Below are 57,198 nucleotides of genomic sequence, written 5' to 3'. Positions count from 1 at the left end.
TTTTACATTATGCGTCATTATTTACAGCCTCTTTAAAGCTTTCTACCATTTGTCTCGTAGAAAATCTTCCCCTAAAGAAGTGGTGAAGTCACTCGCAATACGAATTGGCCTATCATTAACGCTATTCATTTCATTATTATTATTTTCTTATCTTGGCTTTATTAAGCCTCATGCTGCCATACCCACCCAGCAAAGTAATCAACAACCATTAAATCAATGACAATAAAAAAGGCGCTATCTTGTAGCGCCTTTTTTAAATAAACCTCAGTCTCTATAGCCAATAGACAAAGACAAATAATCCCAACCAAACCACGTCAACAAAGTGCCAATACCAAGCCGCTGCTTCAAAAGCAAAGTGATTTTCTGGCGTGAAGTGTCCCTTCATGCTACGAAAAAGGATAACTGCGAGGATAATAGCACCCATTGATACATGAAACCCATGGAAACCAGTCAACATATAAAAAGTAGACCCATAAACGCCCGAAGCCATGGTTAAGTTCAAGTCATTATAACCGTGACTGTATTCAAGGGCCTGTAAAGCAACGAATACGAAGCCCAAAATAACCGTTAACGCCAATCCGATAATAAGTTGTTTACGTTTATTAGCAATTAAACCCCAATGTGCCCAAGTCACCGTCACACCACTTGTTAACAGAATAAGTGTGTTGATCGCTGGCAAACCCCATGGGCCCATTTTCTCATATTCACCACCTACATTTGCTGGTCCATTTGTTGGCCACATCGCCTCAAAGCCATCCCAAATATATTCATTGGTACTCGCTCCTGAGCCTTCGCCGCCTATCCAAGGCACTGAAAATGTTCGAATATAATACAAAGCACCAAAGAATGCGGCAAAAAACATTACTTCAGAAAAGATAAACCAAACCATGCCGCCACGAAAAGAAGCATCTTCATTGCTTTTATAAGCACCCGATTCACTTTCATTAATAACTTCGCCGAACCACCCAAACATCATATAAACCAAGACTAAAAAACCTACCGTCATGATAATAGATGCAGAAGGAGCATTATTTAGCTCGGCAGCAAAACCACCAAAAAATAACATCAAACCAATGGAGCCAATAATCGGCCATTTCGCATCGTGAGGTACGTAATACGCGTTTTCAGAAGACATAAATTTACCTATTCTAATTATTTATTCTGTAAGGAACATAAAAGAACCTAAATAAAAGCTTAATGCCATAGCGACCAAAATAGCCACTGTGATTAATTTTTTTTTGCGTTGTTCTTTCATATTAATAATGCGTCTAGCCCTTAAGCTAGACGCTCATACCTTTATTTAATTTCAGGTGCCGTTGAAAAACTATGATACGGCGCTGGAGAAGGCAATGTCCATTCAAGACCTTCAGCTCCTTCCCAAACTTGATCCGTTGCTTTTTCCCCGCCTTTGATTGTTTTATAAACAATGAAGCAGAAAAATACTTGCGACAGGCCAAAGGCAAAACCACCAATACTCGACCACATATTAAATTCTGCAAACTGAACTGAGTAATCAGGAATACGACGAGGCATTCCAGCAAGCCCTAAAAAGTGTTGAGGGAAGAACAATACATTCACAGATATCGTAGATAGCCAAAAGTGCCATTGGCCCATTTTTTCGCTATACATATTGCCTGTCCACTTTGGAATCCAATAATAAACAGATGCCATGATTGAATACACCGCACCGGTCACCAATACGTAATGGAAATGAGCGACAACAAAATAGGTGTCATGGTATTGAAAATCTGCAGGGGCAATCGCCAACATTAAGCCTGAGAACCCACCAATCGTAAACATAATGACAAAACCAATCGCAAATAACATGGGTGTTTCAAATGTCATCGAGCCTTTCCACATAGTGGAAATCCAGTTAAACACTTTCACCCCTGTTGGTACCGCAATCAACATCGTTGCGTACATGAAAAACAATTCACCTTGCAGCGGCAAGCCCACTGTGAACATGTGATGCGCCCAAACAATAAATGAAAGGAATGCGATCGACGAGGTCGCGTATACCATTGAGCTGTAACCAAATAGAGGCTTACGAGCAAACGTTGGAATAATCGCAGAAATGATACCAAAAGCTGGCAAAATCAAAATATACACTTCTGGATGACCAAAGAACCAGAAAATATGCTGGAACAACACAGGATCACCACCACCCGTTGCACTAAAGAACGTTGTATCGTAAAAGCGATCTGTCAAAAGCATTGTGATTGCCCCTGCTAACACAGGCATTACGGCAATTAATAAATAGGCTGTAATGAACCAAGTCCATACAAATAAAGGCATTTTCATCAATGTCATGCCAGGAGCACGCATATTAAGGATGGTAACAATAACGTTTATAGCGCCCATCACAGATGAAATACCCATCATATGAATCGCAAAAATCATAAATGGAAAGCCGTTACCACCTTGTAGTACTAACGGTGGGTACATAGTCCAGCCACCTGCTGGCGCACCACCATCCATAAAGAATGTTGCCAATAGCATTGTAAATGCAAAAGGTAGTATCCAAAAACTCCAGTTATTCATCCTAGGTAATGCCATATCAGGGCCGCCAATCATAATGGGCAACATCCAATTGGCTAAACCCACAAAAGCCGGCATAACAGCACCAAAAATCATGACTAAAGCATGAACAGTTGTCATTTGATTAAAGAAGCCTGGATCAATAAATTGTAAACCTGGTTGAAATAATTCCAAGCGTATAACCATTGCCATTGCACCACCAACCATAAACATCACTAGTGCAAATACTAAATACAGTGTGCCAATGTCTTTATGGTTTGTTGTTGTTACCCAACGCATAAAGCCTTTTGCTGGACCATGATCGTGGTGATCATCATGTGAATCTATAACAGTCGCCATTATCTGAATCTCCTAATTATCTTTTAAGTCTCTTGGATTAAGCGCGTCAAGTGCTGCTATTTTCGCTCCCTTAACCCCTGATTTCTGTTCGGCTAACCACGCTGCATAATCTTCTTCAGATTTGACTTCAACAACGATAGGCATAAAACCATGGTCACGACCACATAACTCAGCACATTGACCTCGGTAAATACCTGGTTTATCCACTACAACCCAAGCTTCATTAATATAACCAGGGATCGCATCTTTCTTCCAGCCAAAATCTGGTACCCACCAAGAGTGGATAACATCACTTGCTGTTAATAAGAAACTTACTTTTTTGCCCACAGGCAGCACCAATGGGTTGTCGACATTTAACAAGTAATTCTCAACAGTGGCTGGATCAATTTCTGAACCAACTTGACGTGCTTCGTTACTGGCAACATCTAATGTGCTAAAGAAGTCTACGCCTTCACCGACATACTCATAACGCCATTTCCACTGGTAGCCGGTTACTTTGATTTTCATATCAGCTTCAGACGTGTCATGCATTTCAATCAACACTTTCGTCGCTGGAATAGCCATAACAATCAGAATGATGAATGGAATAATTGTCCACACCAATTCTGCCGCCATGCTTTCATGAAACTGTGATGCCACTGCACCGCGTGATTTACGGTGATAAATCATCGAATAAATCATCGCACCAAAAACAACCACGCCAATCGCTACACAGACCCATAGGATCAACATATGCAAATCATGAACTTGCTTGCTCGTCTCAGTTACACCCACCGGTAAATTCAACCCATAGTCCGCCTGGGCGATGCCTGACATCAACGTCAATACAGTGCCACCAGCAAAAAGTTGCTTTAGTTTAATCACAGAAACTGCCTCCCTTATTTTTTATCTTTCAAAACTAATTTGATATTGACACGATTAGCATTTTCAAATGTCGCATCACCAACTTTTCGTTTACTTTTAGTTACAAAAGCATCCGACCTCAATTTAATGTTACTACCTTGTAAGACAAGGTCTCTGGGCGTCAGTTATATAGTGACGTCTCCAGTAATATTTATTTAACAACTAACGATTTTACTTTTATCCGAGTGAGTTCGTTCTCCTTCACTCACTTAAGATATACAAAGTAAAATCAATTAAAAATATATAGTATTTTCAGAATACCCATGAAAATCTGAGTGTTAGTGTCAGGCATTCTATCAATGACTTCTACCGACTTTACCCATTAATTTTCATCTATCCAAGCATAAGACAGTATGGCCTCGCAATTTAACGAAATTCAATCAAATAATCAAGTAGACCCTTTATCTTTCTTTGATCCACAGCACTCTTTTTTTCTTTATCTGGTTGATATTCAATATTGCCTATAAATTTAGATTTCATTCGCTGCTTTAATGTCCGTATATTTTCATTTATCTCCATAAACTGACCGTTTAGGTCATTACCGATCCAACCTGCAATCCGACACCCCTTGTTCAAAATTGCAGCCTCGGTCAATAACGCATGATTAATACACCCAAGCTTTAAACCAACGACTAGAATAACCGGAGCATTAAGCGCTAACGCCAAATCATCAAAACCAAGCTGATCATTTAGCGGAACCATCCAACCTCCGGCTCCCTCCACTATCACCATATCAGCTGCCAACTTATGTTTTGCGTAAACCGCCTCAATGTCTGGCAAGTTAATGACCATGTCTTCTTGTTCCGCCGCAATGTGCGGTGCTATGGCTGGTTCAAAACAATAAGGGTTTACATCCGAATAGCCGAGCCCTGCCGTAGATTCCCGCAATAAATCAATTGCGTCTTCATTTTTAAATTGACCATCCTGCCATGTAGCACCAGCAGCAACCGGCTTAAAACCAGACACCGTCAACTGACGCTCTGCTAAACCTCTTATTAAGGCAGCCGCGACATAAGTTTTTCCAACATCCGTATCGGTACCCGTAATAAAAAAACTCTTTAACATTAAACTTTACTCACCTTTTTTAGCATAAACATAAACTGCCTGAAAAGTGGCAGGGACCCCTTGCTCTGTTCGTAAACTTTCATACGCTTTGAGCATAGCCTTAAATGATTTAACACCTGTTAAACCAAGCCGTCGTCCTTGATTCATATTGTGTGCTCCCATCCCTTTCAGGCTTACCATCAATTGTTTTGGTGATGAGTAATAATTCACAATATTATCCGTCAGTATCGTTATGTCGTAAAAACCAGCACGTTGAAGCGCTTGCCGAATCACTTCTTCACCCACAAACGAATTAACGTGTACCGCCTTATCACTTTGCTGCCATGAGCTTTTTAACTCAGTCAATGTTGCAGGCCCAAATGTGCTGAACACAAACAAACCTTTCGGCTGTAACACCCTATGTGCTTGAGCAAACACTTTCTCCAAGTTTTCACACCATTGAAATGCCAGATTAGAATAAATCACATCCATAACGCCATCATTCAGTGGTAACTTTTCAGCATCGGCACATATAACGCCTTTCGCCTGCGAAGTCCCTAAATAATGACGTGCATGCTTCAACATACCAATTGCAATATCTAAAGCATACACATCCTTCACTTCATTTAACTCAAATAATTTCTTGGTTAAATAGCCCGTTCCAGCGCCAATATCAAGAACACTTTGATTCGCATGATTTTGAGCTTTTTTGTGTAAAAGTAAGCGATCACCAATCAGCCGTTGAAGAGAGGTATGTTCGTTATAGTTTTGTGACGCTGAGTCGAATGATTGACGCACCATTTCTTTACTATAAGTAACTTTTTGAAACCCGCCAACGCTCATAACTCCCTATCTCCAGCAGACATAAATCGTACTAACTCTTGTGATACCTCATTCGGGTGTGACAAAAAAGGAACATGTGTGGCGCCCTCTATGACACACACAGCAACACGAGGATTAATTTGTACGAACTCATCTGCTACCTCAACTGGCACCAATTGATCCTTCTCCCCAAGCAACAGCATAGTCGGACAGTTTAGTTTTTTTAACGCAAGCCGATAGTCAGCCTGAGATAAAATATCCAAACCGCTAATCAATCCTTTTGTTGATGTTTCACTGCGCACCTGTAACACCGACTTTAGAAACCTCTCGATTGTTTGAGATGGTTCACCACCATCTGTTTGCAATTTAACAAAGCGTTTCATAGTTGGCAGCGGCTTTCTTTTCAAGTGACTAGAAAAAACATCAAATACTGCTTTAGATTGGGCAGGCTGCCAGTCGGCAGATTGTACGAATTTTGGTGTGCTCGCCAACATGACAAGCCGATTAACACGCTTCGGGAAGTGATCTGCATAAGCCAAGGCAACCAACCCGCCTAACGACCACCCCAAAAAACTACACTGCTGAGGTAATTGTGCCGCCATCATCTCCAGCAAGTCACTCATCTGCCATGGCTCGTTATACTCGCTGTTTCCGTGCCCCGGCAACTCAACACAAATAACACGAAAGGACTGTTCCAAAAGAGCTAACCAATTATTCCAAACCAAGTTATTCATGGCCCAGCCATGTACTAACACAAGATTTGGCCCTTCACCCGATTCTTGTATATTTAATGCTGTTAACAGAACAATTCCTCCAAACCCAGCAGTAAATTATCAACTTGTGAGTCCGTATGGGTTGCCGATAACGTAATTCTTAGCCGCTCACTCGCTTTTTTAACCGCTGGATAACGAATAGCGCCCACTAAAATACCTTTCTCTTTTAAATACTCACCCGCAGCCATGACCGCCTCATTACTACCAAGAATAATCGGTTGGATAGGTGTCTGCGAAGGCATTAAGTTAAGCCCTAATTGCTCGGCACCTTTCCTAAACCTAGCGACCAAATGCCGTAACTTTTCTCTGCGCCATGTTTCTTGTTGGCAAATTTTTAAACTTTGTCTGGTGGCTGCCATTACCGCTGACGGCATTGCAGTGGTAAAAACGTAGGTACGCGCTTGTTGTATCAACGTTTCGATAAGTTCTTCACTACCTGCAACAAAAGCCCCTGATGTTCCCAAGCCCTTGCCTAACGTCGCCATCAAAATGGGGACTTGTTGCTGATTTAAGTCGCATGCTTCCAACAATCCACCACCTTTTTCACCCAACACCCCTAGCCCATGCGCATCATCAATCATCAACATTGCATTTGAGGTTTCCGTTAGACCAACCAAGCCCTGCATGTTGGCTTCATCACCGTCCATACTAAACACGCCATCACTAACGACCAACTTTCTGCGAGTTGATGAGCCTTCGAGCAATTGCTTTAACTGCCCCATATCACCATGAACAAACCGTTTAACCTGAGCACCAGAAAGTCTTCCGCCATCAATCAGCGATGCATGATTAAGTTTATCTTGGAAAATTTCATCGCCTTTATGAGCCATTGCCGATATTGCGCCTAGATTTGCCATATAGCCAGTTGAAAAAATCAACGCACGATCACGCCCGGTAAATTCTGCCAGTTCTTCCTCAAGCGCATGATGTTCGGCACTATGGCCACAAATCAAATGCGCAGAACCACTTCCAACACCGTAACGTTCAGCAGCTTGTTGAAATGCTTTAATAACCGACGGATGATTTGCTAACCCCAGGTAGTCATTGCTCGAAAAGTTATCGAACATTTGCCCAGCCATTTGAACACTTGCACCTTGAGGACTTTCAATTGTTTTGCGCAAGCGATAGCGCTGCTGACGCTTTAACTCATCGAGCTTTGTTGCTAACTCCCAAGGATCCATACAAAAAACTACACCGTTGCAGGATAAATACCTAATCGCTTAAACAATTGATGGTCTGCACTTTCTTCTGGATTTTCTGTGGTTAACAGTTGATCACCGTAAAAAATGGAGTTTGCGCCTGCAAAGAAACACATCGCCTGCATTTCATCGGTCATATCAGAACGACCAGCAGACAACCTGACTTGAGAAGTTGGCATTAAAATTCGAGCCACTGCGATCGTTTTTATAAATTCAAGCGAGTCTATCGCCTCGGCACCGTCTAATGGCGTTCCTTTTACTTGCACTAATTTATTAATCGGTACGCTTTCTGGCGGATGCTCCATGTTCGCTAATGTTTGCAACATCTTTGCTCGGTCATCACTGGCCTCACCCATGCCGACAATTCCGCCGCTACACACGTTAATGCCGGCATTTCGAACCGTATCAATCGTATCTAAGCGATCTTGATAGGTTCGCGTCGTAATCACCTCTTTATAGTAGTCTTCTGACGTATCAATATTATGATTGTAATAATCCAGCCCAGCGTCTTTTAACTGTTGCGCTTGGCCATCTTCCAACATTCCCAAGGTAACACAGGTTTCCATTCCCAAGGCTTTTACCTCTTCAACCATTTTGGTGACTTTATTTAAATCACGATCTTTAGGGCTACGCCATGCCGCCCCCATGCAAAATCGGCTTGCACCATTCGCTTTAGCTTCTTTAGCCGCATCAACAACTGCTCTAATTTCCATTAATGCTTCTTTTTCCAGCCCCGTATCGTAACGAACACTTTGTGGGCAATAGGAGCAGTCTTCAGGGCATGCGCCCGTTTTAATACTCAATAAGGTGCTAATTTGAACCGCATTTGGGTCAAAATTCTCACGGTGGATAGTGTGTGCTTTAAAAAGCAAATCGTTGAATGGCAAATCAAACAGTGCTTGAATTTTCTTTAACGGCCACGTGTTCCTAACTATATTAACGGCAGCTTTTTTTTGCTCGCCAATCGCTTCTGATGCTATGCTCATTCAAAAATACCTTTTCAACTGGATATAAATTGACAATGGTACATTAGGTTAAAAAGTTGTCAAAATTAATTTATACAAAAATGGACAACTGGTCAAATATTATCCAATTTAACCTTTACCCGCCCACTTGTTTTATTTGTGATCAGCCAGGGCATAATGCATTAGACCTATGCACTGAATGCCTACAAGAACTAAAGCCATCAACACACGCATGCCCAGTCTGCAATATAGAGCTCAGCGCTGTATCATCCATTTGTGGCCGCTGCCTACAAAGGCCACCCTGTTTTGACCATGTATTTTCGTTATACCGATACGAAGGTATTGCACAATTTTTAATTAAGTCGTTAAAATTTCAAGCAAAATACAGTTGCGCAAGAACCATCGGGCACTTAATGGGGCAGCATTTCAAAACTCTCGAAAAGCTACCTGACGCCCTAATAGCTGTTCCACTACACCCAAAACGCCTAAAAGAACGAGGGTTTAACCAAGCAGAACTTATCGCTCAACATATACATAAAGAGCTTAACATTCCTCTGGTTTCGCCCGACCTGACTCGAATCATTAATAGCACGAGCCAAACCAGCCTTAAAGCCAGCGAACGTCGAAAAAACTTAAAAAATGCTTTTTGCTATGAGCCATCAATAGAACTTAGATCCATCGCTGTTATTGATGACGTGGTCACGACTGGATCGACAGCAAACGAAATTGCCAAAACGCTGAAGAAAAAAGGAGTGCAACAGGTTGAAATTTGGGCTTTTGCTCGGGCTTAAGCAACAATACCTTTTACTGCATAGTCCGCAGCTATACCTACAAAAACGATTAAACCGAGCCAGTTATTATTTAAAAACGCCGCCATACACTTTGAGCGATCTCGATCTTTGATCAAATACTGATGGTAAATAGACAGTAAAAACGCAATGAAGACGGCTGTAAAATAAAGGCTGCCCAAATCTGCTTTTTGCCCAATCATAATCAACGCTATAAAAAATAATAACTGGAAAAAACCAATCAATACTTTATCCAAATCACCGAACAAAATGGCCGTAGATTTAACCCCAATTTTTAAATCATCATCACGGTCAACCATTGCGTACATCGTATCGTAGATCACTGCCCATATCACTGTAGCGGTAAAGATCAGCCAAGCCATCGCAGGCACAGTATTTGTTTGAGCAGCAAAAATCATAGGAACGGCCCAGCCAAATGCCATGCCTAAGAATATTTGCGGCAAATGAGTATGGCGTTTCATAAAGGGATACAACGAGGCTAAAAAAACAGCACCCAATGATAAATAAATTGTCAGCGTGTTCATCAGTAACACCAACAGCGACGACGCAAAAACCAAAACAAAAAATAATTGCAATGCTTCAGTGGGCTCTACTTGCCCTAAGGCTAGCGGTCGATCTTTTGTTCGCAACACATGCGGGTCAAGTTTTCTATCTGCATAATCGTTAATCACACAGCCAGCCGAACGCATCAACACCACGCCCAACGTAAACACGATCAAAACCAGAATATCCGGCTTGCCATTACTGGCGATCCAAAGCGCCCAATACATCGGCCAAAGTAATAATAGGCTACCAATTGGCTTATGCATGCGTGTTAAACGCCAATACGCCTCAATGTTTTCTTTTTTTAATTCTAATTTCATCATTAATTAAACAAAGCTGGTAAAAAAAACTCGCTAACCAAAAACACGTGTTTATTAAGCTGATAAGCATTACGACGTGCCCAGATATGCGGCTGACCTTCAAGCATTTTTTGAGTTTCTAGGTTTAACTGATGGCAGCCAATTTTAGCCAGATCAAGCCCTACTCTTTTTAACCTTGGGTCACTAAAAATGACTTCGCCCAGCGGTTTGTCCCCTAGGTGTGTTAATTCTTGCAAGTGATGGGCAGCTTTTCTTGGCAAAGTGGTCCGTGCAAATACAAACGGTTGATTATTAATATTCAGCTGCACCTCACGAATAAGCGCATACCGATACGGGCGCTGATTTAAATAGCGGGCATCCGCCAATAAAGGTTTTGCCAGTCCTTGCCCTAACACATTGACACTAAAAGGCTCATCAAATGTATTTTTCATTCGCACAGTAAGTGAATTAGGCTCTAATAACCAGTCTACCACCTGTTGCGGCATCGAGTGTATTGGCCATCGGCTTAACGCACGCCATACGGGTTCTTGTAGGAAAAAGTTATTAATGTTCTTCAACACAGCCTGACTCAATTAAACTTGTGCATATTCTACTGAATTCGCTATCCAACGGTGAACTAATGGCTCAACTAACTCCGGCTGTATTCGCAAAACCTCCTCCGCAGACAGTGCCACTTGATCTAACAACTCAGCATCTCGCACTAAGTCAGCCACTTTAAACCGCATAAAACCAGCCTGTCGCTGACCTAATATTTCCCCTGGACCACGCAATTGCATGTCTTTTTCGGCAATTTTAAAACCATCCGTTGTTTCACGCATAATTGATAACCGCTCACTGGCATTTTTTGACAACGGCGCCTTATACATCAGCACACAATGACTTTCTCGTTGCCCCCTGCCGACCCTACCTCGCAGTTGATGTAGTTGCGCCAAGCCCAAACGTTCGGCATTTTCAATGACCATTAGACTTGCGTTAGGTACATCAACACCTACTTCAATAACCGTTGTCGCCACCAGAACCTGTAATGCTTGCTGCTTAAATTGCATCATCACAGTCTGCTTTTCTTGTGCTGTCATCCGACCATGTACCAAGCCAATTTTCAACCTTGGTAAACACTCTCGCAGCAAATCAGCCGCTACTTCAGCTGCCTGACACTGTAAAGCCTCCGACTCTTCAACCAGCGTACAAACCCAATACACTTGCCGGCCATCCTCAACCCCTTTTTCAATTCGCTCAATAATTTGTTCTCTTTTAGAGACCGGAAGCACCGCCGTGGTCACTGGTGTTCGCCCGGGTGGTAGCTCGTTAATAATCGACAAATCTAAATCTGCATACCCTAACATTGCTAGGGTTCTTGGAATGGGGGTTGCTGTCATCACCAACTGATGCGGATAAACCCCTGTCTTCGCTCCTTTATCGCGTAACGCTAATCGTTGATGCACACCAAACCGATGCTGTTCATCAATAATGACTAGACCTAGGTTTGCAAAGATTACTTTTTTTTGAAACAAGGCTTGTGTGCCAATTACGATGTTAGACCGACCTTCGGCAATATCGGCAGTAATTGACTCGTATGTTTTACCCTTATGTTGCCCAACAAGCCAATCCACTTGAACACCTAGATCTTTTAGCCACAATTGGAAGTTTTTGAAATGTTGCTCTGCTAATAGTTCTGTTGGTGCCATCATTGCTACCTGATACCCCGCCTCTGTAGCTGCTAAGGCAGCACACGCTGCAACCACTGTTTTCCCTGAACCAACATCCCCTTGTAATAAACGTTGCATCGGGTGTGAACGTGCCAGATCTGACAATATTTCTTGAATCACTCGGTTTTGTGCATTAGTCAGCTCAAAACCCAATGATGTTAAAAAACGCTGTCGACTTTCCCCAGTCGATTTAAAACTCGGCGCAACATCACAACGAACGCCTTTTTTTAACCGACTTAAACTAAGGTGATGAGCCAGTAATTCTTCAAATATTAAGCGTTTAAATGCCGGTCGCTGACTGGCATCCAAGCTTGGCATTGTGTCTGGGTAGTGTAATTGCTGCAAACTGTCTACTAACGTAGGCAGACCGCGTTGACTCAACATGGACTGCGGCAAACAATCACGAATGCCCATCCCTTGTTGAAGGAGCAAAAAAGCCTGCCTTATCAGTTTCCTAAATGATGCTTGATGTAAGCCATCTGTTACTGGGTAAACCGCAAGCAAACCTTCTTGAATTACACCGCGTTGCGCTTCATTAATCAGCTGATATTCAGGGTGGACCACATCAGCAATCCCTTGTTTACTATAAGATTTAATATCACCAAAACAACGTAGCCACTGACCACGCTGCATAGCTTGTTTTTGACTGTTTGAAAAGTGAAAAAAACGTAATGTGACAAAGCCCGTCCCATCACTCAAGCGAACGAGCAAAGAGCGTCGCCCCCTAAAAACCACCTCTGCTAACTCAACTTGACCTTCAAATAAAGACGACTCCCCTGTTTTCAACGAGCCTATCGCAACCACCTTGCTTCTGTCTTCATAACGAAATGGCAAATGAAACAAGATATCTGCAACACTCACGATCCCTAGCCGACTTAATTTTTCGGCTACTTTTTCGCCAACACCTTTAAGGTAAGTTATGGGCAAATCATCCAAATAACTATCCACCACTATGACAGCCTTCTATGCAATAGTATTAATCGTCAACCAATACCATGACAGCGTCCATTTCAACACGACTATTTTTTGGTAATTCAGCCACGCCTATTGCCGCTCGTGCTGGGTAGGGCTGCGAAAAGTGGGCCGCCATTTTTTCATTGACCACCGGAAAGTCCGCCATATCAGTTAGATAAATATTTAGTTTTACAATATCTGCCAAACCACCGCCTGCCGCTTGTGCCACAGCGGTTAAGTTTTTTAATACTTGTTCAATTTGCTCTTCAATGCCGCCGCTAACCAGCACCATAGTTTCTGGCAATAGTGGAATTTGACCGGATAAATAAACCGTTTGGTCCACCTTAATCGCCTGCGAATAAGTGCCGATAGCATCTGGTGCTAAATCTGTATGAATGACTGTTTTTTGCAAAGCGCCCTCCTTAGTTCCTAATTCGTGCTATTTTTATAACCGATGCAAGTGCATGTAAACGACGCATCACCCTTGCTAAATGCTTCCTGTCCCGTACCGTTATGGTAAAAACATCACTAGAAGCATCTGCAGAACGTGAGGCTATTTTGATGTTTTCAATATTACAATCATACGATGATAATATTGACGCAATCTCTGCTAAAACACCCCGCTCGTTCTTTAACTCTAAGCCTATATCGGAACTAAACTCGCCTTCCACAATATTGGCCCACTGAACACTTAACCAATTTTTGTGTTTGCGTTTATATTCCCGTGTGTTTTTACAATGCACCCGATGTACCACCACACCACGCCCAGGGTTAAAGAAACCAATAATTTTATCGCCTGGAATTGGCCTACAGCAGGTACCCAAATTAATCAGCATCCCATCTGCACCGTGGATATTAAGCGTGGCTGTTGCTTGCTTACCCTTGGCAATGTCGATGAAGGAGTCTTCATCCCCAGCTGCTGCAATTAAATGTTGCGCAACCAACAAAGGCATTCGATTACCAAAGCCCAAATCCATCAATAAGGCATCAAGCGAACCAATTTGCTGTTCGCTTAAAAACTTTTGTAATTGTTCAGGGTCAACATCATCAAAATTTAAGCCGACACTTTTAAACTCTGCATTCAACAGTTGACCACCAAGACGAATAGCATCACGCTCTTTAAATTCTTTAAGGTGATTTCGAATAGCGTGCCTTGCTTTGTTGGTTACAACAAAATTTAACCAATTGGGGTTACAGACTGCGAAATCACTGGTCATAATTTCAATAGTTTGGCCATTTCTAAGCACTGTGTGCAACGGCTCCATTATTCTATTTATCTTCACGCCAGCACACGCCATACCAATATCGGTATGAACCGCAAAGGCAAAATCAACCGCCGTAGAGCCTTTAGGCAATTTAACAATTTTGCCTTTCGGCGAGAACACAAAAATTTCTGTCGGAAACAGATCCACCTTTAACGTATCAATAAACTCAAACGAGTCATCAGAACCCTTTTGCGTTTCTAACAGGTTCCTTAACCATTCATGCGCTCTCACTTTTGCATCATGCGCAACATCTGTTGTTTTATAAAGCCAATGTGCGGCAATCCCTGACTCAGCCAAACGATCCATTTCTAAGGTTCTAATTTGAAGCTCTATTGGCACTCCAAAGGGACCAACTAATACGGTATGTAATGACTGATAACCATTCGTTTTTGGCAAAGCGATGTAATCTTTAAACCGACCCGGTACCGGTTTGAATAAATTATGCAGCAAGCCTAAGGCTTGATAGCATTGCTCAATTGTCTCGACAATCACCCTAAAGGCATACACATCAAACACTTCGTTAAAGGGTATGTTTTGCCGTTTCATTTTTCGATAAACGCTGTATAAGTTCTTTTCACGCCCGTAAATAACGCCCGGAAAGTCGGTGTCTAAAAACTTTTCTACCAGTAATTTCTCTACTTTATCGACGACCTCTTTTCGGTTGCCTCGAGCTTTTTTAATACTTTTATTGATAATCGCTCTGCGACGAGGGAACATTGCTTCAAAACTAAGGTCTTCTAATTCAAGCCGAAACTCATGCATCCCTAGCCGATGTGCAATAGGCGCATAAATATCTAATGTTTCTTTGGCAATCCTCCGTCTGCTAGCGGGTTTCATCACCTTAATTGTTCGCATATTATGCAAACGGTCAGCTAATTTAATAATAATCACTCGCAAATCTTTTGCCATTGCCAAAAACATTTTGCGCATATTTTCAGCCTGCGCTTCTTCACGAGTTTTAAAGTTAATTTTTGTGAGTTTACTCACTGCATCAACAAGGCCAGCAACATCATCATTAAATAACGACGCCAATTCCTCATAGGTCGTGTCTGTATCTTCAAGAAGATCATGCATTATGGCAGCCATAATGCAGTCAACATCCATTTTCATATGACTTAAAATGAGTGCGACAGACACTGGGTGACAAATATAATCTTCACCACTCAATCGGTATTGTCCAGCATGTGCTTCACTGGCCACTTGGTACGCCTGATGAACCTGATCCAATTGCTCCTGCGATAAGTACTCAGACAACACTGACATTAGCTCTGCTAACAAGGCCGTTTGCGGCAATTCAACGTTTTCTTTTTCTACATCCATCTACAATTATTTTCTTTTTCACATAAAAAATGCCCATGAGAGCATCATGAGCATTTGAGTCTATCACCAAAACTCTATTGGCGAATAGGCAGCGTTTCTAATTTTTTAGTTGGCCAACCTTAGTTTTCTTCAACAGTCACTTGCTCAGTTGAATCAGCGTCTTCAATAAACAGCTCTTCAATCGGTGGATTATCAACCAAGTCCAACGCTTCTTCGGTGATATGACCGGCTGCGATTTCTCTCAGAGCAAGAACAGTTGGTTTATCATTTTCAAGCTCAAGGCTTGAATCAGCACCATCCATTATCTGGCGCGCACGTCTTGAAGCTAATAAAACCAACTCAAAACGGTTGTCTAATTTTTCAAGACAGTCAGAAACTGTTACACGTGCCATTTGAACCCCTTTTAAATATGAAATAATTTGAATAGTCGAACATTATACTATATTTTTAAATAATTAATTAAGCAACTGATTAATCAAAGCCGAGTGGGTGAGTTTTCCCCTTTTCATGGCTAATCGTTGAGTCTTTACAATCATGGCTAGCTCGTCCAAAGCCACTTCAAAATCATCATTGACCACCAAGAAATCATATTCTTCATGATGCACCATTTCATCCACTGCTGTACGCATTCGCTTATTGATAACCTCGTCGCTATCTAACCCACGTCCTCGCAACCTTTCCTCGAGAACCTGCTTGGACGGTGGCAAAATAAATATTGAACAGCTATCCTTCATCACACGGCGAACTTGTTGCGCCCCTTGCCAGTCAATCTCTAGAATAATATCCACCCCTTGTGCTAACTTTTCATCAACCAAGCGCTTGGACGTTCCATACGAATTGCCAAAAACGGTCGCGTATTCTAAAAAGCCATCTTGCGCAACAACCTGTTGAAAGCCTTCCTCGCTGATAAAGTGATAATCAATACCACTCACCTCACCTGACCGTGGTGCTCTCGTTGTACTTGAAACAGACACCTCAATATCTGAGAGTGTCTCTAATAACGCCTTCACTAAACTTGTTTTACCAGCCCCCGAGGGTGCAGATACGATAAATAATTGCCCTGTTCTCGTCACTTTTGTCCTTTATTCTATGTTTTGAATTTGTTCTCGCATTTGTTCTATCAGAACTTTTAACTCAACAGAAACATTCGTTGTTTGGATATCTGCCGACTTTGATCCCAAGGTATTCGCTTCTCGATTAAGTTCTTGCATCAAAAAATCTAACCGTCGTCCAACCGGTTCTTCTTGGTGCAAAATCCTACGTACTTCCTTAACATGTGACTCAAGCCTATCTAGCTCTTCTTCAACATCCATTTTTTGTAAAAAATAAACGAGTTCTTGCTCAAGCCTTGCTTGCTCAGGCTCATCCATCAAGTCTTTAATTTTCTTTTCTAGCTTTTCACGCAGTAAGCCCTGCACTTCTGGTAGCCGTGTTTTAGCTATGTCCATTTGTTCTTGAATCAGCTCACAACGCGAATCAACCATTTCCAATATATTGGCGCCTTCTCGTTCACGCGAGTCAATCAATTGCTCTAACGCCTGATTTAATAATAACATCGCACCATCATGCACTGGCTCTAAGTCCTCCCTTACCTCTGCTTGCACACCCGGCCAACGTAAAATATCTAACGCAGACAGCTTCTGAAACTGTTCCATATTCGTTTCGATCTTCGAGGTTGCTGTTAGCAACTGCTTCAAGCGTGCTTGATTTATTTCAATGCTTTCTTCGCCTTGCTTTTGTTTTCTGTAAACCAAGTTACAATCAACTTTGCCACGCTTTAGCCGCTTGCCAACTGCCTCACGAACTAATGGTTCAATCGTACGAAATATTTCAGGCAACCGAGGTGAAACATCTAAATAACGATGATTAACTGACCGAATCTCCCAAATCAACGTGTATCCTTCAACTTCACACTCACTACTTGCAAAAGCAGTCATACTTCTTATCATTTTGTCGCCTATACTTAACGTTAAACAATAAATATTAGGCTGTTTTTAAAAAGATTAATACCCTGATGACAAAAAACACCTTCTCACTTCCTGCACACGCAACAACAAATCATACCGAGACCTTACCCTCTGGCACTGTTGTTGATGAATATATTATCGAACGCGTCATTGCACAAGGCGGTTTCAGCACCGTCTATTTAGCTCGCCAACTAAAAGATCAGCAACAAGTTGCTATCAAAGAATACAAGCCTAAACACCTAACTAGACGCGATGGCAACGCTGTCATGCCTATTGACTCGGCGGCACTAAACTTATTCCAACGTGGCCGCCAGTTATTTATGAAAGAAGCCACCTTATTAACAACCCTCAAACACCCAAACATTGTTAGCGTGCTTAATTTTTTCCTCTGCAATAATACCGCTTACTTAGTGATGAATTATGACTACGGTATAACCCTTGGAAATTGGTTAAAAGATTCAACAAATATCGCGACCACTGAGTTTTTACTGGACGTTTTTCTACCCGTAATGCGATGTATTAAAAACATGCATAACAGAGGGTTACTTCATCTCGATATTAAACCCGATAACATTCTATTAAGACCCTCATGCAACCCTCTCATCCTCGATTTTGGTTCAGCACTGTCTTACAAAAACCAACAACAGCTAAATTCACATAGCATGACAAAGGGTTACGCTGCACCAGAACAACACGAGCAAAGCAAAACACTAGGCCCTTGGAGTGATTGCTATGCAATAGGCGCTAGCATGCGCACTTGTTTAGATAGAACCGCCCCTATAAGCTCATCAGACGTTGTCGCTATTGAAAAAAGGCAATCGGCCCACCGTCTTTATAAGAAGCAAATTAATGAAAATATTCTTTACGCTATCGACTGGGCCATGCAAATGTCACCCTCTAAAAGGCCCCAGTCCATCGACGACTTATTGAATATCATAAACTACCGCCAGAATTCTTAATTCAGTCAGATAAAGTGATTTTTCTGGCCTATAATGCGCATATTATCAAACGTGGCATTTTCAACGTTGCCCGTCATTCAATATTATTATCATAGGAAAAAACATGAGACCCAGTGGACGTAACCCTGACCAACTTCGCGAAGTAAAAATAACAACCAACTTTACGATTCACGCCGAAGGGTCTGTATTAATTGCCTGTGGTGACACCCAAGTCCTATGCACCGCTTCGGTTGAAAGCCGTGTACCAAGGTTTTTAAAAGACAAAGGTCAAGGCTGGGTCACTGCTGAGTACGGCATGCTTCCGCGTTCAACACACAGCCGTATGGGTCGCGAAGCTGCGCGCGGCAAACAAAGCGGTCGCACACAAGAAATTCAACGTCTCATAGGTCGTTCTTTGCGTGCCGCCGTTGATCTAAACGCACTAGATGGCTACACGATCACTATCGACTGCGATGTTCTTCAAGCAGATGGCGGGACACGCACCGCCTCTATTACGGGGAGTTTTATTGCTTTGTCATTGGCTATTGAAAAATTACTCGATGAGAAAAAAATCAAGAAAAACCCAATCCATGGTCAAATTGCTGCTGTCTCTGTAGGCATTTTCAACGGCGTGCCAGTACTAGACTTAGACTACCCCGAAGATTCCGAAGCGGAAACTGACATGAATGTCATTATGAATGAAGCAGGTGCCTTCATCGAAGTTCAAGGCACTGCGGAAGGGCATGCTTTCCGTCGTGAAGAACTGGATGAAATGTTAAACCTTGCCGCATCTGGCATTAGCGAATTAATGCAGCAACAGCGTGACGCCTTAGCAAAATGATCCAACAACTTGTGCTGGCCAGCAGCAATAAAGGGAAAATAGCAGAAATTCAGGCGATGCTTAAACATCAAAACATTGAGATTGTTTCACAATCACATTTTGATGTGCCTGATGCCGAAGAAACCGGCACTACGTTTATTGAAAACGCTATCATTAAGGCTAGACAAGCAACAAAAATTTCAGGTTTACCTGCCATTGCGGATGACTCTGGACTAGAAGTTGATGCCCTTAATGGCGCGCCTGGCGTCTATTCTGCCCGTTATGCAGGCTTACCCAGCAACGATAAAAAAAATACCGCAAAGTTACTCAATGCGTTAGCCGACGTAGCTCAGGAAAAACGTACAGCACGCTTTCATTGCGTGATGGTTTTCATGGCACATGCTAATGACCCTTCCCCTTTGATCTCTCATGGTGTTTGGGAAGGGCGTATCGCATTTCAAGAAAATGGCGATAATGGTTTTGGCTATGACCCCGTTTTTTTTACCCCTGAACACCAGTGCCTCTCTGCTGAGCTAGCGCCCTCTATCAAAAACACAATCAGTCATCGCGCCAAAGCATTGAACCAACTCATGCCTCAAATTTCTGATTACTTCACGACGCAAGCATGACAAAAGGCTCAACAGATTATAGCCTCTATATTCATATCCCTTGGTGCATTAAAAAATGCCCCTATTGTGACTTTAATTCACATGAAAAAAAAGGCGACTATAACGAAGAACTGTACGTTAACGCGCTGATAAAAGATCTCTCAACCGAAATAGAAACTGTTAACAATAAGTCATTAAAAAGTATCTTTATCGGTGGCGGCACACCCAGCCTCTTTTCCGCTGCTAGTATTCACCGCATTCTAGAGGCAACCGATAATGCGCTGGGTATTAATAAACAGACTGAAATTACCTTAGAAGCTAATCCTGGTACAGCCGAAGCCAAGAAATTTTCTGACTTTCACGCAATTGGTATTAACCGCCTATCCATTGGCGTGCAAAGCTTTAATAACGAACATTTGAAAAAACTGGGCCGTGTTCATGATGCTGAGCAAGCGCATAATGCCATCCAACTAGCACAAAAAGCTGGTTTTAATAGAATCAATCTTGACCTCATGTTTGGCTTACCCGGCCAGAACATCCAACAAGCCATTGACGACGTTGAAATGGCACTAAGTTACCACACAGGCCACCTGTCTCATTATCAACTCACCCTTGAAAAAAACACCTTATTTTATAAACACCCACCAGCGTTACCGCATGATGAGTTAATTTGGGATATGCAAGTTGCCTGTCAAACAAAAATTGATAACGAACTTAACCAATACGAGGTATCTGCCTATGCTGCCGAGGGGCAGCAGTCTCGTCATAACCTAAATTATTGGCAATTTGGCGACTACATTGGAATCGGCGCGGGCGCACATGGCAAGTTAACCGATGAACAAGGTACTATCTCACGCTATTGGAAAAAGAAACTGCCTCGAGACTACATCAAGCTGGCGGGCACTCAAGATGTTATAGGTGGAAAAAATATCGTTAAAGACGCTGAGTTACCTTTTGAATACATGATGAATGCTTTGCGCTTAAAATCAGGCTTTACAGTTGACCACTATCAACAACAAACACATCAAAACGCTTACCAAATACAAGCCATCTTAGACTCACTGGTTAACAAGAAATTATTACAGCGGAACGCTTCAAGCTACCGCTGCACCGAGCAAGGATGGAACTTTCTAAATGATACCGTAGAACACTTTTTACCCAGCGAATGAACGAATTACTGATCAACAAAACTTACAGTTGCCCATACTGCGGAGAACGAATCGATACCTTCATCGACACCTCTCAAGGCAACCATCAAACAGTCGAGGACTGCAGTGTCTGCTGCCGCCCGATTGAGTTAAACATAGAAATTGATATCAGCAGCCAAGAAGTTAACCTAACTGCACAAACTGATTCAGAATAATATCGCGCCAAAAGATTGCTTCGTTCCTACGAAATAGAGCACCTTTCAGTATAAAATAGCCCAACATTAACCCAGATAATCAGACCATGAAAAATTACAAACGCGAGTTTATTGAATTCGCCCTGCAATGCAACGCACTCAAATTCGGACAATTCACCCTAAAGTCTGGCCGAATTAGCCCTTACTTTTTTAACACCGGGCTATTTAACACGGGCTATCGTTTACGAAAATTAGGGCATTTCTATGCACATGCCTTGATAGACTCTGGCATGGATTACAATATTTTATATGGCCCCGCTTATAAAGGCATTCCACTTGTTTGCGCTGTGTCTATTGGCTTATCTGAGGTGTCAAATCAAGATATACCCTATGTTTTTAATCGTAAAGAAGTCAAAGACCACGGCGAAGGTGGCTTGTTAGTCGGCTCAGAACTGAAGGGTAACGCTATCATTGTTGATGATGTTATTAGTGCCGGAACCTCGGTTAGAGAGTCTGTCGATATTATTCGATCAGCTAATGCGACTGCATCCGGTGTTCTAATCGCGCTTAATCGGCAAGAAAAAGGTCGTGGCGACACCTCAGCAATCGACGATGTAGAAGAAAGCTATGGCTTTAAAGTCGCTTCTATTATTGGCTTAGCAGACATTATCGATTACCTCAAAGAATCAGCTGAACCTGAGCATTTAAACAGTATTCTTAAGTATCAAGAAACTTACGGGACTGGCTAGCCCCCACCACGAAGAAACTTAAGCAAAAACACGTCCATAAACTGCGCTTGCTTTTCATCATCCATCGTTGAAAAGTCAAAGCTCACGGGCAACATTGGTAGGCGCGTAGAGGATACTTTATGCGTACCCTCATGACCTAAGCTAAGACGCGCCTGTTGATCAGCTACTGTAAAGATAATGAGATTTTCATCGCGTTTATAAACCAATTTATTTTGGTTCTCGAGCAACGAAAGAAACTCTTTGCGCGAGAACCCCATGTCTAATGTAAATTGTTTTTTTTTTAAATAGTTTCATTATTCAGCCTCACTTGTTGTCAACTCAAAGAACACTGGCTTTGCTGTTCAGGTTGCAACTTTTCGATTCATCACACGTTCCTTTAAAGCTAAAATAAAGCATAAAAAAAGCGAGACTTTTGTCTCGCCCTTTCTATTAGCACTTTGATCAGCTAATGGATATCAAACGCCGATGAATGCCATTTATCTTATAACGTCAGTCGTTATTTTGCTGGCATCGCTTTCGCCGCATAACCTTTCATTTTGTCATACCCAGTCCAGTTCGCATCTTGATAAGTAATAGCATCCGTTGGGCATGCTTTTGCACACTCTGGGTCACCGCCACATAAATCACATTTAATCACTTTGCCACTGTCTGCATTATAGTTAACCGTTCCGAATGGGCAGGCAATCGTGCAAACTTTACAGCCAACACATAAATCATTAACAATTTCTTTTGCGCCTGTTTCTTTATTCAACTGAATCGCTTCAACAGGACAAGCATGCATACACCACGCTTCATCACATTGGGTACACGTGTAAGGTACAAAAATACCTTCTTCATGAAATGGGAAGATTTTAATTCTGGATTTTGCTGGGTTAAAAACACCCTCGCCTTCATAAGAACAAGCCATTTCACACTGCAAACAACCCGTACATTTATTTGCGTCAATAACTAATGACATCTGCATAACACCCTCCTGTGGGTTCTATTTACTTTTAATAACATTAACAAAAAATTTATACCGTAAAGACATAAGGCCTAATTTGATTGGTAAAACTTACCTCTTTGCCACACTCACACTTAACCGCCCGTAACACTCATATGTCGAAAAATAACAGGTTGTTCTGTCATATCAAAATCATGCCCTTTAGGCTTTATGTCCATTGACTCTATAAGCGCTTCTTTGACCTTATTTAAATCTGTTGGGTTCGCTCTTAGTACCTGCTTTAAATCCATTGAGTGCTCTTGCCCCAGACACAATAACAACAAGCCCGATGCTGTAACACGCACTCTATTGCAAGTATCACAAAAGTTATGGCTATGTGGAGAAATAAAACCTACCAAATTATCATAACCTTTTACGCCGTAATAACGTGCTGGACCACCCGTATTTTTTGTACTTGGTAGCAATTCAAATTGTTGTTCTATATCGCGCTTAATTTCATCACTAGAGTAATACGCCTCTTGTCTCGAGTGACTTTCTATGGCCCCTAAAGGCATTTCTTCAATAAAGCTGATATCGAGCCCCTCTTTCATTGCAAACTGAACTAAGCTGTTTACCTCATCGTGATTCCTATTTTTAAGAATCACCGCATTTAGTTTAATTTTTTCAAAGCCCGCTTTTTTAGCAGCTTGAATACCTTCTAAGACAGTATTAAGGTCACCCACTCGCGTTACTTTTTTGAATTTATCCGCATCAAGACTATCTAAGCTGATATTGATTCGTTTGACGCCAGCCTCTTTCAATGGGTGTGCTAATTTAGTTAATTGCGAACCATTTGTCGTAATAACTAATTCTTCCAAGCCCTCTAACTTAGCAACATCTGCCAGCATATTGACGATATCTTTTCGTACCAAAGGCTCACCCCCTGTTATACGAATTTTCGTCACGCCCATTTCTACAAAAGCCTTCGATAAACGAGTTATTTCCTCTAAGCTCAATACCTCTTCGCGCGGTAAAAACTCCATATCCTCGCTCATACAATACACACAGCGAAAATCACAACGGTCTGTCACAGAAATTCGCACATAGGTGACTTGTCGACCAAATTTGTCGATTAACTTATTTGTGTTTATTATTGGCGATACGGCATTCATACAATCTAAACTGCTTCTCCTAATTTTTCTTAAGAAACTCCCGCACTTCAAAAGGTTACGAGCTTCTTGAGAATTACTTTCAATTGAAAATTATTCTCATTTATAATTAATGACTTACAGCCACATTCGTACTTTGTACACCTTACCGCAGTTTAAATTTATAGGTCAATAAATTAGTTCATAAAGCTAACTCCAAACTAGGGCTTTTATATACCTCCCAAGGCCTATTTCATCATTCACTTCACCTTCACCGTAATTAAGATAAACTAGCTTCTATAACAATTATTACAACAGCCCCCTTTACTATAGATGCGACTATCATTAAAAACATACCTCACCAGCTACGTACTGATTACTGCATTTATTTTATCTTATAGCGCTGTCGCCGATACAGGCACGCCGATAAAAATATCTGTCCTTAAGTTTGGTACTGTTAACTGGACATTAGAAACCATAAAGAAAAACCGACTTGATAAAAAAAATGGTTTTGAACTCATCATCCAGCCTTTAGCCAACACTCAAGCGGGCAAAATTGCACTGCAAGCAGGTGCCGCCGATATTATTGTCTCAGATTGGACATGGGTTGCGCGCCAACGCCAATTCTCATCTGATTATTTATTTGCCCCCTATTCATCCGCGGCAGGTTCTATTATGGTGCCTAATGACTCAGCTATTCATTCCATCAAGGATTTGAGCGGTAAGAGATTAGGGATCGCAGGAGGCGAGCTAGATAAAAACTGGCTGTTACTCCGAGCATTAGCATTAAAAAAAGGCATCGACCTTCAAACAAGCCTCGATACATTTTTTGGCGCCCCACCGCTGCTCAATAGCCTCATCAAACAAGGCCAGTTGGACGCCCTAATCAATTATTGGCACTATAGTACGCGTTTAAAAGCAGATGCTTATCGTGAAATTATTAATACGCATGAGATTATTCAGCAACTCGGTATCAACAAAACCGTTCCCATCCTTGGCTACGTTTTTAGTGAAAAATGGGCACGAGAGCAGTCAATCAGCCTCAATAATTTTCTCACCGCTAGCCATGATGCCACTCAGCTCTTATGTACTTCCGATAAACACTGGAAAGCCATCTTGCCGCTAACCAAGACACACAACACACTGACTCAACAACTGTTACGCAAGAGTTATTGCGAAGGACAAATTAAAAAATTTTCAGCTGAAGAGAAACAAGCCATTGCTGATATTTACTCTATATTAGCCGATATTGGAGGTGAAAAACTTGTCGGGACAGTCAAGCAATTTGACCCTAATTTATTTTGGAATAGCGGCCATTAATTAATCAACCTCATGATGCTACGCTCCTCATTCTTAAACTCGGTGTTATCATTAGGGCTGCTGATATTAATTTGGCAACTTGCCGCGGTCACATTTAACAGCCCCGTCTTACCCTCACCTTTACTGGTTTATAAGACACTGGCACATGCTATTCAAACCCATGAATTACCACATCACCTTGGCGTAACTTTATATCGGTTAATAATTAGTTTTTTTCTGGCCATGCTTATAGGAACCGCCATTGGGATTCTTTTAGGGCGGCACAATTCACTCAATCAATTTTTTGATAGTTGGCTAATCATTCTGCTAAATATCCCTGCTTTGGTGACTATTATCTTGTGTTACATTTGGTTTGGTTTGGTTGAAACAGCTGCTATTTTCGCTGTCGTTATCAACAAGATTCCCAACGTTATCGTCACCATTAGAGAAGGCACTAAAAACCTAGATGAGCACCTTATGGAAATGACTAGGGCTTATCGATTTGGGCGCTACAAGACATTGCGTCATGTAATTCTCCCCCAGCTCTTTCCTTACATTATGGCTGCCGCCAGAACCGGCCTTGCTCTAATATGGAAAATAATTTTAGTCGTTGAAATGTTAGGCAGAAGCGATGGCATGGGTTATCAAATACACCTGTTTTTTCAACTTTTTGATATCCCCAGCATTATGGCTTATACCGTTTCTTTTATTATTGTTATTCAATTGATAGAAAGCATGATATTAAAACCCTTGGACAAAAAATCTCAACGCTGGAAATAACGTACGATGAGCTCTCTTACTGTCGATATAAAAAAGAAGAACTTTCCAAAAAGTGGGCTTAAGGAAACGTTCACCGTCATAGAAAACCTTTCTTTCGATATAACAAATAATGAGTTTGTCTGCCTTGTCGGCCCATCAGGCTGTGGCAAAACAACGCTGCTTAATATTATCGCGGGCCTTGATAGTGATTATGACGGTACTATTAATAATCAAAGCAGCAAGCTTCGACCCAGTTACGTTTTCCAAACTCCCCGTTTATTACCATGGCGAACTGTCTTGGAAAACATTCAATTAGCAACCCAGCCCGATGCTTCTTTAGCCAGCATAATAAAAACTCTTCAATCCTTAAACTTAGGCGACCATCTACATAGCTACCCCCATCATTTATCACTGGGAATGCAACGACGGGTTTCACTTGCAAGAGCTTTTTGCTTACCAAGTAACTTGTTGTTAATGGATGAGCCTTTCGTTTCGCTCGACCAGGCCAACGCGAACAAAGCCAGAGGGGCTTTATTAAACTTATGGCATGAAAAACCAAGGTCTATATTATTTGTTACCCATGATTTAAGCGAAGCGATAACACTAGCCGATCGCATTTTATTTTTATCCGCCCCCCCTAGTCATATTATCGCCGAGGTCAACATTAGCCTGACGAGAACTGAACGCACACCCAATCAAGTTAACGCATTTAAAGAGCATCTGAAAACCAGCCAACCAAACATTCGCCCATTTCTATAAGTTAAACGCCTAAACTGGCTATAAATATATGACGTCTGTTTTCTTAAGAAACTCATAAACAAAAAAAATCCGCTACCAAATTTGGCAGCGGATTTTTATGGCTATTAAACCATCCTCAAAAAGAGGACTTCTCACAAATAGTCAAGCAATTAGTTTCACTTTAAGCTGCTTTTTTAGCTGCTTTTTTTACAGTGTCTTTAACTTCTTGAGTTACTACTGAGTTGCTTTCTTGAACAAGCTTAATCACTTCTTCGTTATAAGCCTTAACCTCTTCAATCAATTCTTTACTCTCAGCTTGTACTTTTTCAAAGCTACTTTGGGCCAGTTCAACCTGATCTTTAACAAAAGCACTTAGGCCTTCAAGATCTGTAATGGCAGTAGCCGCTTTAATGCGTGCTTCAGTGAGAGCAACATATTCTTTAGCTGCAGCTTGTTGTGCGGCAATAGCTTTTTCGAACTGTGCTTTATTTAATTCAACTAATTTTTTTGCGGGAGCGAATAAAGTTTCTAGATTATTTAACATGTCATATCCTTTTATTTTTTTTAAGGTATAAGCAATAACTTCTTCTTTGCTGCGTTGGATTATACAGTGTTTTTATTGCAGTGCAACACTTATTTAATTATCGCATTTTGCACGCACTGTCAACACCCCTTGAACCACTAGTGGTATTAGTCCCCTTACTAAATATTTATATTGCAGTCTTAAAAGAACATACGCTAACCTCTTTGGTTAACGTATCATTAACGACGACGATATCCATTTAATAGTCTCGATTATTCAGCGTAATGAATGGTAAAAAAGTCTTATTTAACCAAAAAAGAGCAGTGTTATGTTTATCGCAATGAACCGCTTTAAAGTAAGCCTTGGCAAAGAAAACGAGTTTGAAGAAGTTTGGCGTTCACGCGAATCTCGCTTAAATGAAGTCCCTGGTTTTAAAACATTTCACCTTTTACGTGGCCCAGCACTTGAGGATCACACCCTATTTGCCTCACATACAACATGGCAAGATAAAGCGGCTTTTGATGACTGGACTCACTCGGACGCGTTTAAACAAGTGCACGCTCAAGCCGGGCAAACAAAAGGTTTATATATTGGGCACCCTAACTTTGAAGGGTTTGAAGTCGTTTTATAGCTTAGGTGGTTTAGTTGTTTTTTTTGTTACATCAGTCTCGTCTTCCCGCTTGAACTCACCTTCGATGATATCCCCATCCAACGCGTCTTCACGGCTGTCTTGTTGAAACGGGCCATCTTGTTGGAAAGAGGCTTGGCCCATTAACGAGCTCTGCAGAATAGAGCGCGCAAAGCGATATCGTAACGACGGCACTAAACAAAGAAAACCAATAATGTCCGTCAAAAAGCCTGGTGTTAACAGCAAGGCCCCACTGACCAGCAACATAGCACCCTCAACCATCTCCACTGCTGGTACCTCAGCTCTAGACAGGCTTGCCTGTATGCGCTGTAGTGTTGCTAGGCCCTGCAATCTAAACAGGTAAGCACCTAATACCGCTGTCAGCAAAATCAACACAACGGTAGGAAACGCACCGATTATGCCTCCCACTTGAATGAGGAAATAAATTTCCACCACAGGGACAACAATTAAGAGTAACAAAAATACAGAAAAGGGATTCATAGCCAACAGCTTACACAGGAACGATGCCTTTGTAAAAACTGGCATACAGATAAACAGCACAATAACAACATTAAAAAGAAAGATATCAGGAGCTCTTCAGGTCCTAATCTCTATGCAAAACAAAATCAGCTCCTTTGTATTACCGGTGGCGTTATAATGCCTACAAATAACAATGAACAACAAGCACCTGAGCAATGCTTGATATTTCAAGTTAGCATACTGACCCAATCAATTACTCAATGAAAACAAGAAATGTAATTATTTTATGTCTTCTCCTTTGCGCTGTATTTTCTACATCAATGGGGCTTGCAGCTGAGGCAGACCTTAATAAAAAAAATATTACCGATACAATAGGTGATTTATTTGATCGATTCAGCACTTCCCCCTCTGATGCATTACTGGAACCAGACGATGCCTTTAAATTTTTTGCAGAGGTAAACGACCAACAACACATTATCTTAAATTGGCAAATTGCTGACGGTTATTACTTATATCAACAACAGGTTGAGGTAACAGTAATCAACCCTCAAGGCGTTCAGTTAGAAGCAATAAAATTCCCAAAAGGCAAGCGCAAAGTAGATGAGATATTTGGTGATACGGTGGTTTATTACCATGATTTACAACTCACCCAACGCTTAACCAATCCACTTGTTAAACCCACAAACGTAACGCTCAACATTCGATTTCAAGGCTGTGCTGATATTGGGGTTTGCTACCCGCCCATGAATAAAACGGTGAGCTTATCCCTGCAACCGACAAACCACCTAAATATTACCCAGCCGACAAAACCTACCCCTAGCAATATTTCGGAACAGGGCAGAATCGCCAAAGCCCTTGTGGACAATACCGTTTGGTTGACCGCTTTAACCTTCCTTGGGTTTGGTCTATTACTCTCATTGACGCCTTGTGTATTTCCCATGATCCCTATTCTGTCTGGCATTATTATTGGGCATGGCAAAAGCCTTACTACACGTAAAGCCTTTTATTTATCCTTTAGTTACGTGTTTGCCTCGGCAATAACGTATGCGCTTTTCGGCATATTAGCGGGCCTGTTTGGTAGTAACTTACAAGCCACCTTTCAAAACCCTTGGATTCTCAGCATTTTTAGTGGGCTTTTTGTGTTACTCGCTTTATCGATGTTTGGCTTGTATCAAATACAGCTGCCTAATGCACTCCAAAGTAAACTATCTCAACTGTCACAACACCAAAAACACGGCTCCTTATGGGGCAGTGCAATCATGGGTATTTTATCGACACTTATTGTTGGCCCCTGTGTTGCTGCGCCACTCGCCGGGGTGTTGATTTATATAGGACAAACGGGCGATGCTGTATTAGGCGGCCTTGCACTATTCTCGTTAGGCATCGGTATGGGCATTCCCTTACTAATTATCGGTGTTTCTGCGGGTAAATTATTACCTAAGGCCGGGCACTGGATGGAGCCCATTAAGTACTTCTTTGGGGTGTTATTATTGGCTGTCGCTATCTGGCTTGTAGAGCGCATTTTACCGGCCAGCATCACACTCCTTTTGTGGGCAAGCTTATTTATTATTTGCGCCATTTACCTTAAAGCACTGGATCGGTTACCAGAAAATTCTTCGGGTTGGCAAAAACTATCCAAAGGAGTCGGTGCTATTTTGATGATCTATGGTGTTATTTTAATGCTCGGTGCAGCCTCCGGCGGAAGCAACCCCTTAAAACCTTTAGCCAACTTTAGTCTTTCGCAAAAAAATAACACTCTACAGCATAGCCTGCCATTTAAGAGAATCCAAAATATTGACGACTTACAGGCTGCTTTACAGCTTGCCTCTCAAAACAAACAATTCGTCATGTTAGATTTTTATGCTGACTGGTGTGTTTCCTGTAAAGAAATGGAAGCCTTTACCTTTAGTGAACCATCTATCCAACAGGCTTTAAAAAACACCCTGCTATTACAAGCAGATGTCACCAAAAATAATGATGAAGATCGAGCATTATTAAATGCTTTCTCACTTATTGGGCCACCAGCCATTTTATTTTTTTCGCCTAACGGCACTGAAATAAAACAACATCGAGTCATCGGCTATATGGCAGCTGACGATTTTCTAAAACAACTACAAATACTGAAATAAATGAAGAAGAAGGCTCTATTTTCAATTGGTTTTATACTTATCTTCGCTACTGTTGCTATCACTTTGTTTAGCAAGAACCCTTTAACTATTAGCTCTAACGACACGACAGCTACTCAGCAGCCCCCAACCATGCGGCCAGAGTTTTCTTTCCCCGACCTTCAAGGCCAGTTACGAAACATAAAGGAATGGGACGGCAATTATATCGTGCTTAATTTCTGGGCAACTTGGTGCCCACCTTGTCGTGAAGAAATCCCTGAATTCATTGCCATACAAAAAGAATATGGTACAACCAACCTACAGTTCATTGGAGTTGCCATTGATAACACGGTCTCAGTTAACAAATTTGCTTTAGAAGTAGGCATCAACTACCCAAATTTAATTGCCGAAATACAGGGTCTGGATCTAGCAAGGCAATACGGCAACACCATGGGCGCCCTTCCTTTTTCTGTTATTATCAACCCTGAAGGCCGCATTATTACTCGTCAAGTAGGGCTTCTTGAACGATCCAAAATTCTTAAATCCATTCAGCTTTCAAAAGGCTAACTCCTGCTAACTTGCTTATATTTGTCTTTATCTTTCGCGAAATAACATTTTATATAGACTTTATCCAAAAGCTTTGGCAAAATCCCCCCTTATTGCAAGATGAAATTGCATAACCAATTATTTTTAAGTTAGTACATTATGGCAATTATTTCAGTCATCAACGGCCCAAACCTAAATATGCTAGGCACACGAGAACCTGGGATTTATGGCGCTCAAACTCTCGCTGATATAGAGCATTCCTTAACTCAGCTGGCCGAACAACACGGACACGAATTGCTTTTCTATCAAAGTAATGCAGAGCATGACCTTGTTAATAAAGTACAACAAAGTAAGCATGATAAGGTTGCTGTTATCTTATTAAACCCAGCGGCTTTTACGCACACTAGCGTTGCCTTGCGTGATGCCCTATTAGCAAGCGACACACCTTTTATTGAGCTTCACTTATCAAATGTTCATGCTCGCGAGTCATTTCGCCAACACTCTTATTTTTCAGATATTGCCAAAGGTGTTATCTGTGGCTTCGGCCCCGACAGTTATAAATTAGCGCTGCTTGCAGCTCTCCCATTAATACAAAAACCATCAAGAGATTAATTATGGATATAAGAAAAGTTAAAAAACTGATCGAACTCATCGAAGAGTCAGATATTGCAGAAATTGAAATTCACGAAGGTGAAGAGTCTGTACGTATCAATCGTTACTCTTCAACACAACCTGTTGCCGTAACACAAATGCCTGCACCTGCTGCCTCTCCAGCCGTTGCCAGCGCTGCGCCTCAAGCAGCTGCAAGCGACAATACTGAACAGCCGTCTGGACATGTTATTACTTCTCCAATGGTCGGCACGTTTTATGACGCACCTGCGCCAGGCTCGGCCCCTTTCGTCAAAATAGGTCAATCCGTTCAAAAAGGCGATACCTTGTGCATTATTGAAGCAATGAAAATCCTTAACCAAATTGAAGCGGACAAATCTGGTGTTATTGCATCAGTGTTGACTGAGAATGGCCACCCAGTCGAATTTGATCAGCCACTTTTCATCATCGAATAACCGCCCCTGAGACGAGAAAAATATGTTCGATAAAATTCTTATTGCCAACCGTGGTGAAATTGCTTTGCGTATTTTGCGTGCCTGTCGCGAAATGGGCATCCAAACAGTTGCCGTTCACTCCTCTGCCGACCGTGATTTAAAACACGTTCGTTTAGCAGATGAATCCGTTTGTATTGGCGGTCCTTCATCTACAGAAAGCTACCTAAACGTACCCGCCATTATTAGTGCTGCAGAAATTACCGATGCCCAAGCTATTCACCCCGGCTACGGCTTTTTGTCTGAAAATGCGGACTTTGCTGAACGCGTAGAACAAAGCGGCTTTACATTTATTGGCCCTCGCTCGGAAACAATTCGCCTAATGGGTGATAAAGTCTCAGCGATTGAGGCAATGATTAAGGCTGGCGTGCCTTGCGTTCCCGGTTCAGATGGCCCGTTAAACGATGACAAAGAACGAAATGTCAGATTAGCCCGTGATATTGGCTACCCCATTATCATTAAAGCTGCTGGCGGTGGTGGTGGCCGCGGGATGCGTGTGGTTCATACAGAAGCAGCCCTTTTGAATGCCATTTCACTGACCAAAACCGAGGCTAAAAACTTTTTTGGTAACGATATGGTGTATATGGAGAAATTCCTTGAAACGCCACGCCATATCGAATTCCAAGTGCTGGCCGACCAACACGGTAACGCCATTCACTTGGGAGAACGTGATTGCTCAACTCAGCGTAAGCACCAAAAAGTAATTGAAGAAGCGCCCGCAATTGGCATCAGCGAAGAGGTTCGCCAAGAAATTGGTACTCGCTGTGCGAAAGCCTGTACAGATATTGGCTACTATGGAGCAGGAACCTTTGAGTTCTTATATGAGAAAGGTGAATTTTATTTCATTGAAATGAATACACGGGTTCAAGTAGAGCATCCAATTACAGAAATTGTCACTGGTGTCGATATTGTTGCTGAACAACTGAAAATTGCCGCTGGTCTACCACTTGGTTACACGCAAGATGATATTAAAATTTCAGGTCACGCTATTGAATGTCGTCTAAATGCTGAGCATTCTGAAACCTTTATGCCTTCACCAGGGAAAATCACACAGTTACATATCCCAGGCGGTCCTGGCATTCGCTTTGATAGCCATATCTATAACGGCTACACCGTGCCTCAATACTATGACTCGATGATCGGCAAACTGATCGCATCAGGCCCCTCTCGCGACTCTGCACTTGCTCGCACAAAAACAGCTCTTAACGAAACGGTTATTGATGGCATTCACACCAATATCCCGTTATTAAAGGACATTGTGGTCGACAAAGATTTTGCCTCAGGCGTCTATAATATTCATTACCTTGAAAAGAAACTGGGGATGTAATCGGCATGGCATGGCAACAATTGACCATTGCAACAACTCAAGAGTTAGCCGCAACGATTGAAGGCTTATTAGAAAACCTTGGCGCTCTGTCTGTGACCATCACAGACAGAGCCGACCAACCTATTTATGAGCCGCCATTAAATAGCACGCCTCTATGGCAACATGTCTCCATTACAGGTTTGTTTGACGAACAAGACGACCTTAAAAATATCGAGCAATTTTTTAACCAACAACTTGGCCATCAGGGCGAGTGGCAATTAACTATTGAGCGTCTAGAAGACCAAGTCTGGGAACGTGTTTGGCTTGAAAATTTCCAACCCATTAAATTTGGCGATAACTTTTGGGTTTGCTCTACCGAACATGACATTGCAGATTCCAATGCAACCTTATTACGACTCGACCCTGGTCTAGCATTTGGCACCGGCACACACCCTACGACCGCCCTTTGTCTCGATTGGTTAGCCAAACATGATCTTACAAAAAGCAATATTATCGACTTTGGATGTGGCTCTGGCATACTCGCTATTGCAGGTCTTTTATTAGGTGCAAAAAGTGCTATTGGCATAGACATTGACCCTCAGGCACTTATCGCCACAACGAGCAATGCCGAACAAAACAATGTACTTGATAAAGTCAAAGTTTATGCCGCTGATCAATACCCTCGAAAACCCCAAGCCATTGTTATTGCGAATATTTTAGCTGAGCCGCTTATCTCACTATCAAGCGATATTTCAGCCTTAGTTAAACCCAAAGGCCATTTATTATTGTCTGGCATCCTTAGCGAACAAGTAACGCAAGTTATTAGCGCCTACCAACATGAATTCATCTTCTGCCCTGCCACCATTAGAGACAATTGGGCTTGCCTCCATGCCGTTAAAAAAACTTGAGCAATGCCTTATGCACTTTGTCCTTTTTGTTTTAGTACACTACATGTCACCCCTGAACAATTAGCAGTTAAGTCAGGCGTTATTCGCTGCGGCCATTGCCATAAAGTATTTAATGCACGGGAAAATGAACTCAGCGCCGATATTGAGCGAACTGTTCCCATTAAGCCCAATGAAGACATCACTCAGTCATCGACTGCTACCCAAGAGCACTCGTCTGAAGCTGATTCTCCTCCAATTATTGCGGCATGGGAGTCTACAAAAACCACCCATCACTATAAACTGCCATACGGTCTGCTTTCATTTGTATTAGTGTTAGTGCTTCTCACTCAAATTGCCTTCATTGAATCAACACGATTAACTCAGAACACACAATTACAACCCTTCTTCAAAAAACTCAATAACACCTTCGACTTATCAATTCCTAGCTACCAAAACCTGGATGAAATTCACATCATTGCACGCCAGCTTACGCCTCACTCAAAGCTAGATGAGCTGCTGTCTTTTCAACTCACGATCAAGAATTCCGCCTTAGCCGAACAACCCTATCCAAGCATAAAATTGCTACTAACATCGACTCTCGGTGAGCCAATAGCTCAAGGAGTTTTCACTAAAAATGATTACCTAGCAGACAGTGAAATCAATGATTATTTCGCACCTCAATCCCTAAGGAACATTACGCTTACCTTCCAAAAACCTAGCAAAACTGCCTTTGGTTTTGAAATATCCTTTCAACCTTAAGGTAAAATGCTTGCGATAAATCGCCGCTAAGGATTGACTCAAGATCAGACAATAGCGACACTAAACACCTGAGAGTGTCGCATAAAACTCTCAACTCAACCCCTTTAAGTTCTTATGAAAATTGGTCCGTATACATTAAGTAACAACTTAGTCTTATCCCCAATGGCTGGAATAACCGACAGACCTTTTCGTCAACTTTGTCGGGAATTAGGCGCTGGCTTAGCGGTGTCTGAAATGACTGCGTCAAACCCAGCTTTACGCAAACACCGACGAACCTTATTAAAACTCGATCATAATGGCGAGGACGAGCCTCGCTCGGTACAAATTGTTGGCACAAATCCCAAAAAAATGGCTGAAGCGGCTCTCTTTAATCAAGCCAATGGCGCACAAATTATTGATATCAACATGGGCTGTCCTGCTAAAAAAGTATGTAATGTCGCTGCTGGTTCAGCCTTATTAAGAGACGAACCTTTGGTTGAAGAAATTTTAAAGTCTGTGGTTTCTGCCGTCCACATTCCGGTAACGCTAAAAATAAGAACTGGCTGGGATCCACTCAGTAAAAACGCCCCCACCATTGCTAAAATTGCCGAGCAAGCCGGCATACAGGCCCTTGCGATTCATGGTCGGACACGTGCTTGTAAATATGATGGAAACGCTGAATTTGACACCATTAAACTCGTTAAACAATCCATCAACATTCCGGTATTTGCCAATGGAGATATAACTACCCCTCAACGAGCACGTGACGTATTACATCACACCAATGCAGATGGTCTGTTAATAGGCCGTGGTGCCCAAGGGCGACCTTGGATTTTCAGAGAAATTGACCATTTCTTGAAAACAGGCGAGACCTTAGCGCCACCTGACTTTGAGGAAATAAGACAGGTTGTTATTCGCCATATTACGCAGCTACATCAATTTTATGGTGATATTATGGGCGTCAGGATTGCCAGAAAGCATATAGCTTGGTATTTTAAACACCTAGATACATCATTACTGCCTCTTGTTAAGAAAAGTTTTTCCATCCAAGAGCCTCAGCAACAACTAGATTTTATGGATAAAATTTTTCATGCCCTTACACAAACACAACACCAAGTAGCATGAGTTTAGATAAATCAAAACAACCTTTATGTCACCAAGTGACACAAGCACTCGAAAACTATTTTGCACAACTTGACGGTCAAGAAGTCGTTGACCTACACGCACTAGTCATCAGTGAAGTTGAAAAACCATTATTTGAAGCGGTGCTAAACCATACTAAGTCTAACCAGTCTAAAGCTGCGAAGATGCTTGGTTTAAGCCGTGGCACACTGAGAAAGAAATTAGCCAGCTACAACTTGGATATTTAACCCTAGTTCAGTTCTAAGCCGAGTAGCAAAAAGCTCAGCAAAAACATACGACTTTCTATAGAATACCCTGTTTTCAGATAGGCCAATTAGGCCTGACACTCTTTCACAAACAGGTCAAAAAATGAGCAATAAAATCACTCGCGCTTTAGTTAGCGTTTCCGATAAATCAGGCATTATTGAGTTCTGTCAACAATTGAGCAGCTTAGGTGTTGAAATCATTTCAACCGGCGGCACCGCTAAATTACTACAAAACAATAATATTCCTGTTGTAGAAATCAGTGATTACACCGGGTTTCCAGAAATGATGGATGGCCGCGTCAAGACGCTGCACCCAAAAGTTCATGGTGGTATTTTAGGTCGCCGTGATATTGACCAAACCATTATGCAAGATAATGATATCAAGCCGATCGACCTAGTTGTTGTAAACCTATACCCCTTCCAACAAACAGTGGCAAACCCAGATTGTGATCTTGCAACGGCCATCGAAAATATCGATATTGGTGGGCCCACTATGATTCGCGCTGCGGCTAAGAACCATAAAGATGTCACCATTATAGTTGACCCTAATGATTACCAACAAACCATTGAGTCTATTAAGGCAACTGGCGGAGTCGATGCGCCTAGTCGTTTTAATTTTGCCGTTAAGACGTTTGAGCATACTGCTCAATATGACGGCGCTATCGCAAATTATTTAGGGACCATTCAAGAATACGGCGATAAAGCCGACTTTTCTCGTACTATCAACCTACAATTTAAACAAAAACAAGTGATGCGTTACGGTGAGAATCCTCATCAAAAAGCAGCCTTTTTTACCGAAGAGGCCTCTCAACCCGGCACAATTGCTTCAGCAGTTCAGCATCAAGGCAAAGAGTTATCCTATAACAATATCGCCGATACCGATGCGGCGCTTGAGTGTGTTAAACAGTTTGATGATTCGCCAGCCTGCGTAATCGTGAAACATGCAAACCCCTGTGGCGTAGCCCTTGGTGATAACATTCTGGACGCATACAACCGAGCTTACCAAACAGATCCTGAATCTGCGTTTGGCGGCATTATTGCGTTTAACCGTCCACTTGATTTAGCAACAGCTAAAGCCATCACAGATCGTCAATTTGTTGAAGTCATTATCGCCCCAGGTGTTAACGAAGATGCCTTGGCCGTCATCGCTGGCAAGAAAAACCTTCGCCTACTGGACAGCGGACCATGGGAAAAAAGCGACGAAGATCGCTATGATTTCAAGCGTGTTAATGGCGGCCTACTTGTCCAAACTATTGATAAAGAGTTATTCACAGATCTAACCGTTGTTACCAAACGACAACCCAGCAAACAAGAAATGCAAGATTTATTGTTCAGCTGGAGCGTTGCTAAGTTTGTTAAGTCAAATGCTATCATCTACGGCAAAAACAACATGACTATCGGCGTAGGCGCCGGTCAAATGAGCCGTGTTAATTCTGCGAGAATAGCCGCGATTAAGGCTGAACAAGCAGGTCTAGATGTTACTGGCTCTGTCATGGCATCTGATGCATTCTTCCCCTTTAGAGATGGCCTCGATAATGCTGCTCAAGTGGGTATTCGAGCAGTGATTCAACCTGGTGGGTCAATGCGTGACGAGGAAGTTATTCAAGCGGCTGACGAGCACGATATTGCCATGGTCTTTACGGGCATGCGTCACTTTAGGCACTAATCAAGGAGTTCTATAATGAATGTACTAATCGTAGGCGGCGGTGGGCGTGAACACGCCTTAGCGTGGAAAGCAAAGCAATCTTCTAACGTAGATACGGTCTATGTAGCACCCGGTAATGCAGGCACCGAACAAGAACCCGGCATTACCAATATTGACATTCAGGCTGAAGATATTGATCGCTTATTAACCTTTGCCTTAGAAGAAAAAATTGAATTGACCATTGTTGGCCCCGAAGCTCCGTTAGTGGCCGGTATCGTTGATCAATTTACCGCTAACGGTTTACGTTGTTTTGGCCCGACCCAACTGGCTGCACAACTTGAAGGATCCAAAGCCTACTGTAAGGACTTCTTAGCACGCCATAATATTCCTACCGCTGACTATCAAAGCTTTAGCGATATCGAACCTGCTTGCGACTACATTCGCAGCAAAGGCGCTCCTATTGTTGTAAAGGCTGATGGTTTAGCCGCTGGCAAAGGCGTTATCCTTGCGGAAACTGAACAAGAAGCCATTGACGCGGTCAACGACATGTTAGCTGGCAATGCCTTTGGTGAAGCAGGTCATCGCGTTGTGATCGAAGAATTTTTGCTCGGTGAAGAAGCCAGCTTTATTGTCATTGCCAATGGTAATCAAGCACTGCCCATGGCCTCATCTCAGGACCATAAAGCACGTGATAATGGAGATTTAGGTCCTAACACGGGTGGTATGGGTGCTTACTCACCTGCACCTGTTGTAACACCTAAAATGCATGACCTCATCATGGATACCATTATTCAACCAACATTGGATGGCATGATAAAAGACGGTATTCCATACACCGGGTTTCTATACGCAGGCGTAATGATTGACGCTCAAGGAACACCCAAAGTACTTGAATACAATTGTCGATTTGGCGACCCAGAAACCCAACCCATCATGATGCGCTTGAAGAGCGACCTGACTGAGCTGTGTAATGCCGCCCTTGATAATAAATTAGATACCATCTCAGCTCAGTGGGATACTCGCACAGCTATTGGCGTGGTTCTTGCCGCTGGTGGCTACCCTTTCGACTATCATAAAGGTGACATTATTACTGGTATTCCAACGGAGACCGATGATGCTAAAACCTTTCATGCTGGTACCAAAATGAGCAATGGTGATATCACCACTAATGGCGGCCGTGTCCTGTGCGCCTGTGCCCTAGGTAACAGCGTACTCGACGCGCAATTAAAGGCCTATGAGACGGTCGGTTCAATTCAATGGGACAATGTATACTTCCGAACTGATATTGGCCACCGCGCTATAAAGCGCGAACAATCGGCCTAGCCTAATAAAATATCAACACGCAAAAAAAGAGCGTTTAAATATAAACGCTCTTTTTTTGTTTCTTAAAATTATTAATTGCTAACGCTTCATTGAATCAAAGAACTCGCCATTTGTTTTTGTTTTCTTAAAGCGTTCTAACAAAAACTCAATCGCACCCATTTCATCCATTGGATTAAGAATTTTGCGGAGAATCCAAGTTTTTTGAAGGATATCAGCGTCCACTAAATATTCTTCTCGACGTGTGCCTGAACGGTTAACGTTAATCGCTGGGTAAATACGTTTTTCAGCAATTTTACGCTCAAGATGAAGCTCCATATTACCCGTGCCTTTAAACTCCTCGTAAATCACATCGTCCATACGCGAACCGGTTTCAACGAGAGCTGTTGCAATAATTGTCAAACTACCGCCTTCTTCAATATTACGTGCCGCACCAAAAAAACGTTTAGGACGTTCAAGTGCATTAGCATCCACACCACCAGTCAAAATTTTACCTGATGAAGGCGCTACAGTATTGTAGGCTCGACCCAAACGGGTAATAGAGTCTAACAAAATAATAACGTCTCTTTTGTGCTCCACCATTCTTTTTGCTTTTTCAATAACCATTTCGGCCACCTGAACATGGCGAGAAGCAGGCTCATCAAATGTACTGGAAATCACTTCACCTTTAACGGTACGTGACATCTCTGTCACCTCTTCAGGCCGCTCATCGATCAATAGAACCATTAAATGGCTTTCTGGATTATTTGCAGCAATAGAGTGCGCTAAATTTTGCAGAATCATGGTCTTACCAGCTTTAGGCGGTGACACAATTAAGCCACGTTGCCCCTTACCAATGGGTGATACCAAGTCAATAACACGGGAAGTTAAATCTTCAGTGGTACCATTCCCCATTTCTAAAGTTAAACGTTCATTGGGGAAAATAGGCGTTAAGTCCTTAAACGCTATTTTGTTTTTTGCATGTTCTGGTTTTTCATAATTAAGCTTATCGACCTTCAATAGTGCAAAGTAACGCTCACTATCTTTAGGTGGGCGAATTTTTCCCGAAATGGTATCCCCCGTTCTTAAACCAAACCGACGAATCTGACTCGGCGAGACATAAATATCATCTGGACCCGCTAAAAACGAACCATCTGCCGACCTTAAAAACCCAAAACCATCTGATAATATTTCAAGAACCCCATCACCATATACATCATCGCCTTTTTTGGCTATTTTCTTAAGAATTTGAAAGACAGTGGTTTGTTTTAATGATCGTCCAGTGTTATCAACACCAAGTTCTTTCGCAAGTTCAAGGATTTCAGTTGCGGGTTTACGCTTCAGCTCAGTTAGGTTCATATAGATTTAAGGTTGGAATAAAAAGGTATAAACGTGCACATTTAGCACTAGAGGTTTTTTAATTGATTTTTTTGATTGTTTGCACGGCAAGTGGCGTGCTTAAGGGGTTCTTACTTATGGAAGTAAAGGTAGCATTAAAAAACACCCTCGTCTACCTTTAAGGCGAAGGCGTTGTATTTTTTTAGATATTACTGTCAATAAATGCTGATAATTGTGATTTAGTCACGGCTCCTACTTTGGTCGCTTCCACTTCACCAGCTTTATAAACCATTAAGGTTGGAATGCCTCGCACACCAAAACGCCTTGGCATCGCTGGGTTTGAATCTATATCCAACTTAACGACTTTCAACTTACCGGCATATTCGTCTGCAATTTCATCGAGGATCGGTGCTACCATTTTACAAGGACCACACCATTCAGCCCAAAAATCTACTAATACTGGTTGTTCAGACGCCAAAACGTCCTGTTCAAAACTATCATCGGTGGTATGAACTACATTTTCACTCACTATTTATCTCCGTTCGGTTAATACTACGCACTATTACATCATAATAGAGTACGATATCAGATGCATAGCTTACCATGAATATTTCATTCCTAACTAAACTTCCAATTCACTCCTCTATTTCTTCAACAATTACATAACTTATGTCCGACACCCATCTTACTGATACTCAATTTTCTTCACTTGGGCTCACTGCCCCTTTAATTCAAGGTTTAGACGAGGCTAATTTCATAAAGTGCACGCCTATTCAGGAACAAACCTTACCCATCAGTTTGCTCGGCAACGATGTCGCAGGACAGGCGCAAACAGGCACTGGAAAAACCATTGCTTTTTTACTCGCCACGTATCACACCCTACTAACAAAAACGCCTGCCGATAATAAAAAAGGTGTTAGGGCGCTTATTCTTGCTCCAACGCGTGAACTGGCGATACAAATTGCAAATGATGCAAAAATTATTGGTAAACACACTGACATTAAAGTCGGCCTTGCCTACGGTGGAACAGATTACGATAAACAACGTAAAACCATAGAGGATGGTGTGGATATTTTAATTGGCACCCCGGGACGAACCATCGATTTTTTCAAACAAAAAGTATTTAACCTTAGAAACACCGAGGTCCTAGTACTAGATGAAGCAGACAGAATGTTTGACCTTGGGTTTATAAATGATATTCGCTATTTATTACGACGATTACCTAAACCTGAAAACCGTTTAAACTTATTGTTCTCGGCAACACTTTCGTTCAAAGTTACCGAATTGGCTTACGAGCATATGAACAACCCTGTAATGGTTCGCGTTGAACCCGAACAAATAACTGCAAAACAAGTGGTTGAGTCTGTTTATTACCCTGCTGATAATGAAAAAATTCCCTTACTTCTTCATCTGCTGACAAATGAGAAACCCGAAAGAGGGATTATTTTCATTAATACCAAGCACACTGCAGACCGTTTACATCGTTACCTAAAGGGCAACGACTTTGATAACGCCGTGCTTTCAGGCGATGTACCACAAAAAAAACGACAAACCATTTTAACTCGCTTTCAAGACGGCAAACTACCTTTATTAATTGCCACTGATGTGGCCGCTCGTGGATTACACATTCCTGCTGTTAGTCATGTATTTAATTTTGACCTACCTCAAGATGCCGAAGACTATGTTCACCGAATTGGTAGAACCGCCCGCTCAGGCGCCAGCGGTAAAGCCATTAGTTTTGCCTGTGAAACCTATGCTTACTCACTGCCTGACATTGAAGCCTATATATCACACAAAATTCCTTTCGAAAATATTGATGGCGCCTCCTTACCGGATGTTAAACCAGCTACTAAAAGAACCGCTAAACCATCTACTCACAAACGCCCAGCAAACGCTCGAACACAACAAAAATCACGCTCACATAAACGGTAATTAAGCCGTTTATTTTGGCTGAATAGCGCCAAGACTTTCGACTGCTAAATAGTCATGTACGATACGCGGTGGCTCAGCGCTATCGGGTTTAGTAATAGCGACGATGTATTGAATGCCAAATGTATCGGCTGCCTTCAACACACTTAAACTATCATCCACCATCACGGTTTTAGATTTATCAAACTGCTCCAGCTGATGAAAAGCATGCCAAAAACTTTGCTGCTCTTTGGGGTAACCAAAATCATGCGCAGAAACAATCGCATCAAAAAACTCTACCAAACCTGTTTTTTGCATTTTTAGGTTTAAACTCTCTGCATGTGCATTTGTTACCAACACACAGCGTTTACCCGATGCTTTTATAGCTCCTAAAAAATCGCGTGTATGCGGCAATTCTTTAATATGTTCCTGTGTTTCAACTTTTAGCTTAACAATATCAATACCTAATGCCTCGCTCCAATAATCTAAGCAATACCAATTTAACAAGCCTTCTTGGGCTTTAAAAAGAGGCTCTAGCTGTTTAATTGCTTCATCAAATGAAATACCTTCCTTATTAGCAAAATAATCAGGCACAACACGTTGCCAAAAATGGTTGTCGAACCGTAGATCCAACAAAGTACCATCCATATCCAATAAAACAGTTTCTATTTCCGACCAATTAATCATCTGGTAACCTAACCTTTACAACGTTAAACTTTTCGACTTACCTTCAAAAGGCATACCGGTATGTTAAACCATTTCAGCAAACGCTTATCCCTTTTCCTAATAAGTGGTTTATTGCTTACCATCAATGCCTCTCAACATTCCCCCACCCATGCTATTTAAGCGCTAATAAACAGATACTTACACAATAACTCAACTCACTTATGAACAAAGCTAAACGCCTAGAAATATTCGAGCGACTCGCTCAAGCTATCCCTGAACCTGAAACCGAACTTAATTACAGCTCACCTTTTGAGCTTTTAATTGCAGTTATCCTTTCTGCTCAAGCTACCGACAAGGGAGTTAACAAGGCGACCGATAAATTATTCCCTATTGCCAACACGCCTGAAGCTATTTTTGCACTCGGTGAAAAAGGACTCAAAGAATATATTAAAACTATCGGGCTTTTTAACACCAAAGGCAGCAACGTTATCAAAACCTGTAAAATGTTAATGGAACAACATAATAGCCAAGTCCCTCAAACTCGCGAGGAACTTGAAGCCTTACCGGGCGTTGGGCGAAAAACGGCAAACGTTGTTCTAAACACTGCCTTTGGTGTTCCGACTATCGCTGTTGATACGCATATCTTTAGGGTCAGTAATCGCACTAAAATTGCCACCGGTAAAAATGTCTTAGAGGTTGAAAAGAAACTTGAAAAAAACGTACCAACAGCACACAAGCTTGATGCCCATCATTTACTGATTCTTCATGGTCGATACACGTGTATTGCTCGAAAACCACGCTGCGGTTCATGCGTCATTGAAGATCTATGTGAATTTAAAGACAAAACCATCTATTAGATCATTTTTAAATCAACCTTATTAATTCTAGTAAAACTAAAACAAGCTGTAAGTTTTTTAAACTTTGCTTGGTCTATTAAAGCGCATATAGTAAACCGGCTTACTCTTGTCGGTACTGCAGACAAACGCACTGAAATAAACAGTGACCCGAGAATAAAAAAACAACAGGATATTCTTATGAAAAACCCTACAAAAAAACCAATCATCACCGCGTTAGGGGCTGCCTTTGTCACCTCAATGGCATTTACTCCAGTCGTAAACGCAGACACAAACCCATTTGGCGCAACTGAATTAAAAACTGGCTACATGGTGCTTGCCGAAGGTAAATGCGGTGAAGGCAAATGCGGTGAAGGTAAATGTGGTACTGAAAAAGCTGCTGACAAAGTAAAAGAAGCAAAATGCGGTGAAGGTAAATGTGGCGCTGAAAAAGCTGCTGACAAAGTAAAAGAAGCAAAATGCGGTGAAGGTAAATGTGGCGCTGAAAAAGCTGCTAACAAAGCAAAAGAAGGTAAATGTGGCTCTAAGAAGTAACGCTAGCTAGCAATGATTAATACCTTTCCCGTTCATGGAGTTGGGCTTGGATTAAGGCGGGCCTTTATAGGCCCGCTAGTTGAAAAGCCGCCTAGCAATATAGATTTTTATGAAATCGCTCCTGAAAACTGGATAAAAATCGGTGGTCGATATGGTAAGCAGTTACGCGCCTTAACCGAACAGTTTCCTTTTGTAGCACATGGTTTGTCACTCAGCCTAGGTAGCCCAGACCCACTAGACGTTAAGTTCATTCGCGACATTCGAGATTTTATTAAACTACATCAAATTAAGGTTTATACCGAACATCTCAGCTATTGTAGTGATGGCGGTCACCTATACGACCTGATGCCCATCCCGTTTACTCAGCAAGCAGTTGAATACGTAGCTGAGAGGATTCTCTACGTACAAGATATTCTTGGCCAACAAATTGCCATTGAAAATGCCTCTTACTATGCTGCCCCTGGTAAGGAAATGGAAGAAATTGATTTCATTAACGCAGTGATAAAAAAAGCCGATTGCAAGTTACTGGTCGATATTAACAATATATATGTCAACAGCGTAAACCATAAATACAGTGCGGAAGAATTTTTGAAAGCACTACCCGGTGACCGCATAAGCTATGCACATATTGCAGGACACTATAACGAAGCCGACGATATTATTATTGATTCTCACGGTGCTAATGTCATTGATCCTGTCTGGCAATTACTCGATAAAGCTTACGACAATTTTGGCCTATTTCCCACCCTATTGGAGCGCGACTTTAATATTCCACCACTACCTGAGTTACTCGACGAGGTTAACCTTATTCATCAAGCCCAATTAAATTATTCACCCCAATCAGGTCAAAAACGTGTCGCAAAATAATGCGCCTTCTTTCATGCAAACTCAACATGCGTTCACCCGCTATATTCGTGACCCAAAAAATGCGCCAAAACCGAGTGATATTGAAGAACGACGCATAAATATATACCGCGACCTTCTGTTCACCAATATTGCCAGCGCGCTTAGTGATGGATTCCCGGTTGTTAAGACTATTTGCTCTGAACAACAATGGGAAAATATCTGTAGAGATTTTTATCATCGTCACCCAAGTCAAAGCCCCTACTTTTCTGACATTCCCCAAGAGTTTATCCACTATTTAGAGCACGAACGCACAAGTAATTCAGACGCCATTAATGATGCTCCATTCCTACTAGAGCTAGCTCATTATGAATGGCTTGAGTTTATCGTTTCCATTGCTGACGATGAAGCCTACCCTCCCATTAGCGACCCTTTCAATCAAGCTTTAACCGTTGCGCCAACAGCCTTAGCTGCTGCCTATACCTACCCCGTACATAAAATTTCGCCTGACTTTTTACCCGCCGAACCACCCGATCAGCCAACATACCTAGCCGTTTACCGCAATATTGAGCACACAATATGCTTTTTAGAAATAACACCAACAACACATGCCTTGCTTATCGCATTAGCCGACAACACAAGCCAATTAACCAAAGACATTTTGTCAACATTAGCTAAAAACCTTCAACACCCAGACCCTAGCGTTGTTATACAAGGAGGGCTATCCATAATTAATGACTTTATTCATCGTGGTATCGTCGTTTCTACCCCTAATTAATTTAACCCTCAGCACTTAAAACGAGCTTGCGATAGCCGCCTGAGCTATTTTCAAAACTTTTTAACCCGCTAATGCCTGCTTTTTTTAAGTCCTTCATCTTTATTGCTTATAATGTTCCGTTATTCAAATAAACCACCCATTGATATGAGCAACTCTTCTCTTTTTGATCAAGCACAACAATCTATTCCTGGCGGGGTTAACTCACCGGTTCGCGCCTTTAAAGGTGTCGGTGGAGACCCTGTTTTTATCGACCATGCAAAGGGCGCATACCTTGTTGATACTAACAATAAACAATATATCGACTATGTTGGTTCCTGGGGCCCTATGATCTTAGGCCATAGCCACCCCGATGTTGTTAAAGCCGTCCAAACAGCGGCCGAAAAAGGGCTTAGTTTTGGTGCACCCACCATTATTGAAACCACGATGGCAGAAAAAGTGTGCCAACTAGTACCGTCCATTGAAAAAGTACGCATGGTCAGCTCCGGAACAGAAGCCACCATGAGTGCTATACGTTTAGCTCGTGGTTACACAGGCCGTGACAATATCATTAAATTTGAAGGCTGTTACCACGGTCACTCCGATTCATTATTGGTAAAAGCCGGTTCTGGCGCACTCACTTTTGGCGTTCCCAGCTCACCGGGTGTACCAGCCTCACTGGCCGACCACACACTAACGCTTCCCTATAATGATGCTGAAGCGGTCTCGCAATTATTAAAAACCAACGGCAATGACATCGCCTGTATTATCGTCGAACCAGTCGCTGGCAATATGAACTGCATACCTCCAGAAACCGGCTTCCTTGAGTGCTTACGAACATTATGTGACCAATACGGCATTGTGCTGATTTTTGATGAAGTGATGAGTGGCTTTCGCGTCGCGCTTGGTGGCGCACAACAAGTGTATGGCGTAACGCCCGATTTAACCACACTAGGCAAAGTCATTGGCGGTGGTATGCCTGTCGGTGCTTTTGGCGGCCGCGCTAAAATCATGGCTGAACTTGCACCTGATGGCCCTGTCTACCAAGCTGGCACCCTATCAGGCAACCCCCTAGCTATGTCTGCTGGGCTCGCAACACTTGAGCTTATTAGCCAACCTGATTTTTACCACCAACTATCACTCCGTACCACGCAGTTATTGGATGGTCTAAACAACATTGCTAAAGAAGCCAACATCCCTTTTTCTACCAACCAAGTGGGCGGTATGTTTGGCCTATTTTTCTCTGAGCACAAAAATATTCGCCGCTTTAGCCAAGTCATGGCATGCGACCAGGCACGCTTCAAACAATTCTTTCACCTTATGTTAGAACAAGGGATCTACCTCGCCCCTTCTGCCTTTGAAGCTGGGTTTGTCTCTGCTGCGCATAGTGAACAAGATATTAACGACACACTTCATGCTGCCAAGGTCGCCTTTGAGAAATTAACATGATTGACACATTAAAACCTGGCCAAACCTATAAACTCACCCAATACGAAAAACTAGGTGGTGAAACAGGTATTCGTCAACTTGTTAAGTACTTTTATGAGGCCATGGACAACAACACTGACGTTAAAACAATTCGTGACATGCATGCGGCAGATTTAACGGAGGCTGAAGACAAATTATTTCTTTTTTTAAGCGGGTGGCTCGGCGGCCCTTCGTTGTATATTGAAAAATATGGTCACCCACGATTACGAGCGCGCCACTTACCTTTTTCCATTGGCATTAAAGAGCGTGATCAATGGTTACACTGCATGGATAAAGCTCTCCACAAAATGAATATCGAAAAAGCCATGCACGATGAATTGATGCAAGCATTCTTTAACACCGCAGATTTTATGCGCAACCAAACTGAGTAACAACTGAACTGAATGTTTGCCGAACTGCTTGACACCTTCACACAGCTAATTAACCAGCACCCAACTTGGGCAGGCCTTATTGTCTTTCTAGTTGCCATGGTTGAATCACTGGCTATTATTGGGGTAGTTATACCAGGTGTCGCTATTATGTTTGGAGTCGGCACACTTATTAGCAATGGCACATTAGATATGGCCAGCACTGTTATGTGGGCGGCAGCAGGCGCATCATTTGGCGACGGGCTAAGCTTTGCATTAGGTAAGCACTACGATAAAAAAATTTACACCATCGCTTGGTTTAAAAACAATCCGGATGTATTAAAAAACGGCCACGAATTTTTTGAAAAGTATGGCGCAATTAGTATTTTGATTGGGCGTTTTATTGGCCCTATTCGCGCGATTATTCCACTTATTGCTGGTATTTTAGACATGCCTACTAAACATTATATTCCTACTAACCTTATTGCTTCGGCTTTATGGGCGCCTGCTTATCTCATACCCGGCTTTTTTTTTGGAAAATCGACGACCCTCATCACCACTAATCTTGAGAATGGATGGCCTTTCATCCTGCTCTTTGCTGTGCTTATCTGGGCTTTTTACAAAATACTCAAACAACGCTAATAAACTGATGGCTTAACCCTTACTAAAACCCGTTAAGTCGACTATCAAAAGCCAACCCATTGCTTGTCAGCCTTTATAAAACAACCACATTTCTAAATAATAAATCATCCATCTCTTTTGCTGGCATTGGTTTGTGAAAATAATACCCTTGAAAAACAGAACACCCGTGATAGGTTAAAAAACTCAATTGGCTTTCCTTTTCAACACCCTCGGCAACCACATCCAAGCTCAAACTTTTAGCCATCGCAATAATCGTAGCGGCAATTTCCGCATCCGATTGATCGACGTGCAAATCTCGAACGAATGACTGATCGACTTTTAATTCACTCAGCGGCAGCTTCTTCAAATACATCAGCGACGAATACCCCGTGCCAAAATCATCCATCGAGATTTTAAAGCCGAGATCTGTCAACGCATGCATTTTATCAATAGTCAGGTGTATATCTTTAACAGTAATCCCTTCTGTTATCTCCAACGTCACATAACTTGCAGACACACCTGTTTCATTCAATAAACTTGTTATGGTCTCGAGAAAATTATCCTGATCAAATTGATACGGGCTGATATTTATCGATAATCTAAAATCTGGAGCGATGTCTGCTTGCTTCCATTTTTTCAATTGCCCGAAGGCTTCTTTTATAACCCACTCACCAATCGGTAAAATAAGACCTGTCATTTCAGCTATTGGTATAAACTCCGACGGGGACACCATTTCTCCATCTTTTTTAAACCAGCGTAACAAGGCCTCAGCCCCTAAAATTCGACCAAACTCATCTACCTGCGGTTGATAATATAATTTAAACTCATTAGCACTAAGAGCATGTCTTAAGTCCGTCTCCATTTGCAGCTTAGCATCTGCATCTGTTTGCATCTCAAGCTGGTAAAAACGATAACCATCACGTCCACCTTCTTTAGCACGATACATTGCAGTATCAGCCTGTTTCATTAAACCTTCCGGGGTCGTGGCCATATTTGGGAATGTGGTAATGCCAATACTCGCTGTTAAGTGATAAATTTCACCTTGGATAATGAATTTTTCACTTAAAACATGTCGTAACTTCAACATTAACGAATGAATTTGGTTAATAACCGCCTCTTCAGAATCTTCCAGTTGGCCTGATAAAATAACAAACTCGTCTCCACCCAATCTAGCAATCGTATCCACCCCACGAAAAACATGCTTCAAACTAGCGGCTACTTTTTTTAATAGTTCATCCCCAGCTGCATGACCACGTGAATCATTCAGTGTTTTAAAGTTGTCTAAGTCAATAAACAGTAACGCACCGTGCCGGTGTTCTCTGATAGCAATATCGAGAATGTACTCCATGTGTTCTGTTAACAGCCGTCTATTCGCAAGGCCTGTTAATTCATCATAATAAGCCAGCTCCTGAGCCACTTTTTTTGATTGCTCAACCTCATTCAACGTTGCATTCATCCGTTGCAATAAACTATTAAAATGCTTGGCCATTTCAGCATACTCACTGCTATCTGCCTTATTGACGAAGATTGTCTTGGCATAAGCCTGTTTAAGTGTAATGTCTTTGATATCCTCCATTAAATCTTGTAGCGGCTTGACGAAAATACTTTGTAACCAGATGGACAAGAAAATAGCCAAAACAAACGCGATAGGAATTGAGATCACAATCAACTCCTTTAGCGCTATTAGAAGCTTTTCAGAACTATCAGTAGAAATGGCATAAGTGACAGCACCTACTTCCTCATCTCCAGACACTACAATACTTTTGTATAACAGTAGGTTGTCGACTGCTTTTATTGTATCCGGCTCAACAAGTTGAATATTTTGATGTGCTTGCGCAGATTTTGAATAATGCAAAATAGTCTGCCCGGAAGCTCCCGCAAGGTCGGCATGCTCAAGAACAGGAAACTGTTGCCATTTGCGCAATAATTCCTCACGCAAATTTGGAGCCCCATTCAATACCAAGGTAGCATAATCATTTTCTAAGACCTGAGTGATAGCTTTCAGTTCGCTGACTGACTCTTTAGCATACTCAGCCTTTTCATGTTGATAGGCAAACACAGAATAAAAAACAATCAGTGCTGACGCCATCACCATCATTAACAAGATAAATTGATACCTGACAGGGAGATAAGAAAGCTTCACTGTATTTAACAAGCTTATCCCCTTTAATTAATTGCTTTTTGTAGTAAGCCGACAGAAAACTGCTGCCACTCAAAAAAGGGGGTCAGATTGGCGCGCACAGGTACAGCTATTAGGCAACGACCCACATGATTAACAGCCGGCCATCTAGCATTGCTCTCATAAGCGGCCACCATTTCAATCTCCCATGCTTTCATCTTGTGCGTGCAATTCACCAATGGCTTTAGAGCTTGAGCAAGCATTCAAGCATAAATATTGCCCCTGAAAAAATCTATCCAAACCAAACAACGAGCAAGATATTCTCGATCGCTCATTGCCTTCATTACTCCTTGTTTTCACACACATACCCAAAACCACCCGGTCATAAATTTTTTTAACCTTTAAAATATAGCAGATAAAAACTCTTCCACAAGTCGATAAACAAAGGCAATTTAATGAGCCGATAACAAACCCAAAATCACCTCTAATCGCTCGGTAGGATTGTCTATTTCAAGCAATCGTTGGCGCATAATATTTTCCATTGGAAATACTTCTGTTAGGCGGCAACTTACCCAGTTTGCATCTTTAAACCTTGTTTCATCCAATGAGTTATTGGGCTGATGCTTATTCAGTATCCTTTGTAACATCGTAATTAACTCAGAGCACTCAGCAGGAATCGTTGCGCCCACAGGTTCCTCTAAAATTTTAATACTAGCTGTTCTTAACTGTTGATCAGACACTTGGCTATCTACTATGCTGAATCGTTGACAACCTAATGCCTCAATTTGCAGCACGCCATCGGCTGACTGATCCCAATTGATGATTTTAGCTAATGTGCCTATTGCATAACACTTGGCTGCATCACCTACCTCATGACCATCTTCAATCATATTAACGCCAAAAGGCATATTTTGTTTTAAACAACGGCTCACCATATCGAGGTATCGCGTTTCAAAAATTCTTAGCGACAAAACCCCTTCTGGAAAAAGGGCTACGGATAATGGGAAAATAGGGACATTGTTTGTTGAAATTTGCATGGCCGTGTTACGAATTTAATCTGTCTTCAATTATTTGATGAATACCGCTAAAACTACCATTGCTCATAAATAACACATGGTCATTTGATTGCACAACACTAACGATGGCTGCCACTAAATCATCAATGGTTTTAAAAAGCCTAATATTGGGATAATTACCCATCTCCATTTGCCAGTCCATCTCATCCGGCATAAAAACAAAAGCAAGGTCTGCTTGCTCTAACGAGGGTAACAAGGTCTCTTTGTGCACGCCCATTTTCATAGTGTTGGATCGTGGTTCAAGCACCGCTATTATCCGTTGATCTGCAACCTTTCCTCGCAAACCCGCCAAGGTGCTAGCAATGGCCGTTGGGTGATGGGCAAAATCATCGTACAAGGTAATATTATTTACAACCGCTCGAACTTCCATTCGACGTTTAACGTTTTGGAATCGCGCCAGCGCTTTAATTGCGGTGGCCGGCTTAACACCCACATGAGCTGCCCCTGCAATAGCAGCTAAGGCATTTGATACATTGTGTTGCCCGCTTAAGCTCCAACACACACGCCCCATAAAATCACCTTGATAATACACATCAAACTCGCCTTCACCTGCGTCAAGGTTATCGGCAAACCAAGTCGCTTTAGCTGATGACTGTTTAGCAAATTTTTCTACCGGAGACCAGCAACCTTGTATGAGCACCTCGTCTAAGTTTTCATCACCGGAAGGGGAAATCAACAGCCCATTGTTTGGCACCGTTCTTACCAAATGATGAAACTGGCGTTTTATCGCACCAAGGTCATCAAAAATATCAGCATGGTCAAACTCAAGGTTATTTAAAATACAGGTCTTTGGCCGGTAATGTACAAACTTCGAACGTTTATCAAAAAAGGCCGTATCATATTCATCCGCTTCAATCACAAAGTAATCAGATTCTCCCAACTTAGCAGATATAGCAAAATTTAGCGGCACACCACCTATTAAAAAACCTGGTTTTAAACCAGCGTCCTCTAAGATCCACGCTAACATCGAACTGGTTGTCGTTTTGCCATGCGTGCCAGCGACAGCTAACACCCAATGATGTTGCAATACATGTTCGGCCAACCATTGTGCACCTGATGTGTAAGGCAGATTTAGGTTCAACACCGCTTCAACCTCTTCATTGCCTCGCGACAGTGCATTACCTATCACAACAATATCTGGCTTTACCCTTAAGTTATCAGCACTATACCCCTGCATCAACTCAATCCCTTCGGCTTCAAGCTGAGTACTCATGGGAGGGTAAACACCTGCATCTGAACCAGTAACGGTATGGCCTAAACGTTTCGCCATAACGGCAAGCCCGCCCATAAAGGTGCCACAAATACCTAAAATATGTACTCTCAATTCACGTTTTCCTAGATAATATCGCTGAAGACCATCTTACTTCAGATACTGTTTATATTTGAAGGTAAAGGCCAATTTATTATGAACAACCACCCACATTGGGCAAACGCTATTATTTATAAAACCATGAGTGATATAAAACGTCAAAAGATTCAAGTCGATGTAGACACTACTTACATCGCCTCTTCATCTGAACCAGAAGCAGCACGTTACGTCTTTGCGTATTCTATAACAATTAAAAATACCGGTAATATTGAGGCACAACTCTTGAGCCGTCATTGGATTATCACTGATGCTAATGGCAAAGTTCAAGAAGTGCATGGCGAAGGCGTCGTTGGCGAAAAGCCTCACCTACAACCAGGCGAGTCTTTTCAATATACTAGCGGTGCGGTTATTGAAACATCGGTAGGTGCGATGCAAGGCAGTTATCATCTACAAGATGCTGATGGCGAAAAGTTCACCGCTACCATTGCGCCCTTTTCTTTATCCACTCCAAGAACCTTGCACTAAGGCGCTGTTATGACAACCTACGCCATCGGTGATGTTCAAGGTTGTTATGATTCTCTTCGCCGGCTATTGGATAAAATTCAATTCGATCCTAACAAAGATCAACTATGGTTTGCTGGCGACCTCATCAATCGAGGTCCCAAATCATTAGAAACATTACGTTTTATCATCTCGCTAGGCGACAGCGCCCACAGTGTATTAGGTAATCATGAATGCCATTTTTTAGCATCCGCACGTGGTCACAAGAAAGCACATCGCACAGATACATTTGCTGATATTTTAGAGGCTCACGATGCCGACCAGCTTATTCACTGGGTTCGGTCGCTTCCATTCTTACATCACGACAAAACACTCGGCTATACAATGATTCACGCAGGCTTGCCTGCCCCATGGACACTTGAAGATGCTAAACGATATGCAAAGGAGCTGGAAGCAGCCTTTCAGAACGATTTATTCGATCCCTTTTTAGCAAGTATGTACGGTAACAAGCCTACCCACTGGGATAACAGCTTGTCAGGTCATGCACGTTTGCGCTTTATTATTAATTGTTTTACCCGAATGCGTTTTTGCGATGAACAGGGACATTTAGAGTTTAAAGAAAAAGGTTCGCCAGCAGATAGTCCGACTCACTTAATACCTTGGTTTGAAGTACCTAAGCGGCAAACAGCCCAGGAAAAAATAGTGTTTGGTCACTGGTCAACTTTAGGCCTCAATAAACAAAACAACGCCTTTTGTTTAGACTCTGGCTGTCTTTGGGGTGGCCAATTAAGCGCCATGACACTGGATGGAACTGAGCGCATAATCTCGCTAGATTGTGACGCTTCATTAGAACCTTATTAGATTCGTCGATAGGTTATAAATGAATACGGGTAAGCGTGCTTTTCGTCCGCTTCATGCTTAACCTGCTCAACGACCTCCCAATCTTCGGCTTTGATCTCAGGAAAAAAAGCATCTGCTTCAAAATCTTGATGGACCACCGTTAAATATAATGTCTCTGTCACCGGTAACATTTGCTCATAAAAACTTGCGCCACCAATGACCATCACATCATCAAATTCTTCCGTCGCCTCTAACGCTGCTGTAATTGAATGAACAATGACAATACCCTCAGCCGTAAAGTTATTATCACGGGTAATAACAATGTTTTTTCTGCCCGGTAATGCCTTTCCTATCGATTCAAACGTTTTACGCCCCATTAAAATAGGCTTTCCCATGGTGACCGACTTAAAATGCTGAAAATCTTTAGGTAAATGCCAAAGCAGCTCATTATTTTTCCCAATGGCTCTGTTTTCAGCCATTGCAACAATCATAGAAATCATTAAATCGCGACCGGTGCTTTAATCCCAGCATGGGATTGATAACCGATGATCTCAAAATCTTCATACCGATAATCAAATAATGAGGCGGGCTTTCTTGCTATCTGTAATTGAGGCAACGCTAAAGTATCACGTGATAGCTGTAAATTTGCTTGTTCAAAATGGTTGCTGTAGAGATGCACATCTCCCCCTGTCCAAACAAAGTCACCAACCTCTAAACCTGCTTGCTGAGCAACCATATGGGTTAACAAGGCATAGCTGGCTATATTGAACGGCACCCCTAAAAAGAAATCAGCTGAGCGCTGGTACAACTGACACGACAGTTTCCCATTAGCGACATAAAACTGAAACAATAAATGGCATGGTGGTAAGGCCATATCCGGTATCTGCCCCACGTTCCATGCACTCACTATCATTCGGCGAGAGTCGGGGGTGTTTTTAATTTGCGCCAACACCTCACTGATTTGGTCAATATTCTCGCCAGAAGGAGTTGGCCAAGAACGCCACTGGTGACCATAAACTGGGCCTAAATCACCCTTATCATCTGCCCATTCATCCCAAATACTCACCCCGTGATCTTTCAAATAGCGTGTATTTGTATCGCCATTTAAAAACCATAACAGTTCATGAATAATAGATCGCAAGTGTAATTTTTTAGTTGTTACCAACGGAAAACCTTTCGATAAGTCAAAACGCATCTGCCGACCAAACACTGACCGCGTTCCAGTTCCCGTTCTATCTTCTTTATCTGTCCCGTTATCGAGGATATCTTGCATTAACTCTAAATATTGTTTCATTAACTTAGCCTTTTTGTTTTGCTTTCAGCATTAAGACGGCTCCTAACAGCAACATTGGCAAGGTCAAAATTTGCCCCATGGTTAGCCAACCAAATGCTAAGTAGCCTAAATGCGCATCGGGTAGCCGGACAAACTCAACCGCAAACCTAAAGGCGCCGTAACCGATTAAAAACAGGCCCGACACGCTCATCCTTGCTCTTGGTTTGCTTGAATAAATCCATAAAATAAAAAATAGCACAAAGCCTTCTAGTGCCGACTCATACAATTGTGAAGGGTGCCTAGGCATATTACCTAACCCTGGCACTAGCATGCCTAGCGCAAAATCAGTCGGTTTACCCCACAACTCCCCATTAATAAAATTACCAATTCGTCCCGCCCCTAAACCAATCGGTACCAAGGGGGCAATAAAGTCAGTCACTTCAAAAAAGTGATGCTGGTATTTTTTGCCAAACAGGTACATGGCAACAAGCACACCTAATAAGCCACCGTGAAAAGACATCCCGCCTTGCCATATTTTTAACAAAATAACAGGGTTATCGATAAAAGCAGGGAAGTTATAAAATAACACATAGCCAATACGGCCACCCAATACCACACCCATCGCCGCGTAAAAAATAAGGTCATCAATTTGCTGAACACTCCAGCCCACCTTTTTAGCCCTATACCGACCTAACAACCATGCCCCCACAAACCCAACAAGGTACATAAGGCCGTACCAGTGAACAGCCAACGGCCCGAGGTTGATCGCAACGGGGTCTATTTGAGGGTATACCAACATATTATTTAATCCTTAAAGGGTGAACATTTTAGCGTGCGATACAAACAACTGAAAGAGTGGCATCACACTGAACAAATCATTAAACGGTTTAGACGCCACCATAGCAATAAAAAAGCACTAAACTTTGTGGCATATCCATTTTTATCATCCAATGATGTCCTCTGATTACAAAGTAAGGGCAAGTAACGCGATATTCCTTATCTAGCTATCAGCAACGTTAGTGCTAACACTCATCCTTATAGCAAATCATTGGAAAACAAGATGAATAGAACTACAAAAAATAAAAACCTAAAGCCCAGCCCTCATCGGCACGGTGTTCAAATGTAGTCAACGTAGGCATTGGTCAAATACGCTGAATTCACATTCCAAGTGCAACACCTAAGTTAAAAAAGTAGACATCGCAGGAATCTGATAGATTTAAATCACCAAAGTAAAAAAAGAAATCACAAAAAACACAGCCGAGAACAGCATAAAAAGTAACGATTACTTTTAA

The 57,198-nt window shown here is 42.0% G+C and carries 64 protein-coding genes (1 of these 64 only partly in view); 33 read left to right on the top strand and 31 right to left on the bottom strand.

Features of this window, described 5'->3' with window-relative positions; translation table 11 throughout:
* A protein-coding gene (locus tag CYCME_RS13295; protein ID WP_020932129.1) for a DUF2909 domain-containing protein crosses the window boundary here: on the top strand, positions 1-220 show its 3' portion. 29 nt of this gene lie to the left of the window's left edge; 220 of the gene's 249 nt are visible here — the last part of the coding sequence; its start codon lies beyond the left edge, outside the window; the stop codon is at positions 218-220.
* Between the two features lie 51 nt (positions 221-271).
* Here CYCME_RS13295 and CYCME_RS03110 read toward each other — a convergent pair whose 3' ends face one another.
* From CYCME_RS03110 to bioB, 8 genes are all read right to left on the bottom strand, one after another.
* The gene (locus CYCME_RS03110; protein WP_015006621.1) at positions 272-1,135 is read right to left on the bottom strand and encodes a cytochrome c oxidase subunit 3; all 864 of its coding nucleotides are present in this window, start codon (positions 1,133-1,135) and stop codon (positions 272-274) included.
* Positions 1,136-1,296: 161 nt separating this feature from the next.
* Positions 1,297-2,877, bottom strand: coding sequence for a cytochrome c oxidase subunit I (ctaD, locus tag CYCME_RS03105; RefSeq protein WP_020162567.1), 1,581 nt, complete (start codon positions 2,875-2,877; stop codon positions 1,297-1,299).
* 12 nt (positions 2,878-2,889) lie between these two features.
* Complete coding sequence (gene coxB / locus CYCME_RS03100; protein WP_015006623.1) at positions 2,890-3,741, bottom strand: cytochrome c oxidase subunit II; 852 nt, start codon at positions 3,739-3,741, stop codon at positions 2,890-2,892.
* Positions 3,742-4,146: 405 nt separating this feature from the next.
* Positions 4,147-4,845, bottom strand: a complete 699-nt coding sequence (gene bioD / locus CYCME_RS03095) for a dethiobiotin synthase (protein ID WP_020932128.1) — start codon at positions 4,843-4,845, stop codon at positions 4,147-4,149.
* 6 nt (positions 4,846-4,851) lie between these two features.
* A complete protein-coding gene (gene bioC / locus CYCME_RS03090) occupies positions 4,852-5,667 on the bottom strand; it encodes a malonyl-ACP O-methyltransferase BioC (RefSeq protein WP_020932127.1) in 816 nt (271 codons plus the stop codon).
* Positions 5,664-6,380 carry an alpha/beta fold hydrolase gene (locus CYCME_RS03085; RefSeq protein WP_041932999.1) on the bottom strand — a complete coding sequence of 239 codons (717 nt, stop codon included), beginning with the start codon at positions 6,378-6,380 and terminating at the stop codon, positions 5,664-5,666. Before CYCME_RS03085 ends, bioC begins: the two co-directional genes overlap by 4 nt.
* A 62-nt stretch (positions 6,381-6,442) precedes the next feature.
* Positions 6,443-7,600, bottom strand: a complete 1,158-nt coding sequence (bioF, locus tag CYCME_RS03080) for an 8-amino-7-oxononanoate synthase (RefSeq protein WP_020932125.1) — start codon at positions 7,598-7,600, stop codon at positions 6,443-6,445.
* Positions 7,601-7,608: 8 nt separating this feature from the next.
* The gene (bioB, locus tag CYCME_RS03075) at positions 7,609-8,604 is read right to left on the bottom strand and encodes a biotin synthase BioB (protein ID WP_015006628.1); all 996 of its coding nucleotides are present in this window, start codon (positions 8,602-8,604) and stop codon (positions 7,609-7,611) included.
* A 56-nt stretch (positions 8,605-8,660) separates the two neighbouring features.
* Between bioB and CYCME_RS03070 the strand changes: the two genes are divergently transcribed.
* The gene (locus tag CYCME_RS03070) at positions 8,661-9,374 is read left to right on the top strand and encodes a ComF family protein (RefSeq protein ID WP_041932879.1); all 714 of its coding nucleotides are present in this window, start codon (positions 8,661-8,663) and stop codon (positions 9,372-9,374) included.
* Here CYCME_RS03070 and ubiA read toward each other — a convergent pair.
* The 8 genes from ubiA to CYCME_RS03030 all read right to left on the bottom strand — a co-directional run bounded on the left by ubiA (position 9,371) and on the right by CYCME_RS03030 (position 17,449).
* Positions 9,371-10,258, bottom strand: a complete 888-nt coding sequence (gene ubiA, locus CYCME_RS03065; protein ID WP_041932878.1) for a 4-hydroxybenzoate octaprenyltransferase — start codon at positions 10,256-10,258, stop codon at positions 9,371-9,373. The two genes, CYCME_RS03070 and ubiA, sit on opposite strands and share 4 nt — an antisense overlap.
* Complete coding sequence (locus tag CYCME_RS03060; RefSeq protein WP_223253220.1) at positions 10,258-10,812, bottom strand: chorismate--pyruvate lyase family protein; 555 nt, start codon at positions 10,810-10,812, stop codon at positions 10,258-10,260. The genes ubiA and CYCME_RS03060 overlap by 1 nt, the downstream gene beginning before the upstream one ends.
* Before the next feature lie 15 nt (positions 10,813-10,827).
* The gene (gene recG, locus CYCME_RS03055; RefSeq protein ID WP_020932121.1) at positions 10,828-12,912 is read right to left on the bottom strand and encodes an ATP-dependent DNA helicase RecG; all 2,085 of its coding nucleotides are present in this window, start codon (positions 12,910-12,912) and stop codon (positions 10,828-10,830) included.
* Between the two features lie 25 nt (positions 12,913-12,937).
* Positions 12,938-13,327, bottom strand: a complete 390-nt coding sequence (locus tag CYCME_RS03050; RefSeq protein ID WP_015006633.1) for a RidA family protein — start codon at positions 13,325-13,327, stop codon at positions 12,938-12,940.
* A gap of 10 nt (positions 13,328-13,337) precedes the next feature.
* A complete protein-coding gene (locus CYCME_RS03045; RefSeq protein ID WP_015006634.1) occupies positions 13,338-15,500 on the bottom strand; it encodes a RelA/SpoT family protein in 2,163 nt (720 codons plus the stop codon).
* 119 nt (positions 15,501-15,619) lie between these two features.
* A complete protein-coding gene (gene rpoZ / locus CYCME_RS03040) occupies positions 15,620-15,892 on the bottom strand; it encodes a DNA-directed RNA polymerase subunit omega (protein WP_015006635.1) in 273 nt (90 codons plus the stop codon).
* Positions 15,893-15,955: 63 nt separating this feature from the next.
* Entirely contained in the window at positions 15,956-16,573 is a 618-nt protein-coding gene (gmk, locus tag CYCME_RS03035) for a guanylate kinase (RefSeq protein ID WP_015006636.1), read from the bottom strand.
* 9 nt (positions 16,574-16,582) lie between these two features.
* A complete protein-coding gene (locus CYCME_RS03030; RefSeq protein WP_015006637.1) occupies positions 16,583-17,449 on the bottom strand; it encodes a YicC/YloC family endoribonuclease in 867 nt (288 codons plus the stop codon).
* A gap of 65 nt (positions 17,450-17,514) precedes the next feature.
* Here CYCME_RS03030 and CYCME_RS03025 point away from each other — a divergent pair, with 65 nt between their 5' ends.
* From CYCME_RS03025 to pyrE, 6 genes are all read left to right on the top strand, one after another.
* The gene (locus CYCME_RS03025; protein WP_020932120.1) at positions 17,515-18,426 is read left to right on the top strand and encodes a serine/threonine protein kinase; all 912 of its coding nucleotides are present in this window, start codon (positions 17,515-17,517) and stop codon (positions 18,424-18,426) included.
* Between the two features lie 103 nt (positions 18,427-18,529).
* A complete protein-coding gene (gene rph, locus CYCME_RS03020; RefSeq protein WP_015006639.1) occupies positions 18,530-19,246 on the top strand; it encodes a ribonuclease PH in 717 nt (238 codons plus the stop codon).
* Complete coding sequence (locus CYCME_RS03015; RefSeq protein ID WP_015006640.1) at positions 19,243-19,854, top strand: XTP/dITP diphosphatase; 612 nt, start codon at positions 19,243-19,245, stop codon at positions 19,852-19,854. The genes rph and CYCME_RS03015 overlap by 4 nt, the downstream gene beginning before the upstream one ends.
* The gene (gene hemW, locus CYCME_RS03010) at positions 19,851-21,002 is read left to right on the top strand and encodes a radical SAM family heme chaperone HemW (protein ID WP_020932119.1); all 1,152 of its coding nucleotides are present in this window, start codon (positions 19,851-19,853) and stop codon (positions 21,000-21,002) included. Before CYCME_RS03015 ends, hemW begins: the two co-directional genes overlap by 4 nt.
* Positions 20,999-21,196 carry a CPXCG motif-containing cysteine-rich protein gene (locus tag CYCME_RS12890; protein WP_015006642.1) on the top strand — a complete coding sequence of 66 codons (198 nt, stop codon included), beginning with the start codon at positions 20,999-21,001 and terminating at the stop codon, positions 21,194-21,196. The genes hemW and CYCME_RS12890 overlap by 4 nt, the downstream gene beginning before the upstream one ends.
* Positions 21,197-21,282: 86 nt before the next feature.
* Positions 21,283-21,924, top strand: coding sequence for an orotate phosphoribosyltransferase (gene pyrE / locus CYCME_RS03005; protein WP_015006643.1), 642 nt, complete (start codon positions 21,283-21,285; stop codon positions 21,922-21,924).
* Here pyrE and CYCME_RS03000 read toward each other — a convergent pair.
* The 3 genes from CYCME_RS03000 to moaA form a co-directional block, all read right to left on the bottom strand.
* A complete protein-coding gene (locus CYCME_RS03000; RefSeq protein WP_223253219.1) occupies positions 21,921-22,151 on the bottom strand; it encodes a hypothetical protein in 231 nt (76 codons plus the stop codon). The genes pyrE and CYCME_RS03000 overlap by 4 nt on opposite strands.
* A gap of 269 nt (positions 22,152-22,420) precedes the next feature.
* Positions 22,421-22,888 (bottom strand): 4Fe-4S dicluster domain-containing protein, encoded by a 468-nt coding sequence (locus CYCME_RS02995; RefSeq protein ID WP_015006645.1) that lies wholly within the window; start codon positions 22,886-22,888, stop codon positions 22,421-22,423.
* A 113-nt stretch (positions 22,889-23,001) separates the two neighbouring features.
* Positions 23,002-24,018 (bottom strand): GTP 3',8-cyclase MoaA, encoded by a 1,017-nt coding sequence (moaA, locus tag CYCME_RS02990; RefSeq protein ID WP_015006646.1) that lies wholly within the window; start codon positions 24,016-24,018, stop codon positions 23,002-23,004.
* Between the two features lie 309 nt (positions 24,019-24,327).
* Between moaA and CYCME_RS02985 the strand changes: the two genes are divergently transcribed.
* The 3 genes from CYCME_RS02985 to CYCME_RS02975 are packed head-to-tail and all read left to right on the top strand — an operon-like array spanning position 24,328 to position 26,811.
* The gene (locus CYCME_RS02985; RefSeq protein ID WP_020932117.1) at positions 24,328-25,314 is read left to right on the top strand and encodes an ABC transporter substrate-binding protein; all 987 of its coding nucleotides are present in this window, start codon (positions 24,328-24,330) and stop codon (positions 25,312-25,314) included.
* 12 nt (positions 25,315-25,326) lie between these two features.
* Positions 25,327-26,073, top strand: coding sequence for an ABC transporter permease (locus tag CYCME_RS02980; RefSeq protein ID WP_015006648.1), 747 nt, complete (start codon positions 25,327-25,329; stop codon positions 26,071-26,073).
* Between the two features lie 6 nt (positions 26,074-26,079).
* Positions 26,080-26,811, top strand: a complete 732-nt coding sequence (locus tag CYCME_RS02975; RefSeq protein WP_020932115.1) for an ABC transporter ATP-binding protein — start codon at positions 26,080-26,082, stop codon at positions 26,809-26,811.
* Positions 26,812-26,971: 160 nt separating this feature from the next.
* On the opposite strand, the gene CYCME_RS02970 is transcribed toward CYCME_RS02975, so the two are convergent.
* On the bottom strand, positions 26,972-27,334 hold the full coding sequence (locus tag CYCME_RS02970) for a phasin family protein (RefSeq protein WP_020932114.1): 363 nt from the start codon (positions 27,332-27,334) through the stop codon (positions 26,972-26,974).
* Between the two features lie 307 nt (positions 27,335-27,641).
* Between CYCME_RS02970 and CYCME_RS02965 the strand changes: the two genes are divergently transcribed.
* Entirely contained in the window at positions 27,642-27,944 is a 303-nt protein-coding gene (locus CYCME_RS02965) for an antibiotic biosynthesis monooxygenase family protein (protein ID WP_015006651.1), read from the top strand.
* On the opposite strand, the gene CYCME_RS02960 is transcribed toward CYCME_RS02965, so the two are convergent.
* Complete coding sequence (locus tag CYCME_RS02960; protein ID WP_020932113.1) at positions 27,939-28,442, bottom strand: FxsA family protein; 504 nt, start codon at positions 28,440-28,442, stop codon at positions 27,939-27,941. The genes CYCME_RS02965 and CYCME_RS02960 overlap by 6 nt on opposite strands.
* A 239-nt stretch (positions 28,443-28,681) precedes the next feature.
* On the opposite strand from CYCME_RS02960, the gene CYCME_RS02955 reads away from it, so the two are divergent.
* The 11 genes from CYCME_RS02955 (at position 28,682) to purD (ending at position 39,459) form a co-directional block, all read left to right on the top strand.
* Positions 28,682-30,550, top strand: a complete 1,869-nt coding sequence (locus tag CYCME_RS02955; protein ID WP_081651234.1) for a protein-disulfide reductase DsbD — start codon at positions 28,682-28,684, stop codon at positions 30,548-30,550.
* Positions 30,551-31,093: a TlpA family protein disulfide reductase gene (locus tag CYCME_RS02950; protein WP_020932111.1), complete on the top strand. Its 543-nt coding sequence runs from the start codon at positions 30,551-30,553 to the stop codon at positions 31,091-31,093. It abuts the gene before it with no gap.
* Between the two features lie 138 nt (positions 31,094-31,231).
* Positions 31,232-31,684 (top strand): type II 3-dehydroquinate dehydratase, encoded by a 453-nt coding sequence (aroQ, locus tag CYCME_RS02945; protein ID WP_015006655.1) that lies wholly within the window; start codon positions 31,232-31,234, stop codon positions 31,682-31,684.
* Between the two features lie 2 nt (positions 31,685-31,686).
* Positions 31,687-32,136, top strand: a complete 450-nt coding sequence (gene accB / locus CYCME_RS02940) for an acetyl-CoA carboxylase biotin carboxyl carrier protein (RefSeq protein WP_016390552.1) — start codon at positions 31,687-31,689, stop codon at positions 32,134-32,136.
* 22 nt (positions 32,137-32,158) lie between these two features.
* Positions 32,159-33,499: an acetyl-CoA carboxylase biotin carboxylase subunit gene (gene accC / locus CYCME_RS02935; RefSeq protein WP_015006657.1), complete on the top strand. Its 1,341-nt coding sequence runs from the start codon at positions 32,159-32,161 to the stop codon at positions 33,497-33,499.
* Positions 33,500-33,504: 5 nt separating this feature from the next.
* Positions 33,505-34,386, top strand: a complete 882-nt coding sequence (prmA, locus tag CYCME_RS02930; protein ID WP_016390549.1) for a 50S ribosomal protein L11 methyltransferase — start codon at positions 33,505-33,507, stop codon at positions 34,384-34,386.
* A 3-nt stretch (positions 34,387-34,389) separates the two neighbouring features.
* On the top strand, positions 34,390-35,124 hold the full coding sequence (locus tag CYCME_RS02925; RefSeq protein ID WP_020932110.1) for a zinc-ribbon and DUF3426 domain-containing protein: 735 nt from the start codon (positions 34,390-34,392) through the stop codon (positions 35,122-35,124).
* A gap of 114 nt (positions 35,125-35,238) precedes the next feature.
* The gene (gene dusB, locus CYCME_RS02920; RefSeq protein ID WP_020932109.1) at positions 35,239-36,228 is read left to right on the top strand and encodes a tRNA dihydrouridine synthase DusB; all 990 of its coding nucleotides are present in this window, start codon (positions 35,239-35,241) and stop codon (positions 36,226-36,228) included.
* Entirely contained in the window at positions 36,225-36,473 is a 249-nt protein-coding gene (fis, locus tag CYCME_RS02915; RefSeq protein ID WP_015006661.1) for a DNA-binding transcriptional regulator Fis, read from the top strand. The genes dusB and fis overlap by 4 nt, the downstream gene beginning before the upstream one ends.
* A 121-nt stretch (positions 36,474-36,594) precedes the next feature.
* On the top strand, positions 36,595-38,157 hold the full coding sequence (gene purH / locus CYCME_RS02910) for a bifunctional phosphoribosylaminoimidazolecarboxamide formyltransferase/IMP cyclohydrolase (protein ID WP_020932108.1): 1,563 nt from the start codon (positions 36,595-36,597) through the stop codon (positions 38,155-38,157).
* Positions 38,158-38,172: 15 nt separating this feature from the next.
* Positions 38,173-39,459 carry a phosphoribosylamine--glycine ligase gene (gene purD / locus CYCME_RS02905; RefSeq protein WP_015006663.1) on the top strand — a complete coding sequence of 429 codons (1,287 nt, stop codon included), beginning with the start codon at positions 38,173-38,175 and terminating at the stop codon, positions 39,457-39,459.
* 78 nt (positions 39,460-39,537) lie between these two features.
* On the opposite strand, the gene rho is transcribed toward purD, so the two are convergent.
* Positions 39,538-40,794, bottom strand: a complete 1,257-nt coding sequence (gene rho, locus CYCME_RS02900; protein WP_015006664.1) for a transcription termination factor Rho — start codon at positions 40,792-40,794, stop codon at positions 39,538-39,540.
* Between the two features lie 181 nt (positions 40,795-40,975).
* The gene (gene trxA, locus CYCME_RS02895) at positions 40,976-41,302 is read right to left on the bottom strand and encodes a thioredoxin TrxA (RefSeq protein ID WP_015006665.1); all 327 of its coding nucleotides are present in this window, start codon (positions 41,300-41,302) and stop codon (positions 40,976-40,978) included.
* Positions 41,303-41,442: 140 nt separating this feature from the next.
* On the opposite strand from trxA, the gene rhlB reads away from it, so the two are divergent.
* A complete protein-coding gene (gene rhlB, locus CYCME_RS02890) occupies positions 41,443-42,705 on the top strand; it encodes an ATP-dependent RNA helicase RhlB (protein WP_015006666.1) in 1,263 nt (420 codons plus the stop codon).
* Positions 42,706-42,714: 9 nt separating this feature from the next.
* Here the strand turns inward: rhlB and yrfG are convergent, their stop codons facing one another.
* Positions 42,715-43,368 (bottom strand): GMP/IMP nucleotidase, encoded by a 654-nt coding sequence (yrfG, locus tag CYCME_RS02885; RefSeq protein WP_016390545.1) that lies wholly within the window; start codon positions 43,366-43,368, stop codon positions 42,715-42,717.
* Between the two features lie 200 nt (positions 43,369-43,568).
* Here yrfG and nth point away from each other — a divergent pair, with 200 nt between their 5' ends.
* The 7 genes from nth (at position 43,569) to CYCME_RS02850 (ending at position 48,809) form a co-directional block, all read left to right on the top strand.
* On the top strand, positions 43,569-44,204 hold the full coding sequence (gene nth, locus CYCME_RS02880; protein WP_016390544.1) for an endonuclease III: 636 nt from the start codon (positions 43,569-43,571) through the stop codon (positions 44,202-44,204).
* Between the two features lie 177 nt (positions 44,205-44,381).
* Complete coding sequence (locus CYCME_RS02875) at positions 44,382-44,735, top strand: hypothetical protein (RefSeq protein ID WP_015006669.1); 354 nt, start codon at positions 44,382-44,384, stop codon at positions 44,733-44,735.
* Between the two features lie 12 nt (positions 44,736-44,747).
* Entirely contained in the window at positions 44,748-45,602 is an 855-nt protein-coding gene (locus CYCME_RS02870) for a DUF692 domain-containing protein (RefSeq protein ID WP_020932106.1), read from the top strand.
* A complete protein-coding gene (locus tag CYCME_RS02865) occupies positions 45,589-46,356 on the top strand; it encodes a DNA-binding domain-containing protein (RefSeq protein ID WP_223253218.1) in 768 nt (255 codons plus the stop codon). The genes CYCME_RS02870 and CYCME_RS02865 overlap by 14 nt, the downstream gene beginning before the upstream one ends.
* 144 nt (positions 46,357-46,500) lie before the next feature.
* Positions 46,501-47,781, top strand: coding sequence for a glutamate-1-semialdehyde 2,1-aminomutase (hemL, locus tag CYCME_RS02860; RefSeq protein ID WP_016390543.1), 1,281 nt, complete (start codon positions 46,501-46,503; stop codon positions 47,779-47,781).
* Entirely contained in the window at positions 47,778-48,191 is a 414-nt protein-coding gene (locus tag CYCME_RS02855; protein ID WP_015006673.1) for a group II truncated hemoglobin, read from the top strand. The genes hemL and CYCME_RS02855 overlap by 4 nt, the downstream gene beginning before the upstream one ends.
* A gap of 12 nt (positions 48,192-48,203) precedes the next feature.
* Positions 48,204-48,809 carry a DedA family protein gene (locus CYCME_RS02850; RefSeq protein WP_020162586.1) on the top strand — a complete coding sequence of 202 codons (606 nt, stop codon included), beginning with the start codon at positions 48,204-48,206 and terminating at the stop codon, positions 48,807-48,809.
* A 73-nt stretch (positions 48,810-48,882) separates the two neighbouring features.
* On the opposite strand, the gene CYCME_RS02845 is transcribed toward CYCME_RS02850, so the two are convergent.
* From CYCME_RS02845 to mpl, 4 genes are all read right to left on the bottom strand, one after another.
* Positions 48,883-50,943, bottom strand: coding sequence for a bifunctional diguanylate cyclase/phosphodiesterase (locus CYCME_RS02845; protein ID WP_041932877.1), 2,061 nt, complete (start codon positions 50,941-50,943; stop codon positions 48,883-48,885).
* Between the two features lie 11 nt (positions 50,944-50,954).
* On the bottom strand, positions 50,955-51,125 hold the full coding sequence (locus tag CYCME_RS13065) for a hypothetical protein (RefSeq protein ID WP_020932103.1): 171 nt from the start codon (positions 51,123-51,125) through the stop codon (positions 50,955-50,957).
* 234 nt (positions 51,126-51,359) lie between these two features.
* Positions 51,360-51,944 carry an LON peptidase substrate-binding domain-containing protein gene (locus tag CYCME_RS02835; RefSeq protein WP_020932102.1) on the bottom strand — a complete coding sequence of 195 codons (585 nt, stop codon included), beginning with the start codon at positions 51,942-51,944 and terminating at the stop codon, positions 51,360-51,362.
* Between the two features lie 7 nt (positions 51,945-51,951).
* Positions 51,952-53,307: a UDP-N-acetylmuramate:L-alanyl-gamma-D-glutamyl-meso-diaminopimelate ligase gene (mpl, locus tag CYCME_RS02830; RefSeq protein WP_015006678.1), complete on the bottom strand. Its 1,356-nt coding sequence runs from the start codon at positions 53,305-53,307 to the stop codon at positions 51,952-51,954.
* A 126-nt stretch (positions 53,308-53,433) separates the two neighbouring features.
* On the opposite strand from mpl, the gene apaG reads away from it, so the two are divergent.
* Together apaG and CYCME_RS02820 are read left to right on the top strand one after the other, a co-directional pair.
* Positions 53,434-53,817, top strand: coding sequence for a Co2+/Mg2+ efflux protein ApaG (apaG, locus tag CYCME_RS02825; protein WP_015006679.1), 384 nt, complete (start codon positions 53,434-53,436; stop codon positions 53,815-53,817).
* 9 nt (positions 53,818-53,826) lie between these two features.
* Positions 53,827-54,654, top strand: coding sequence for a symmetrical bis(5'-nucleosyl)-tetraphosphatase (locus CYCME_RS02820; protein WP_020932100.1), 828 nt, complete (start codon positions 53,827-53,829; stop codon positions 54,652-54,654).
* On the opposite strand, the gene CYCME_RS02815 is transcribed toward CYCME_RS02820, so the two are convergent.
* From CYCME_RS02815 to lgt, 3 genes are read right to left on the bottom strand one after another with little or no spacing between them, the layout of a single operon-like run.
* Positions 54,651-55,133, bottom strand: coding sequence for a dihydrofolate reductase (locus CYCME_RS02815; RefSeq protein WP_015006681.1), 483 nt, complete (start codon positions 55,131-55,133; stop codon positions 54,651-54,653). The genes CYCME_RS02820 and CYCME_RS02815 overlap by 4 nt on opposite strands.
* On the bottom strand, positions 55,133-55,927 hold the full coding sequence (gene thyA / locus CYCME_RS02810; protein WP_015006682.1) for a thymidylate synthase: 795 nt from the start codon (positions 55,925-55,927) through the stop codon (positions 55,133-55,135). Before thyA ends, CYCME_RS02815 begins: the two co-directional genes overlap by 1 nt.
* Positions 55,928-55,931: 4 nt before the next feature.
* Entirely contained in the window at positions 55,932-56,705 is a 774-nt protein-coding gene (gene lgt, locus CYCME_RS02805; protein WP_015006683.1) for a prolipoprotein diacylglyceryl transferase, read from the bottom strand.
* Positions 56,706-57,198 lie beyond the last annotated feature (493 nt).

The organism is Cycloclasticus zancles 78-ME, assembly GCF_000442595.1.
Taxonomy (GTDB): domain Bacteria; phylum Pseudomonadota; class Gammaproteobacteria; order Methylococcales; family Cycloclasticaceae; genus Cycloclasticus; species Cycloclasticus pugetii.
Note: the sequence above shows the minus strand (reverse complement) of the source record. Positions and strands in the feature narration are given on the sequence as shown.

What these genes read in the sequence shown, in the direction of transcription:
- CYCME_RS03015 (WP_015006640.1), top strand. Translation starts at nt 19,243, where the DNA reads ATGATCCAACAACTTGTGCTGGCCAGCAGCAATAAAGGGAAAATAGCA.
- CYCME_RS02855 (WP_015006673.1), top strand. Translation starts at nt 47,778, where the DNA reads ATGATTGACACATTAAAACCTGGCCAAACCTATAAACTCACCCAATAC.
- fis (WP_015006661.1), top strand. Translation starts at nt 36,225, where the DNA reads ATGAGTTTAGATAAATCAAAACAACCTTTATGTCACCAAGTGACACAA.
- nth (WP_016390544.1), top strand. Translation starts at nt 43,569, where the DNA reads ATGAACAAAGCTAAACGCCTAGAAATATTCGAGCGACTCGCTCAAGCT.
- CYCME_RS02960 (WP_020932113.1), bottom strand. Translation starts at nt 28,442, where the DNA reads ATGAATCCCTTTTCTGTATTTTTGTTACTCTTAATTGTTGTCCCTGTG.
- CYCME_RS13065 (WP_020932103.1), bottom strand. Translation starts at nt 51,125, where the DNA reads ATGAAAGCATGGGAGATTGAAATGGTGGCCGCTTATGAGAGCAATGCT.
- CYCME_RS02980 (WP_015006648.1), top strand. Translation starts at nt 25,327, where the DNA reads ATGATGCTACGCTCCTCATTCTTAAACTCGGTGTTATCATTAGGGCTG.
- rhlB (WP_015006666.1), top strand. Translation starts at nt 41,443, where the DNA reads ATGTCCGACACCCATCTTACTGATACTCAATTTTCTTCACTTGGGCTC.
- hemL (WP_016390543.1), top strand. Translation starts at nt 46,501, where the DNA reads ATGAGCAACTCTTCTCTTTTTGATCAAGCACAACAATCTATTCCTGGC.
- CYCME_RS02955 (WP_081651234.1), top strand. Translation starts at nt 28,682, where the DNA reads ATGAAAACAAGAAATGTAATTATTTTATGTCTTCTCCTTTGCGCTGTA.
- CYCME_RS02815 (WP_015006681.1), bottom strand. Translation starts at nt 55,133, where the DNA reads ATGATTTCTATGATTGTTGCAATGGCTGAAAACAGAGCCATTGGGAAA.
- CYCME_RS03085 (WP_041932999.1), bottom strand. Translation starts at nt 6,380, where the DNA reads ATGAATAACTTGGTTTGGAATAATTGGTTAGCTCTTTTGGAACAGTCC.
- dusB (WP_020932109.1), top strand. Translation starts at nt 35,239, where the DNA reads ATGAAAATTGGTCCGTATACATTAAGTAACAACTTAGTCTTATCCCCA.
- CYCME_RS03110 (WP_015006621.1), bottom strand. Translation starts at nt 1,135, where the DNA reads ATGTCTTCTGAAAACGCGTATTACGTACCTCACGATGCGAAATGGCCG.
- moaA (WP_015006646.1), bottom strand. Translation starts at nt 24,018, where the DNA reads ATGAATGCCGTATCGCCAATAATAAACACAAATAAGTTAATCGACAAA.
- CYCME_RS02995 (WP_015006645.1), bottom strand. Translation starts at nt 22,888, where the DNA reads ATGCAGATGTCATTAGTTATTGACGCAAATAAATGTACGGGTTGTTTG.
- accB (WP_016390552.1), top strand. Translation starts at nt 31,687, where the DNA reads ATGGATATAAGAAAAGTTAAAAAACTGATCGAACTCATCGAAGAGTCA.
- thyA (WP_015006682.1), bottom strand. Translation starts at nt 55,927, where the DNA reads ATGAAACAATATTTAGAGTTAATGCAAGATATCCTCGATAACGGGACA.
- CYCME_RS02965 (WP_015006651.1), top strand. Translation starts at nt 27,642, where the DNA reads ATGTTTATCGCAATGAACCGCTTTAAAGTAAGCCTTGGCAAAGAAAAC.
- CYCME_RS02870 (WP_020932106.1), top strand. Translation starts at nt 44,748, where the DNA reads ATGATTAATACCTTTCCCGTTCATGGAGTTGGGCTTGGATTAAGGCGG.
- hemW (WP_020932119.1), top strand. Translation starts at nt 19,851, where the DNA reads ATGACAAAAGGCTCAACAGATTATAGCCTCTATATTCATATCCCTTGG.
- aroQ (WP_015006655.1), top strand. Translation starts at nt 31,232, where the DNA reads ATGGCAATTATTTCAGTCATCAACGGCCCAAACCTAAATATGCTAGGC.
- prmA (WP_016390549.1), top strand. Translation starts at nt 33,505, where the DNA reads ATGGCATGGCAACAATTGACCATTGCAACAACTCAAGAGTTAGCCGCA.
- CYCME_RS02850 (WP_020162586.1), top strand. Translation starts at nt 48,204, where the DNA reads ATGTTTGCCGAACTGCTTGACACCTTCACACAGCTAATTAACCAGCAC.
- apaG (WP_015006679.1), top strand. Translation starts at nt 53,434, where the DNA reads ATGAGTGATATAAAACGTCAAAAGATTCAAGTCGATGTAGACACTACT.
- purH (WP_020932108.1), top strand. Translation starts at nt 36,595, where the DNA reads ATGAGCAATAAAATCACTCGCGCTTTAGTTAGCGTTTCCGATAAATCA.
- CYCME_RS02950 (WP_020932111.1), top strand. Translation starts at nt 30,551, where the DNA reads ATGAAGAAGAAGGCTCTATTTTCAATTGGTTTTATACTTATCTTCGCT.
- CYCME_RS12890 (WP_015006642.1), top strand. Translation starts at nt 20,999, where the DNA reads ATGAACGAATTACTGATCAACAAAACTTACAGTTGCCCATACTGCGGA.
- rpoZ (WP_015006635.1), bottom strand. Translation starts at nt 15,892, where the DNA reads ATGGCACGTGTAACAGTTTCTGACTGTCTTGAAAAATTAGACAACCGT.
- ctaD (WP_020162567.1), bottom strand. Translation starts at nt 2,877, where the DNA reads ATGGCGACTGTTATAGATTCACATGATGATCACCACGATCATGGTCCA.
- pyrE (WP_015006643.1), top strand. Translation starts at nt 21,283, where the DNA reads ATGAAAAATTACAAACGCGAGTTTATTGAATTCGCCCTGCAATGCAAC.
- bioC (WP_020932127.1), bottom strand. Translation starts at nt 5,667, where the DNA reads ATGAGCGTTGGCGGGTTTCAAAAAGTTACTTATAGTAAAGAAATGGTG.
- CYCME_RS02875 (WP_015006669.1), top strand. Translation starts at nt 44,382, where the DNA reads ATGAAAAACCCTACAAAAAAACCAATCATCACCGCGTTAGGGGCTGCC.
- CYCME_RS02985 (WP_020932117.1), top strand. Translation starts at nt 24,328, where the DNA reads ATGCGACTATCATTAAAAACATACCTCACCAGCTACGTACTGATTACT.
- CYCME_RS03045 (WP_015006634.1), bottom strand. Translation starts at nt 15,500, where the DNA reads ATGGATGTAGAAAAAGAAAACGTTGAATTGCCGCAAACGGCCTTGTTA.
- CYCME_RS03030 (WP_015006637.1), bottom strand. Translation starts at nt 17,449, where the DNA reads ATGATAAGAAGTATGACTGCTTTTGCAAGTAGTGAGTGTGAAGTTGAA.
- CYCME_RS02820 (WP_020932100.1), top strand. Translation starts at nt 53,827, where the DNA reads ATGACAACCTACGCCATCGGTGATGTTCAAGGTTGTTATGATTCTCTT.
- ubiA (WP_041932878.1), bottom strand. Translation starts at nt 10,258, where the DNA reads ATGATGAAATTAGAATTAAAAAAAGAAAACATTGAGGCGTATTGGCGT.
- purD (WP_015006663.1), top strand. Translation starts at nt 38,173, where the DNA reads ATGAATGTACTAATCGTAGGCGGCGGTGGGCGTGAACACGCCTTAGCG.
- accC (WP_015006657.1), top strand. Translation starts at nt 32,159, where the DNA reads ATGTTCGATAAAATTCTTATTGCCAACCGTGGTGAAATTGCTTTGCGT.
- CYCME_RS02925 (WP_020932110.1), top strand. Translation starts at nt 34,390, where the DNA reads ATGCCTTATGCACTTTGTCCTTTTTGTTTTAGTACACTACATGTCACC.
- rho (WP_015006664.1), bottom strand. Translation starts at nt 40,794, where the DNA reads ATGAACCTAACTGAGCTGAAGCGTAAACCCGCAACTGAAATCCTTGAA.
- yrfG (WP_016390545.1), bottom strand. Translation starts at nt 43,368, where the DNA reads ATGATTAATTGGTCGGAAATAGAAACTGTTTTATTGGATATGGATGGT.
- CYCME_RS02970 (WP_020932114.1), bottom strand. Translation starts at nt 27,334, where the DNA reads ATGTTAAATAATCTAGAAACTTTATTCGCTCCCGCAAAAAAATTAGTT.
- bioD (WP_020932128.1), bottom strand. Translation starts at nt 4,845, where the DNA reads ATGTTAAAGAGTTTTTTTATTACGGGTACCGATACGGATGTTGGAAAA.
- CYCME_RS03025 (WP_020932120.1), top strand. Translation starts at nt 17,515, where the DNA reads ATGACAAAAAACACCTTCTCACTTCCTGCACACGCAACAACAAATCAT.
- bioB (WP_015006628.1), bottom strand. Translation starts at nt 8,604, where the DNA reads ATGAGCATAGCATCAGAAGCGATTGGCGAGCAAAAAAAAGCTGCCGTT.
- lgt (WP_015006683.1), bottom strand. Translation starts at nt 56,705, where the DNA reads ATGTTGGTATACCCTCAAATAGACCCCGTTGCGATCAACCTCGGGCCG.
- CYCME_RS02835 (WP_020932102.1), bottom strand. Translation starts at nt 51,944, where the DNA reads ATGCAAATTTCAACAAACAATGTCCCTATTTTCCCATTATCCGTAGCC.
- rph (WP_015006639.1), top strand. Translation starts at nt 18,530, where the DNA reads ATGAGACCCAGTGGACGTAACCCTGACCAACTTCGCGAAGTAAAAATA.
- bioF (WP_020932125.1), bottom strand. Translation starts at nt 7,600, where the DNA reads ATGGATCCTTGGGAGTTAGCAACAAAGCTCGATGAGTTAAAGCGTCAG.
- CYCME_RS02975 (WP_020932115.1), top strand. Translation starts at nt 26,080, where the DNA reads ATGAGCTCTCTTACTGTCGATATAAAAAAGAAGAACTTTCCAAAAAGT.